54 protein-coding genes and 1 tRNA gene (2 of these 55 cut by a window edge) are annotated in these 56177 nt (G+C 64.4%); 29 read left to right on the forward strand and 26 right to left on the reverse strand.

Features of this window, described 5'->3' with window-relative positions:
* Together cobT and SCD90_RS11990 are read left to right on the forward strand one after the other, a co-directional pair.
* A protein-coding gene (gene cobT / locus SCD90_RS11985) for a cobaltochelatase subunit CobT (RefSeq protein ID WP_319844920.1) crosses the window boundary here: on the forward strand, positions 1-756 show its 3' end. The gene continues 1125 nt to the left of window position 1, outside the view; the window shows 756 of its 1881 coding nt (coding positions 1126-1881); its start codon lies off the left edge, out of view; its stop codon occupies positions 754-756.
* Complete coding sequence (locus tag SCD90_RS11990) at positions 756-1769, forward strand: esterase-like activity of phytase family protein (RefSeq protein WP_319844921.1); 1014 nt, start codon at positions 756-758, stop codon at positions 1767-1769. The genes cobT and SCD90_RS11990 overlap by 1 nt, the downstream gene beginning before the upstream one ends.
* Here the strand turns inward: SCD90_RS11990 and SCD90_RS11995 are convergent.
* Together SCD90_RS11995 and rpmB are read right to left on the reverse strand one after the other, a co-directional pair.
* Positions 1763-2374 (reverse strand): queuosine precursor transporter, encoded by a 612-nt coding sequence (locus SCD90_RS11995; RefSeq protein WP_319844922.1) that lies wholly within the window; start codon positions 2372-2374, stop codon positions 1763-1765. The two genes, SCD90_RS11990 and SCD90_RS11995, sit on opposite strands and share 7 nt — an antisense overlap.
* 14 nt (positions 2375-2388) lie before the next feature.
* Entirely contained in the window at positions 2389-2697 is a 309-nt protein-coding gene (rpmB, locus tag SCD90_RS12000; protein ID WP_319844923.1) for a 50S ribosomal protein L28, read from the reverse strand.
* Between the two features lie 276 nt (positions 2698-2973).
* Between rpmB and SCD90_RS12005 the strand changes: the two genes are divergently transcribed.
* From SCD90_RS12005 to SCD90_RS12030, 6 genes are all read left to right on the forward strand, one after another.
* Complete coding sequence (locus SCD90_RS12005) at positions 2974-3813, forward strand: DUF3108 domain-containing protein (RefSeq protein ID WP_319844924.1); 840 nt, start codon at positions 2974-2976, stop codon at positions 3811-3813.
* A gap of 272 nt (positions 3814-4085) precedes the next feature.
* Positions 4086-7409 carry a helicase-related protein gene (locus tag SCD90_RS12010; protein ID WP_319844925.1) on the forward strand — a complete coding sequence of 1108 codons (3324 nt, stop codon included), beginning with the start codon at positions 4086-4088 and terminating at the stop codon, positions 7407-7409.
* Positions 7409-7795 carry an RNA-binding S4 domain-containing protein gene (locus SCD90_RS12015; RefSeq protein WP_319844926.1) on the forward strand — a complete coding sequence of 129 codons (387 nt, stop codon included), beginning with the start codon at positions 7409-7411 and terminating at the stop codon, positions 7793-7795. Before SCD90_RS12010 ends, SCD90_RS12015 begins: the two co-directional genes overlap by 1 nt.
* Before the next feature lie 67 nt (positions 7796-7862).
* Entirely contained in the window at positions 7863-8198 is a 336-nt protein-coding gene (gene fdxA / locus SCD90_RS12020) for a ferredoxin FdxA (RefSeq protein ID WP_319844927.1), read from the forward strand.
* A 298-nt stretch (positions 8199-8496) separates the two neighbouring features.
* The gene (locus SCD90_RS12025; RefSeq protein ID WP_319844928.1) at positions 8497-9099 is read left to right on the forward strand and encodes a CarD family transcriptional regulator; all 603 of its coding nucleotides are present in this window, start codon (positions 8497-8499) and stop codon (positions 9097-9099) included.
* Between the two features lie 170 nt (positions 9100-9269).
* Positions 9270-10127: an RNA polymerase factor sigma-32 gene (locus SCD90_RS12030; RefSeq protein WP_319844929.1), complete on the forward strand. Its 858-nt coding sequence runs from the start codon at positions 9270-9272 to the stop codon at positions 10125-10127.
* Positions 10128-10142: 15 nt separating this feature from the next.
* Here SCD90_RS12030 and SCD90_RS12035 read toward each other — a convergent pair whose 3' ends face one another.
* Together SCD90_RS12035 and SCD90_RS12040 are read right to left on the reverse strand one after the other, a co-directional pair.
* Positions 10143-11594, reverse strand: a complete 1452-nt coding sequence (locus tag SCD90_RS12035; RefSeq protein ID WP_319844930.1) for a M48 family metalloprotease — start codon at positions 11592-11594, stop codon at positions 10143-10145.
* Positions 11595-11601: 7 nt separating this feature from the next.
* Positions 11602-12384: a thermonuclease family protein gene (locus tag SCD90_RS12040; RefSeq protein ID WP_319844931.1), complete on the reverse strand. Its 783-nt coding sequence runs from the start codon at positions 12382-12384 to the stop codon at positions 11602-11604.
* A 91-nt stretch (positions 12385-12475) separates the two neighbouring features.
* Between SCD90_RS12040 and SCD90_RS12045 the strand changes: the two genes are divergently transcribed.
* Positions 12476-12552 (forward strand) — tRNA-Arg (locus tag SCD90_RS12045).
* Between the two features lie 498 nt (positions 12553-13050).
* On the opposite strand, the gene SCD90_RS12050 is transcribed toward SCD90_RS12045, so the two are convergent.
* On the reverse strand, positions 13051-14109 hold the full coding sequence (locus SCD90_RS12050) for a LacI family DNA-binding transcriptional regulator (RefSeq protein ID WP_319844932.1): 1059 nt from the start codon (positions 14107-14109) through the stop codon (positions 13051-13053).
* A gap of 173 nt (positions 14110-14282) precedes the next feature.
* Between SCD90_RS12050 and SCD90_RS12055 the strand changes: the two genes are divergently transcribed.
* Entirely contained in the window at positions 14283-14801 is a 519-nt protein-coding gene (locus SCD90_RS12055) for a flavin reductase family protein (RefSeq protein ID WP_319844933.1), read from the forward strand.
* Complete coding sequence (locus tag SCD90_RS12060; RefSeq protein WP_319844934.1) at positions 14798-15292, forward strand: flavin reductase family protein; 495 nt, start codon at positions 14798-14800, stop codon at positions 15290-15292. The genes SCD90_RS12055 and SCD90_RS12060 overlap by 4 nt, the downstream gene beginning before the upstream one ends.
* 42 nt (positions 15293-15334) lie before the next feature.
* On the opposite strand, the gene SCD90_RS12065 is transcribed toward SCD90_RS12060, so the two are convergent.
* Positions 15335-16672, reverse strand: coding sequence for an NtaA/DmoA family FMN-dependent monooxygenase (locus SCD90_RS12065; RefSeq protein ID WP_319844935.1), 1338 nt, complete (start codon positions 16670-16672; stop codon positions 15335-15337).
* Positions 16673-17003: 331 nt separating this feature from the next.
* Here SCD90_RS12065 and SCD90_RS12070 point away from each other — a divergent pair, with 331 nt between their 5' ends.
* From SCD90_RS12070 to SCD90_RS12105, 9 genes are all read left to right on the forward strand, one after another.
* Entirely contained in the window at positions 17004-17888 is an 885-nt protein-coding gene (locus tag SCD90_RS12070; protein ID WP_319844936.1) for a branched-chain amino acid ABC transporter permease, read from the forward strand.
* Position 17889: 1 nt separating this feature from the next.
* Entirely contained in the window at positions 17890-18879 is a 990-nt protein-coding gene (locus SCD90_RS12075; protein WP_319844937.1) for a branched-chain amino acid ABC transporter permease, read from the forward strand.
* Positions 18876-19694 carry an ABC transporter ATP-binding protein gene (locus SCD90_RS12080; protein WP_319844938.1) on the forward strand — a complete coding sequence of 273 codons (819 nt, stop codon included), beginning with the start codon at positions 18876-18878 and terminating at the stop codon, positions 19692-19694. Before SCD90_RS12075 ends, SCD90_RS12080 begins: the two co-directional genes overlap by 4 nt.
* Complete coding sequence (locus tag SCD90_RS12085) at positions 19681-20403, forward strand: ABC transporter ATP-binding protein (RefSeq protein ID WP_319844939.1); 723 nt, start codon at positions 19681-19683, stop codon at positions 20401-20403. Before SCD90_RS12080 ends, SCD90_RS12085 begins: the two co-directional genes overlap by 14 nt.
* Positions 20404-20466: 63 nt before the next feature.
* Positions 20467-21615, forward strand: a complete 1149-nt coding sequence (locus SCD90_RS12090; RefSeq protein WP_319844940.1) for an ABC transporter substrate-binding protein — start codon at positions 20467-20469, stop codon at positions 21613-21615.
* A 61-nt stretch (positions 21616-21676) separates the two neighbouring features.
* Positions 21677-22861: a RidA family protein gene (locus SCD90_RS12095; RefSeq protein ID WP_319844941.1), complete on the forward strand. Its 1185-nt coding sequence runs from the start codon at positions 21677-21679 to the stop codon at positions 22859-22861.
* A 34-nt stretch (positions 22862-22895) separates the two neighbouring features.
* Positions 22896-23039, forward strand: coding sequence for a RidA family protein (locus SCD90_RS16640; protein WP_425265684.1), 144 nt, complete (start codon positions 22896-22898; stop codon positions 23037-23039).
* A gap of 36 nt (positions 23040-23075) precedes the next feature.
* Positions 23076-24278, forward strand: a complete 1203-nt coding sequence (locus SCD90_RS12100) for an MFS transporter (RefSeq protein ID WP_319844942.1) — start codon at positions 23076-23078, stop codon at positions 24276-24278.
* A gap of 212 nt (positions 24279-24490) precedes the next feature.
* Complete coding sequence (locus tag SCD90_RS12105) at positions 24491-25165, forward strand: FCD domain-containing protein (protein ID WP_319844943.1); 675 nt, start codon at positions 24491-24493, stop codon at positions 25163-25165.
* On the opposite strand, the gene SCD90_RS12110 is transcribed toward SCD90_RS12105, so the two are convergent.
* A complete protein-coding gene (locus SCD90_RS12110; protein WP_319844944.1) occupies positions 25150-26199 on the reverse strand; it encodes an AbrB family transcriptional regulator in 1050 nt (349 codons plus the stop codon). The genes SCD90_RS12105 and SCD90_RS12110 overlap by 16 nt on opposite strands.
* A gap of 402 nt (positions 26200-26601) precedes the next feature.
* On the opposite strand from SCD90_RS12110, the gene SCD90_RS12115 reads away from it, so the two are divergent.
* From SCD90_RS12115 to SCD90_RS12130, 4 genes are read left to right on the forward strand one after another with little or no spacing between them, the layout of a single operon-like run.
* Complete coding sequence (locus SCD90_RS12115; RefSeq protein ID WP_319844945.1) at positions 26602-27621, forward strand: tripartite tricarboxylate transporter substrate-binding protein; 1020 nt, start codon at positions 26602-26604, stop codon at positions 27619-27621.
* Positions 27622-27655: 34 nt separating this feature from the next.
* Positions 27656-28090, forward strand: coding sequence for a hypothetical protein (locus SCD90_RS12120; RefSeq protein ID WP_319844946.1), 435 nt, complete (start codon positions 27656-27658; stop codon positions 28088-28090).
* Positions 28091-28102: 12 nt separating this feature from the next.
* Positions 28103-29608 (forward strand): tripartite tricarboxylate transporter permease, encoded by a 1506-nt coding sequence (locus tag SCD90_RS12125; protein WP_319844947.1) that lies wholly within the window; start codon positions 28103-28105, stop codon positions 29606-29608.
* 21 nt (positions 29609-29629) lie between these two features.
* The gene (locus SCD90_RS12130; protein WP_319844948.1) at positions 29630-31063 is read left to right on the forward strand and encodes an amidase; all 1434 of its coding nucleotides are present in this window, start codon (positions 29630-29632) and stop codon (positions 31061-31063) included.
* A 320-nt stretch (positions 31064-31383) separates the two neighbouring features.
* Here the strand turns inward: SCD90_RS12130 and SCD90_RS12135 are convergent, their stop codons facing one another.
* From SCD90_RS12135 to SCD90_RS12150, 4 genes are all read right to left on the reverse strand, one after another.
* Positions 31384-33381, reverse strand: a complete 1998-nt coding sequence (locus SCD90_RS12135) for a glycosyltransferase family 2 protein (RefSeq protein WP_319844949.1) — start codon at positions 33379-33381, stop codon at positions 31384-31386.
* Positions 33382-33386: 5 nt separating this feature from the next.
* Entirely contained in the window at positions 33387-34619 is a 1233-nt protein-coding gene (locus SCD90_RS12140) for a hypothetical protein (protein WP_319844950.1), read from the reverse strand.
* Positions 34619-36010 carry an HlyD family secretion protein gene (locus SCD90_RS12145; RefSeq protein WP_319844951.1) on the reverse strand — a complete coding sequence of 464 codons (1392 nt, stop codon included), beginning with the start codon at positions 36008-36010 and terminating at the stop codon, positions 34619-34621. The genes SCD90_RS12140 and SCD90_RS12145 overlap by 1 nt, the downstream gene beginning before the upstream one ends.
* Positions 36011-36261: 251 nt before the next feature.
* Positions 36262-37164, reverse strand: coding sequence for a LysR family transcriptional regulator (locus tag SCD90_RS12150; RefSeq protein ID WP_319844952.1), 903 nt, complete (start codon positions 37162-37164; stop codon positions 36262-36264).
* A 96-nt stretch (positions 37165-37260) separates the two neighbouring features.
* Here SCD90_RS12150 and SCD90_RS12155 point away from each other — a divergent pair, with 96 nt between their 5' ends.
* Both SCD90_RS12155 and SCD90_RS12160 read left to right on the forward strand, forming a co-directional pair.
* Positions 37261-38328 carry an aldo/keto reductase gene (locus tag SCD90_RS12155; protein WP_319844953.1) on the forward strand — a complete coding sequence of 356 codons (1068 nt, stop codon included), beginning with the start codon at positions 37261-37263 and terminating at the stop codon, positions 38326-38328.
* A gap of 43 nt (positions 38329-38371) precedes the next feature.
* On the forward strand, positions 38372-38896 hold the full coding sequence (locus SCD90_RS12160; protein WP_319844954.1) for a nuclear transport factor 2 family protein: 525 nt from the start codon (positions 38372-38374) through the stop codon (positions 38894-38896).
* Between the two features lie 4 nt (positions 38897-38900).
* Here SCD90_RS12160 and SCD90_RS12165 read toward each other — a convergent pair whose 3' ends face one another.
* On the reverse strand, positions 38901-39110 hold the full coding sequence (locus SCD90_RS12165) for a hypothetical protein (RefSeq protein WP_319845039.1): 210 nt from the start codon (positions 39108-39110) through the stop codon (positions 38901-38903).
* Between SCD90_RS12165 and SCD90_RS12170 the strand changes: the two genes are divergently transcribed.
* A complete protein-coding gene (locus tag SCD90_RS12170; RefSeq protein ID WP_319845032.1) occupies positions 39058-39348 on the forward strand; it encodes an Atu4866 domain-containing protein in 291 nt (96 codons plus the stop codon). The genes SCD90_RS12165 and SCD90_RS12170 overlap by 53 nt on opposite strands.
* Before the next feature lie 32 nt (positions 39349-39380).
* On the opposite strand, the gene SCD90_RS12175 is transcribed toward SCD90_RS12170, so the two are convergent.
* The 6 genes from SCD90_RS12175 to SCD90_RS12200 form a co-directional block, all read right to left on the reverse strand.
* On the reverse strand, positions 39381-40838 hold the full coding sequence (locus tag SCD90_RS12175; protein WP_319844955.1) for a phospholipase D-like domain-containing protein: 1458 nt from the start codon (positions 40836-40838) through the stop codon (positions 39381-39383).
* A gap of 208 nt (positions 40839-41046) precedes the next feature.
* Positions 41047-41847: a phosphodiesterase gene (locus SCD90_RS12180; RefSeq protein WP_319844956.1), complete on the reverse strand. Its 801-nt coding sequence runs from the start codon at positions 41845-41847 to the stop codon at positions 41047-41049.
* A 71-nt stretch (positions 41848-41918) separates the two neighbouring features.
* On the reverse strand, positions 41919-43205 hold the full coding sequence (locus tag SCD90_RS12185; RefSeq protein ID WP_319844957.1) for an ABC transporter substrate-binding protein: 1287 nt from the start codon (positions 43203-43205) through the stop codon (positions 41919-41921).
* Between the two features lie 30 nt (positions 43206-43235).
* Complete coding sequence (locus tag SCD90_RS12190) at positions 43236-44057, reverse strand: carbohydrate ABC transporter permease (RefSeq protein ID WP_319844958.1); 822 nt, start codon at positions 44055-44057, stop codon at positions 43236-43238.
* Entirely contained in the window at positions 44057-44956 is a 900-nt protein-coding gene (locus SCD90_RS12195) for a carbohydrate ABC transporter permease (protein WP_425265685.1), read from the reverse strand. Before SCD90_RS12195 ends, SCD90_RS12190 begins: the two co-directional genes overlap by 1 nt.
* A gap of 17 nt (positions 44957-44973) precedes the next feature.
* Entirely contained in the window at positions 44974-46122 is a 1149-nt protein-coding gene (locus SCD90_RS12200) for an ABC transporter ATP-binding protein (protein ID WP_319844960.1), read from the reverse strand.
* A gap of 115 nt (positions 46123-46237) precedes the next feature.
* Here SCD90_RS12200 and chrA point away from each other — a divergent pair, with 115 nt between their 5' ends.
* Entirely contained in the window at positions 46238-47455 is a 1218-nt protein-coding gene (chrA, locus tag SCD90_RS12205) for a chromate efflux transporter (protein WP_319844961.1), read from the forward strand.
* A 42-nt stretch (positions 47456-47497) separates the two neighbouring features.
* Here the strand turns inward: chrA and SCD90_RS12210 are convergent, their stop codons facing one another.
* Positions 47498-48751 carry an alpha/beta hydrolase gene (locus SCD90_RS12210; RefSeq protein ID WP_319844962.1) on the reverse strand — a complete coding sequence of 418 codons (1254 nt, stop codon included), beginning with the start codon at positions 48749-48751 and terminating at the stop codon, positions 47498-47500.
* Between the two features lie 216 nt (positions 48752-48967).
* Between SCD90_RS12210 and treS the strand changes: the two genes are divergently transcribed.
* On the forward strand, positions 48968-51037 hold the full coding sequence (gene treS, locus SCD90_RS12215) for a maltose alpha-D-glucosyltransferase (RefSeq protein WP_319844963.1): 2070 nt from the start codon (positions 48968-48970) through the stop codon (positions 51035-51037).
* Between the two features lie 22 nt (positions 51038-51059).
* On the opposite strand, the gene SCD90_RS12220 is transcribed toward treS, so the two are convergent.
* The 7 genes from SCD90_RS12220 to SCD90_RS12250 all read right to left on the reverse strand — a co-directional run.
* Positions 51060-52037: an aldo/keto reductase gene (locus SCD90_RS12220; protein WP_319844964.1), complete on the reverse strand. Its 978-nt coding sequence runs from the start codon at positions 52035-52037 to the stop codon at positions 51060-51062.
* Between the two features lie 69 nt (positions 52038-52106).
* Entirely contained in the window at positions 52107-52373 is a 267-nt protein-coding gene (locus SCD90_RS12225; RefSeq protein ID WP_319844965.1) for a hypothetical protein, read from the reverse strand.
* Positions 52374-52451: 78 nt separating this feature from the next.
* On the reverse strand, positions 52452-52631 hold the full coding sequence (locus tag SCD90_RS12230) for a hypothetical protein (protein ID WP_319844966.1): 180 nt from the start codon (positions 52629-52631) through the stop codon (positions 52452-52454).
* Positions 52632-52712: 81 nt separating this feature from the next.
* Positions 52713-53768: a sulfate/molybdate ABC transporter ATP-binding protein gene (locus SCD90_RS12235; RefSeq protein ID WP_319844967.1), complete on the reverse strand. Its 1056-nt coding sequence runs from the start codon at positions 53766-53768 to the stop codon at positions 52713-52715.
* A complete protein-coding gene (gene cysW, locus SCD90_RS12240) occupies positions 53765-54658 on the reverse strand; it encodes a sulfate ABC transporter permease subunit CysW (protein WP_319844968.1) in 894 nt (297 codons plus the stop codon). The genes SCD90_RS12235 and cysW overlap by 4 nt, the downstream gene beginning before the upstream one ends.
* Positions 54659-54665: 7 nt before the next feature.
* Positions 54666-55523: a sulfate ABC transporter permease subunit CysT gene (cysT, locus tag SCD90_RS12245; RefSeq protein ID WP_319844969.1), complete on the reverse strand. Its 858-nt coding sequence runs from the start codon at positions 55521-55523 to the stop codon at positions 54666-54668.
* Between the two features lie 18 nt (positions 55524-55541).
* Positions 55542-56177: the 3' portion of a sulfate ABC transporter substrate-binding protein gene (locus SCD90_RS12250; RefSeq protein ID WP_319844970.1), read on the reverse strand. The gene runs 357 nt beyond the window's last position; the window shows 636 of its 993 coding nt (coding positions 358-993); its start codon lies beyond the right edge, outside the window; its stop codon occupies positions 55542-55544.

Raw genomic sequence — 56177 nt, forward strand, 5'->3', positions numbered from 1 at the left:
GAGGAAGGTGTGCTGGACCCCGCGCGGCTTTCGCGTGTGGTGACGGATCCCATGCAGCCCCTGTCGTTCATGCGCGAGCGCGACACCGACTTCCGCGATACCGTGGTGACGCTGCTGCTCGACAATTCGGGCTCCATGCGAGGACGCCCCATCACGGTTGCGGCCACCTGCGCCGACATTCTGGCCAGGACGCTGGAGCGTTGCGGGGTCAAGGTCGAGATCCTCGGCTTCACCACGCGCGCCTGGAAGGGCGGTCAGTCGCGGGAGGCGTGGCTTCAGGCCGGAAAGCCGGTCAATCCCGGCCGCCTCAACGATCTGCGCCACATCATCTACAAATCGGCGGACGCACCGTGGCGTCGCGCCCGCCGCAATCTCGGCCTAATGATGCGAGAAGGGCTGCTGAAGGAGAACATCGACGGCGAGGCGCTGCAATGGGCCCACAACCGGCTGCTCGGCCGGCCGGAGCAGCGCAAGATCCTCATGATGATCTCGGACGGCGCGCCGGTGGATGATTCCACCCTGTCGGTGAATCAGGGCTCCTATCTCGAAAAGCATCTGCGTGGCGTGATCGAGGAGATCGAGACCCGGTCTCCGGTCGAACTGATCGCCATCGGGATCGGGCACGACGTGACCCGCTATTACCGCCGCGCCGTGACCATCGTGGACGCCGAGGAGCTGGGCGGCGCCATGACCGAGAACTTGGCGGCCTTGTTCGACGAGGGAATGGCGTCTCGGACGCGCCGCGCCAGGCGCTGATGCGCCTGGCTCGTCTCGCCGGCCTCTCCTTCGCTCTCCTTACCTCCGCCGCAACAGCGGAGCCCACCGGCCTCAAGGCTGTGCCGATCACCTCCTTCTCGCGCGTGGCGCCCGAGCAAAAGGTTTTTGGCTCACTCCGCTTCAGGGGTGGGCTTGTTCTCAGCTCCACGGCGAGCGGCTTCGGCGGCTATTCCGGCCTGCGGATGGATGCCGACGGCTTCGGCTTCCACGCGGTGTCCGACAGGGCGCACTGGCTGACCGGACGCCTCGTCTACGAGGGGTATCGCGTCACCGGAATCGAGAGCGCGGACATCAGCCCTGTGCTCGGGCGCACAGGCGCGGCTCTCGACGGCACCCTGGACGATGATACCGAAGGGCTGGAAATCAGCGGCAGCACCGCCTGGATCGTCACCGAACGCTCCGACAACCTGCTCCGGTTCGACCTTGCCGATGGCGTTGCAGGCGCGCGCGGCGTGATGATTCCGATGCCAAAGGAGGTCTCCGGGCTGCCGAACAATGCAGCGTTGGAATCGATTGCGTTGCTCCCGCCGGGTGGACCGAACGAGGGCCAGCTTCTCGTGATTTCCGAGGAGGCATTCGCAACCGACAACCACGCCGCTTGGCTGGTGGATACTGACGGCCTTGAGCCGGCCATTCGCTTGGAGGTGCGCGCAAGGGACGGTTACGCCGTTACCGACGCGACGTTCATCCCGGGAGGCGATCTCGTGATCCTGGAGCGGCGGTTCCGCCCACCCTTGTCGCTCCACACAAGGCTGCGCCGGATTGCGCGCGCGGACATCGTCGGCGGTGCCGTTCTGGACGGCTCCCTTTTGATGGAAGCGTCCCGGTCGGAAGAGATCGACAATATGGAAGCGGTATCCGCTCACCGCGCGGCCGATGGCACGACGGTCCTGACGCTCTTGTCCGACGACAATATGAGCCTGTTTCAGCGCACCGTACTGCTGCAGTTCGGACTGGAAGATAGTACGGGAGAGGCAGGCGCCGCTCAGTGAGTGGCGTGGGCCGTTTCCATCGGACGGATGCGGCTCATCAGCGCTCCGTAGGGCACCAGCATCAGCAGTGCCATCGAGACCTTCACCACGAAGTCGAACACGGCAAGGCCGACCCAGAGCGGGGCGATGACTTCGGCGCCGAGATGGGCGTAGGTGACGGGAGCGGACATATCGGCATCGCCCGCAAAGGCCACCGAGAAGAAGATGGCCGTATCAATTGCCGATCCGAGCAAGCTGCCCGCCAGTGGCGCGTGCCACCAATCCTGCCGGCGAAGCCGGTTGAAGACGAAGATGTCGAGCAATTGCCCGACGAGGAACGCGGTGCCGGATGCAAGCGCGATGCGCGGCGTTGCCAACCAGAACGACAGCACCACGGCCAGGGCAAAGCCCACATAGATGACGCGGCGCGTCAGCGCCGGGCCAAAACGCCGGTTCGTCAGGTCATTGACCAGAAACGCGAGCGGGTAGGTCAGCGCGCCCCAGGTCAGGTAGTCGCGCAAGCCGAAGGCGTTGATCGGGTGCTGAACCGCAAAGTTGGACAGCACCACCACGCTGGCCATTGCCAGGACGGGAACGATCAGCGCCTGCGAAATGCGACGATCCATCGAAGAATGCAGCCTCAGGCGGCTGCAGCTTCCTCGGCAGGCGCTTCGCCGGACTTGCGGATCTTCTTCTTGATCTCGCGGGCCTTCTGCGAAAGCTCCAGATCGGAGGACTTCAGAAGGAAGGCATCAAGGCCGCCACGATGCTCGACCGAGCGCAGAGCGTGGGTCGTGACCCGCAGGCGCACCGACTGGCCGAGAGCCTCGGACATCAGGGTGACCTGAACGAGGTTCGGCAGGAAGCGCCGCTTGGTCTTGCGGTTGGAATGGCTGACGAGGTTGCCCACCAGCACGGATTTACCAGTCAGTTCGCAGCGCCGCGTCATCGCAGTGCTCCATCACAAAGAGATATCGGACCGAGCGCGGCAGGGCAGGGTCCTCATGGATAAAAGAGGACTCGTCCCGAGAGCCGGGGCGCTCGAAGGTGGGGGTGTATAGGCGCAGCACGCCCGGCAGGTCAAGGATATCGAGCCGTTGTGAGTCCGCGGCGCAACGCCGGGTTCTGAAACACGTGCGCGGCCCTGTACGAAGCAGCCGTGCTGCCGCATTGTCCGGTCAGCAGGTGGCCGCTGACGGCTGACACGATGACACAGATGATACCGATGTTCCGACTGCCCCGTGCCGGCGCGCTGGCGCTCGCCTTTGCGTGCGCATGGCAGCCGGCTCATGCCCTCGAGACCACCCTCACGGCGAAGTACAATGCCCGCCTGTCCTATCTGCCTATCAATTTCGCCACCGGAAAGCTGACGGCGACCCTGCCCGAGAGCGGACGCTACTCGCTGGACTTCGGGGCGCAGGGGATCGGTTTCGCCATGAGCGGCAAGGCGGTCGGCACCGTCGTGCCCGATGGCCTCTCGCCCGTCAGCTCCGCCATAGACACGCTGGACAGCTCCGAGAAGCGATCGATCCGCCTTGCCCTGTCGCGCGGCCGCGTGCGGCGCGACGTGGTGACACCCCCGGTGCCGTATCGCCGCGACCGCGTGCCGATCACGGACGAGCACCGCGTCAACGTCACTGACCCGATCAGCGCACTGGTCATGCCGGTGTCCGTGAAGGGAGCGCCTCTCGATGCCGGCAATTGCAGGCGCACGCTGCGGATCTTCGAGGGCACCGAGCGCTTCAACATTCAGCTGTCCTATCTCCGCACGGAGAGGGTGAAGACGCCCGTCGGCTACGAAGGGCAGGCCATTGTGTGCCGCGCAAGCTACCGGGCCGTGGCCGGCCACCGGGCCGTGCAGGGCGTGCGGGACATGGAAGCCAACCAGACCATGGAGGCGTGGCTTGTGCCCGTGGAGGGCTCGGGCATGCTCGTGCCGTGGAAGATTTCGATGGGCACCAAGATCGGGACCATGGTCATCGAGGCATCCGAGTTCACGGCCCGCACCGTCGGCACGGCGCAGGCGAACGTTGTCGATGGCTTCGAGCTGCGGAAGTCGCGTTAACCAAACGCTCCGATCTGTCCACAAAGCGCCGCCTGTACCCGCCTATATGTGGTGTGTGTGAAGTCTGGATCTTCTACATAGGTGGTGGCGAAATCGGGAACATGATCGTTCTCCCGATTCGGACCTCTTCTGTTCGCGAAACGGGCGATCGTTAACGGCGCGCGATTCGGGCTGGATTTGTTCAGCCAACGTTCCCAAATGGTGGGTGCCGGATTGACCCGCCGGGCAAGAACTGCCAGCGCTCTTCTCCCACAGAACGACCAGCCAGCCCCATGCCCAACACCGCCAATCAACCCGCCGTCCGGGGACGGGGCGTCACAGCCGTGCTTGGCCCGACGAATACGGGCAAGACGCATCTGGCGATCGAGCGGATGGTTGCGCATTCGAGCGGCATCATAGGGCTGCCGCTGCGCTTGCTCGCCCGCGAGGTCTACCAGCGCGTCGTCGAGAAGGTTGGCGTCGACAAGGTCGCGTTGATCACCGGCGAGGAGAAGATCAAGCCGAAGAACACCCATTTCTGGGTGTCCACCATCGAAGCGATGCCGCAGGACCTGACGGTCGACTTCGTGGCGATCGACGAGGTCCAACTGGCGGCCGATCTCGACCGCGGCCACGTCTTCACGGACCGCCTGCTCAACATGCGCGGACGCGCGGAGACGCTGCTGCTGGGTGCCGCAACCATGCGACCCCTGATCGAGCAATTGCTGCCGGGCGCCACGATCACGAGCCGTCCGCGCCTGTCGACGCTGACATTTGCCGGCGAGAAGAAGATCACGCGCCTGCCACGGCGCACCGCCATCGTCGCGTTCTCCGCGTCCGAGGTTTACGCCATCGCGGAACTGATCCGGCGCCAACGTGGCGGTGCAGCCGTCGTTCTGGGAGCCCTGTCGCCTCGCACCCGCAACGCGCAGGTGGAGCTCTACCAATCCGGCGACGTCGAATATCTCATCGCCACCGACGCCATCGGCATGGGGCTGAATCTCGATGTCGACCACATCGCCTTCGCCGGGGACCGCAAGTTCGACGGCTTCCAGTTCCGGCGCCTCAATCCCCCGGAGTTCGCGCAGATCGCGGGACGTGCGGGCCGCCACCTGACCAACGGCACTTTCGGGACGACGGGGCGATGCGACGGCTTCGAGGCCGAACTGGTGGAGCGCATCGAAAGCCACAGCTTCGAGCCGGTGCGGGTGCTGCAATGGCGCAACTCCCGGCTCGATTTCAGCTCGGTCGCGCGCTTGCAGGCCAGCCTGGCCCTGCTTCCCAGGGAAGCGGGGCTTACCAAGGCGCCAACCGGGGAAGACGTCGTCGTGCTGGAGCGAGCGATGATCGATTCCGATGTGCGAGACATGGCGGTCAGTCGCGATGCCGTGGAACGCCTGTGGGAAGTCTGCCAGGTGCCGGATTACCGCAAGGTGTCGCCGGCCGCGCATGCCGACATGGCGATCACGATCTACAGCTTCCTCATGCGTGGCGGGCGCATTCCGCAGGACTGGTTTGCCCGTCAGGTGGCGCAAAGCGACCGCACGGACGGGGACATCGATACCCTCTCGGCACGCATCGCCCACATCCGGACCTGGACCTTCGTGGCCAATCGTCCGGACTGGCTTGGCGATCCCGCGCATTGGCAGGCGCTCACGCGCGCTGTAGAGGACAAGCTTTCAGACGCGTTGCACGAGAGATTGACGCAACGCTTTGTCGACCGCCGCTCCAGCGTGCTGATGCGGCGCCTCAGGGACAAGGGCATGATCGAGGCAGAAGTAGACGCGAACGGCGACGTACTCGTCGAAGGGCAGCATGTCGGTCGCCTGTCGGCGTTCCGGTTCACTGTGGATTCCACGGCGGAGGGCGCGGAGGGCAAGGCGGTTCGCGCCGCCGCCCAGAAGGCGCTCGCTCCCGAATACGAGCGGCGTGCGGAGAAATTGTCCGTCGCGCCGGACCAGGACATCGTGCTGTCCTCCGACGGCACGCTGCGCTGGCTTGGAGAGCCGGTCGGCAGGCTGGCGGCCAGCGACAGGGTGCTGCATCCGCGCGCACGGCTGCTGGCGGATGACACGCTCGCGGCTCCAGACAAGGAGCGCGCAGAAAACCGGCTGCAGATGTGGGTGAACGCCTATATCCACCGGTTGCTTGGTCCGCTTCTGCAGATGGAGGCCTCGGAGAGCCTGACCGGCCTCGCGCGCGGCTTGGCCTTCCAGATCGTCGAGGCGCTTGGCGTGCTGGACCGCGCGCGCGTGTCCGACGACGTCAAGACGCTTGAGCAGGACGGGCGGGCCACACTCAGGACGCTCGGCGTGCGCTTCGGCGCGTATCACCTTTACTTGCCGGCACTGCTGAAGCCGGCGCCGCGCGCGCTTGCAGCGCAGCTTTGGGCCTTGCGCCAGCAAACCCCGCCCGAGGGACTGGACGAGGTGCCGGCGCTGGCTGCCAGCGGCCGCACGAGCTTCAAGGCCGATGCGCGGGTGCCCAAGGATCTCTATCGCGTGGTGGGCTACCGCGTCTGCCATGACCGGGCGGTCCGCGTGGACATCCTGGAACGTCTCGCCGATCTGATCCGGCCTGCCATCGCATACCGGCCGGGTGTCACGTCCGGCGACGCGCCTGCCGGTGCTGCCGAAGGCAACGGTTTCACGGTGACGGTGGCGATGACGTCCCTGACCGGCTGCTCCGGCGAGGACTTCGCGGCGATCTTGCGCTCGCTGGGTTACCGGATGGAGCGCAAGGCTGCGCCGGTGGTCAGCGATCCTGTTCTGGCCACCCCGGTTGAAGAAGCGGCTCCGGCTTCAACGGAAGCGTCCGCTGACATCGACCCGATGCTGGATGGCAGCAGCGAGATCCTTGCCGATGGGGCTTCTGCGGCGGAGCAGTCTCCGGCGGAGGAAGCGCTTCCGGCTGCTGACGAGGCTTCGACGCCCGACGCGGATGTCGATCCGCAACTCGACGCATCGAGCGAGATCCTTGCAGAGGCTGTCGGCACGGGTTCGGACGAAGAAGAGCCCACGAACGCAAGCGATGCCCTTGCTGGTATTCCTGAAAGCGCAGGCGCCGGTACGGAAGCCGATCCGCTGGCCGAGGACAATGACGCCGGGCGGCTGCTTGCTGCGGCTGCGGCGTCTCCCGAGACCGTCGAGCCCGCCGATCCTATCGCTACTGCGGACGGCGAACCGGCCATGATCGAGATCTGGCGGCCGGGGCGCTCCGAGCACCGCCGCCCCGATCCGCGCCGCGAGCAGGGACGCCGTGAAGGCCGTGGCGAACGCCGTGGCCCGCCTGGAGGAGCACCGCAAGGTGAACGTCCTCAAGGTGAACGGCCTCAGGGTCAGCGGCCTCAGCGTGAGCGAACGGGCGCCGAGCGACCACAGCAGGGCGAAGGCCGACCGGAGGGGGCAGGCCCCGCCAGAGGCGGACGTCCGCAGCGCAACGAGAACTGGAAGGGCAGGGGCAAGCCCGGCCGTGATGGGGAGGAGCGCGGACCACGTCCTCCGCAGAATGCGCAGCCGCCGCGTCCTGAACGTCGCGAACGTCCGGCTGATCCCGATTCGCCGTTCGCCAAGCTGGCGGCGCTGAAGGCCCAGTTCGACGGTGGCAAGAAGCGCTGATGGAGGCAGCCGGGCGCCAGCGGATCGACAAATGGCTGTGGTTCGCCCGCGTGGTGAAGACGCGCAGCCTGGCCCAGGATCTCGCGCAATCCGGGCACGTCCGGCTCAACGGCGAACGGGTGAAGGCATCGAGCCATATCGTACGCGAAGGTGACGTGCTGACGATCGGCCTCGAAAGCCGCGTGCGTATTCTGAAGGTGCGGGGCTTCGCCGAACGGCGCGGTGCCGCACCCCTGGCTCAGGCGTTGTATGAAGACCTCAGCCCGCCGCCGCCTGTGCGCAGCGATGTGACGATCATTGAGGCAGGCGGCGTAAGGGATGCGGGCGCCGGTCGTCCGACCAAGCGCGAGCGCCGAGAGACGGACCGCCTGCTGGACGAGAACTAAGGGTGGCTTGCGTCACCAATGCCGCTCGACTAGCAACACTTTGAAACAGTTCTGAGAAGGGGTGCCGATGCCCTACGTGGTTACTGAAAACTGCATCAAGTGCAAGTACATGGACTGTGTGGAGGTGTGTCCCGTGGACTGCTTCTACGAGGGCGAGAACATGCTCGTCATCAATCCGGACGAGTGCATCGACTGCGGCGTGTGCGAGCCGGAGTGCCCGGCCGAGGCCATCAAGCCGGACACCGAGCCGTCGCTTGAGTCGTGGCTGTCGCTTAATGCGGAATATTCCCGCAGTTGGCCCAACATCACCGAGAAGAAGGACGCGCCAGCAGACGGCAAGGAATGGGACGGCAAGCCCGGCAAGCTGGAACTGCTTTCGCCCAACCCAGGTGAAGGGGATTAATCACCATCCGCCAAAACTCACCGTGACGTGTTCGCCACGCTGCAAGTGTGTATTTGCGATAAAGCCATTTTCGTGGTAGAGTCACAAATGCTCGAAACGCCTCTCCAGAGGTAATGCTCCGTACGTGCGGAGCATTTTTTTCGAACAGCTTCAAGGTTCGAAGCTCGCCCCGTTCCGACGCCGTTCGGAGCTTGGGCACAGGGTCCGCTCCCGGCGGATCCGCCGAACCGGGCGCCGGGTTCCTGACCCGGCCGCATCGAGCGGCCCAGCCGCCGTTAGTGACATGGAGTGCTTGCCGATGACCACTGCCGCAAAGAAGACGTCGAACCGCCACGGATACAAAGCCGGTGAACACATCGTTTATCCTGCACACGGCGTCGGGCAGATCGTCTCCATCGAAGAGCAGGAAATCGCCGGCCACAAGCTAGAGCTGTTCGTCATCACCTTCGCCAAGGACAAGATGACGCTTCGCGTGCCGGTGACGAAGATCACCAATGTCGGCATGCGCAAGCTCGCCGAGACCGACCTGATGGAGAAGGCGCTGACGACCCTCACGGGCCGCGCCCGCGTGAAGCGCACGATGTGGAGCCGCCGCGCCCAGGAATACGAAGCCAAGATCAATTCCGGTGATCTGATCGCCATCGCCGAGGTCGTGCGCGACCTGCATCGCGCGGACACGCAGCCCGAGCAGTCCTACAGCGAGCGTCAGCTCTACGAAGCCGCGCTCGATCGCATGGCGCGTGAGCTCGCCGCCGTGGAGAACCTTCGGGACCAGGAGGCGGTGAAGAAGATCGAGGCCGCTCTCGCCAAGGGTCCGAAGCGCGGCGCACGTGCGGCCGACGACGAGGCCGAAGGCGAAGGTGAAGCAGAGGCTTCCGGCGACGAGGCCGAAGCGGCCTGATCCTGCCGGTCAAAGGCGCAAGATGTTGATAAAGGCCCGGTTTTCACCGGGCCTTTTCTTTTCCGGCGCTTGCTAGGGCGTGCGTCGAACCTTTCAAGCCCCAAGGCGTTCTTACCTCAGAGGCCCTGTTGCCCGTGTCCCGGGAGCATGGCCACGAGGAGACGTGCGACATGGCATCTGCCGAAGGGATTGGATCGGGTTTCGTTCGTACTGCGATGAGCGCGCCCTTCCTGCAACGCGAGGAGGAGCATCTTCTCGCAGTGAGCTGGAAGGAGCGCGGCGACGAAGTGGCCCTTCACCGTCTCGCAGCATCCCATATGCGCTTGGTGATCTCCCTGGCCGGCAAATTCCGCCATTACGGCCTGCCCATGTCGGACCTCATCCAAGAGGGTCATGTCGGGCTGCTTGAAGCAGCGGCACGTTTCGATCCTGGCCGGGAGGTGCGGTTCTCCACCTACGCCACGTGGTGGATACGGGCGGCAATTCAGGACTACGTGCTTCGCAACTGGTCGATCGTGCGTGGTGGCACCAGTTCCACCCAGAAAGCGCTGTTTTTCAGTCTGCGGCGGCTGCGCTGGCGCCTTGCTCGCAACTCCGAGGGGCTGAGCAGTTCCGAGATTTACCGCGAAATCGCGCAGGCGGTCGGGGTTTCCGAGAAGGATGTCGCGATGATGGATTCGCGGCTTTCCGCCCCGGACATGTCGCTGAACGCGCCCCTCAGCGACACGGAATCCGATGCTGCCGAGCGGATGGACTTCCTCGTGGACGATGGTCCCCTGCCTGATGAAGTGGTGCAAGGTCGCCTAGACGATGAGCGACGCACCGGATGGCTTCGCGACGCGCTGAAGGTGCTGGACGAACGCGAGTTGAAGATCGTGCGCTCCCGCCAGCTGGCGGAGCAGTCCGAGACACTCGAATCGCTTGGCGTGGTCCTTGGCATCTCCAAGGAACGCGTGCGCCAGATCGAGAACCGCGCTCTTCAGAAGTTGCGGCGGGTGCTCGGCGAAGGCATGAGCGCCTACGTCTAAGACCCGGCCGCTGCGTTATTCGACGATCAGCTTGACGCGGCTGCCCGACTTCAGGGCTTCGCCCGCGTTGAGCCCATTGAGAACCAGGAACCGCTCCACCTGCCGGTCGCTGAACGCCATGCGGCCGGCAAGGCTTTCCACCGTCTCCCCGGCTCCGACGCGCACGACTGCGACGCGCTGGGGCCTGACATTCACGGCCTCCTGCCCGGAAAGCCGCCGGAAGCTCAGGAGCGAGCCGCGGAACAGGGCGTCCTGTTCCGGCGTCAGCCGACGTGCCGCGTAGACGACGCGATAGACGTCGGAGCCGAACCGGATGCCGACCATACGGAACTGCCAGTCACGGCCCGTCGCGGTCGTCGTTGCGGCAGGAAAGCCGTTGATGGTGATGTTCTCCACCGGCCCGGTCTCCACCCCCGACATCAGGTCGCGCCCGAGATAATCGCCGATGGGCGCATTCGCCGGCACCTTGACGCTGTCCAGGCGCAAGGCCGTGTCATCCGGCCCGATGCCCACGATCGACTCCGAGGTGTTGTCCAGCACGAAGCCGGCAGGCGCCTCGAACTGGAAGCCGAGCAGGGGATGGATGAAGCGATTGCCGCGCACGAAACCTTGCGAGGGGTCGTCGCCATAGACGAGACCCTGCAGGGCGGTGAGGAAAGCGTCACGGTCCGTCACCGCGCGCTCGGCTTTCGTGGCGCGGGCGGCATCGAGCGCCAACTGTATCCTTTCCGGCGTCGCGGGGTGGCTCGACGTGACGTCCGCCTGCCGTTGATCGCCGGGCGAGGCGGCCTTCAGGCTCGCGTTCCGCCCCATCGCGCTGAGGAACCGGACGGAACCGTAGGGATCGTAGCCTGCCTTGGCGAGTGTGCGGATGCCGAGGGCATCGGCCTCCAGCTCCTGCTCGCGCGAGAATTTGGCAAGCGCCAGGCGCGCCTTGGCCATGGAGTTCTCGCCCGCTTCGGGGTCGTTCAGTACGTCATTGGCCACGCGGCTGACGAGCACGGCCTGGCGTTCGCGGTCCGCGCGGACGAACGCGTGACGCGCGGTCACATGCCCCATTTCATGCGCGATGACGGCAGCGATCTCGGAGCTGTCGGAGGCCAGCGCAAGCAGGCCACGCGTGACGTAGAGATCACCCGTCGGGAGCGCGAAGGCGTTCACCGACGGCGAGTTGAGAATGGTGATGCGGTAGACGATGTCCGGCCGCTCGGACCCTTGGCTCACCTTCGCGGCAATCCCGGTCAGCAGGTTTTCAAGGGCAGGATCGCTGTAGGCGCCGCCATAGGCTTTCAGGATGCGGTTGTGCTCGCGGCGTGTCGGCGTGTCGGCGCCGACAAGCCGCGGTGCTGCATTCGGCGCGATGCCCAGCACCGGCTCGGGCGCCCTCGCCGTCGAGCAGGAGGCCAGCAGCAGGGCTGCAGCCACAAGACCGCCGATCCGGAACCTCACGCCCATGGAACGCCGCATCGCCGCTTCATCTTTCCACTGCCGCCAGTGGGCGCCCATCGATCGGCTCCACCGGTTCGGATGGGTCCGGCTGGATGGATGGTCCGCCCCGCCATTCAAGCCAGCCCCTCACGCGCACCCTTCGCCCGGCAAGGCTCTCGGGTGCAACGCCCGGAGCCATCGCCGCCCAGTCCGCCTCCGAGAAGACGACGCTGAGCGCACTTTGCCAATATCGCGCAAAATTCAGGTAAACGCGACCGCGAAGCGCACGCCCGGACGCGAGCCGCCCTTCGGCAACGATGTGCTGTCCCATTTGGTCTGTAAGTGCATCGAGGTCCGCAGGCGAGACGATGCCGGTTCCTGAGCCGCTCCAGATCCCGAGACCGGCGCCGCGTGCACGTGCCTCCGCAGCGAGTGGCGCGTCGAGGCAGGACGGACGACCCGTCTCGGCGGCGTGGCCCAAGCCCTCCGCGATGAGAACCTCTGCCAGTGGAACGGGCGTCGTGCCCGATGTCTCGACATAAGCGGTGGTGCGGCCCCAGCGGTCCAGCGGGCGTGACAAGGGACGCAGGCCGAGCTTTTGGCCGGCAACCAGCTGCTGCAGGCGTTCCTTGCTCCCCGGTCCTCCGATGTAACCGGCAAGCCTGACCGTCCGGCCATCGCGAGCCACGAACAGGTCGCCCGCAACGGCGCGGTCGCCGTGCACCACCTCCTGAACGGCTGGCAGGCAGTCCGCCGCCATTGCTTGGCCGAACAGGCCTGGGGCGGCCGGCAGCAGGCAGAGAAGGAAGGAGGTGCAGCGAGGGCTCATTCAGGAGATCATGCTAACGTCCCGGCCTGTGCAAAGCACCTGTCATGACGGCTGCACACGAGCATCTGTTGTGCTACCTAAACGACCGGCTGGTCCCGTAGCTCAGCTGGACAGAGCGGCGGTTTCCTAAACCGTAGGTCGGAGGTTCGAGCCCTCCCGGGATCACCACGATTTTCCTTTGTCGCTGCAAATGCTCAAGGTTCATCAACGGCTTAGAGCGCTCACTCTCACACAGAGCGCTTGCACATAGCATTGCGAATGGCCCAACCGTGGCGGGATCGAAAATCTGGCATTTACCATCTGCGGCAGCGGACTCCGCTTGATCTTGTCGGGAAGCTGAAGGGTACGAAGGCTCACGTCGACATTGATGGTGACGTGGCGGCCGTCACGCTCGGGCGATCGTCCAGGTCTCCCTCCGTGCCCGCAATCCTTCGGTGGCCAAGAGCAGGCACGCTGTGGCCGATGGAAGGCTGCGCCAGCATTGGGATGCTTCGCGGAATGCCGTTAGGCAAACCACCTTGACGCCGTTTCAGGCTGGCGTGGTCCAGGGGCTATGAGCCTGCTCCAAGCCAGTCGTTCTCGCAGTTGATCAAACACTACCTGGTGAGGGCAGCGTCACCCGGTGCGCAGTGGGCCAACCCCGTCGCGGGCTGTCTAGGCTTCAGGTTACGCCACAAGCTGGACTGAGTCCTTATCGGGGGTTCGCCGTGGACCGGTCGAGGAGCGTATCACCAGTTCTCCGCGAATAAGGGTGGTCGAGCCGACACAAGAGGGCTCTTCCTTCGGAACCAGTCCGAGGCGCCGGAGCACCACCTGAGCCATCGTTTCCAGAGGATGTCTGATGGTGGTCAAGGAATAGGCCGGCCATGTCGCGGCGGGTACGTCGTTGAAGCCCGCAACGGAGATGTCGCCCGGCACCTCCATGCCAGCCTCGCGAAAAGCGTCCATGCCGCCGAATGCCATGATGTCGCTGGCAAAGAACACCGCGTGCGGCGGCTCTCGCTGGAGCAGGCGCTGCGCCGCAGTGCGGCCAGCCTCATAGCTGTACTCTCCGCCTTGCTCAATTGCGCAGGAGGGGAAACCAAGCTGTGCGAGTGTCGAGACAAAGCCCTGCTGCCGGTCCAGACTTGTGCTGCTGTCCGGCTGGCCCGCTACGAATGCGAAGCGCTGGTGCCCCAGCGCGACCAGATGCTCCGCGATCTGCCGCCCGCCAAGAACATTGTCACAAGATACAGCCTGTATGTCGACGCCGGGAACATAGCGGTTCAACAGCACCACCGGCGTCTCGCGTTGGGCGCAGATCTGCGCCATTTCGGACGACAGAGTGGCTGATGTGATGATGATGCCGTCCACCTGGTACTGGAGCAGGGCAGGTAGCACGGCGTCTACGTGCTCGCCGGGTCCGGGGGACAGCAGCAAGGTCTGCTTTCCTGCTGCCCGGAGGTGCTGCATCAGCGTGTCCAGCAGGGTGGTGTAGAAAGGATCGACAAGGTTGCCGATCACAATGGCCACCATGTTGGTACGCCGTGTGATCAAACTTCTCGCAATGACATTAGGCTGGTAGCCCAGCTGCGCTGCGGCCTCGATGACCTTGCGCCGCATATCGTCGGACACGCTGGCAGCGGGGGTGAACGCCCGAGAGATCGTAGACTGCGAGACGCCGAGATGGCGCGCCACGTCTTCGGCGGTGGCCCGTTTGGACCTCTGTCTGCGTTGATCCTTCATCGCGCCCCGAACTCCTGCTCTTGCATACTATCCCGCTTCGAACATGGGCAAGCTGCCAGAGACAGATATGCCCGCAAATGCGTCATCCCCACAGTGCATACGCATGCAAAATAGTCTTGATCGTTGTCTGGGCTAAGGATAACGACGATTGCCAGAAGATGAGGATAACCGGGATGACGGACGCAAGTAACGAACGGACCAGCGTTGACACCGAGATCAGCGCCCGCACGTTCTGGACAGTGCTTGGTCAGCGGGCTCTTGGCAGCACGGTCATAACGGCGAGAGGTGCAAAGGGCCGTTCCGGGTTTCTCGGCCTATCCGCAGCTCACGTCTCGGCGAGTCCTGCGCGCATGCTCGTGTCCGTCGATATCAGAACCTCGGCGCTGGCGGCTATTCAGACGAGTGGTGCCTTCGCCATCAACTATCTGCCAAGTGGGCGGGAGGACATGGCCTCTGCTTTCGGCGGGCGCGGCGATGCGCAGGGCGACGAGCGGTTCGCAGGCGCGGACTGGGGAGAACTTGCGACGGGATCCCCGGTGTTGATGAGCGCGCTCGGCGTTTTTGACTGCCGTGTAGAGGAGGTGCTTGAGCGCGATGGCGTGGCGATCGTCATCGGACGGGTCGAGGCGGCCCGCGTACTGGACGGGGACGCGGCGCCACTTGTCCACTTCCGTGGAGGTTACCGGCCATGATCAATGGCAGCGAATTCAAGAAGGGCATGCGCAGGCTGGCTGCCGGGGTTTCGATCATCACCAGTACCGAGCATGGGCAACCCTGCGGCTTTGCGGCCACGTCGGTCAGTTCGGTCACCGCGGAGCCGCGCCCGTCGCTGCTGGTCTGCGTCAATCAGCAAGCCACGAGCCACGACATCATTCACCGGTCCGGTGTGTTCTGCGTGAACCTCCTGGGCGAGGGCGATGCCGAACTGGCGCAGCGCTTCAGTGCGCCCGGCTCCTGGGAAGCCCGCTTTGAAGGATGCGACTGGGTGCCGCTCGTCACAGGGTCGCCTGCGCTCCTCGGCGCCCTGGCCAGTTTCGATTGCGAGGTCGCGAGCGCTGTGGTCGTTCATTCCCACACGATCTTCATCGGGGAAGTCAGGGACCTGAAGCTTTGGCAGGAAGCCGTTGCACCACTTCTCTATGTGGATGGCCGCTTCGGTAGTCTGGCTCAGGCGAGACTATAGCGGCGAAGGCGCCCTCCAATGGTTCGGAGGGCGCCAGGAAGATCAACTGGCCAGGTTTTCCTTCAGGGTCTGGCCTTCGTAGCTGCGGCGGTAGCGGCCACGCCGCTGCAGTTCCGGAACGAGCTGACTCACCAGGTTGTAAGGCACCGCACGCGGTCCGGCCTGTGAGATCGAGATCATGAAGCCACCGCGGCTTCCGGTTGCCTCGAAACCTTCTTCCAGCTTGTCGGCGACCTGTGCGGCGGTGCCGACGATCGTGTTGGAATAGCCGGTCGAAGCACGCAAACCGTGTTCGAAGAACTCGTCGATCGAAATCTCGGCGTCCTCGCCATGCTCCTTGGCGAGCAGGTGCACGAAGCCCACGGGTGATGCATTGGCCGCGATGATACGCTGCTGCAATTCGCGAAGGCTGAAGCGGTTCGGCAGAGTCGACATGTCGAAGCCGGTGTTGTGGGACAGCCAGACACCCACCGCTTCGCGTGGGACGCCCCGGATCAGTTCCTCGCGCAGCGCCTGCGCCTCGTGTTCCGTTTCCGCGACGATGACGCGGGTCGACCACAGGATGCCCACATTCTCCGGGTCGCGTCCTTCCGCGACCAGCGCGTCGTCCAGATCGCGCCGCTGCTGCGCCATCAGTGCAGGAGACTTCATCAGCCCGAAAACATGGTCGGCCACATGGGCGGCCGCGCGCGTGCCGCGCGGGGAGCCGCCTGCCTGCAGCACCACGGGCTCGACCTGAGGCGAGGGGATCACGCTGAGCGGCCCCTTCACCTTGAAGAACTGGCCGTCATGATTGATTGCGCGCACCTTGGCGGGGTCGGCCACCATGCCGCTGTCGCGGTTCCAAACAAATGCGTCGGGATCCACGCTGGTCCAGAGCTTGCGGCAGACGTCGACAAACTCTTCCAGCCGCTCGTAGCGCAGATTGTGGTCGACCAGTTCGTCATAGCCGTAATTGGCATAGTCCGAACGCCGTTGCGACGTCACGACATTGAACGCCATTCGGCCTTCCGTGACGTGGTCCAGCGAGTTCAGCAGGCGGGCCGTATAGAACGGATGCATGAAGGTGGAGGCGTAGGTGAGGCCGAAGCCAAGATGCTTGGTGACGCGCGACATCACCGTGATCCACGGGCTCATGTCGAAGCGTGGCCATGCCACGCCGGTCTGCACCGCATCGTCGATGCCGCCTTGCCAGGTGTCGGGAACGCCCGTGCCGTCACCAAAGAAGATCATGTCCACACCGCCCCGCTCCGCCAGCCGGGCCATATCCTCGAACAGGCCGGGTGCAGGGTAATCCGGTCCAACCCACGAGCCCGGGCGCCGCCACTGAGCCTCGACCTGCGTCCAGGAAAGATCGAATGCCAAATGTATATTCTTCATGTTCGCTCTTCTTTGCTGGCTGAATTCTAGGCAGCTGATCCAAGCCGGCTGCTATCGTTTGAAGGTACTTTTGCAAAGCCGGTGCCAAGCAGGACATAAGACGTGCATACGCAGTCATAACTGGCGGACGATTGGTGTCTCGCAAGTGGAAGATCACGACGCTGCGTACGTGCAAGGGGCGATTTGACGGCTTTTCGGACGTCCATTCTCGATCGCCGGTCAGCCCGGATGCCCAAAAAGCATCCTGCATGCGCATGCAATATGAGCTTGTCGAGGGCCCTCAGGCGGATAGGCTTCGTGCATCCAGCCGGCACGAGGTGCACTTCCGAACATGGCCTATGACCAGCTCTTGCAGACCCTGCTCGGCGGCCTCGCGATTGGCTGCATCTACAGCCTAATCGCACTTGGAATCTCCATGATCGTGCGGGCGACGGACATCATGCACTTCGCTCAAGGTGAGTTCATGATGATCGGCGCCATGGCCGGCTTCTCCGGCGCAATGCTGGGCAACCTGCCACTGCCTTTCGTCCTCCTCGCGGGCACCCTGGGCGGCGGACTGATCGCAGTGGCGGCGGAGCTCGGCATCTACCGGGTGCTGCGGCGCCGCAGGGTGCCGCTGATCAACGTGGTGATCTCGACCATCGGGGTCTCTATCATCCTGCAGAACGGTGCACGGCTCGCCTGGGGCTCGGAGCCCCTGGCCTATCCGAGGCTGTTCGAAGCGGGCGGTGTCTCCGTTCTCGGCTTCAATGTTGCGCCCCAACTGCTCTGGATCGTCGGGCTCAGCCTCGCCATCATGGCGGCGCTGACCGTGTTCTTCCGCTTCAGCCGGACGGGTATCGCGATGCAGGCGGCGGCACAAGATCCCGATGCGGCGCGCCTGATGGGCATCAGCGTGGAGCGCGCCACCGTAAACACCTTCGCGGTCGCGGGCATGATGGCGGGTGCCGCCGGCGTTCTACTGGGGTCGCTGTTCTTCGCATCCTTCAACATGGGCTTCGCGACCGGCATCAAGGCCTTCGTTGCGGCGACCCTCGGCGGCCTCGGCAGCGTACCGGGAGCCATGGTCGGCGGGCTCTTGTTCGGCCTCATCGAAACCTTTGCCGGGTCCGTGATCTCGACCTCCTACAAGGACGCGATAGGCATGGTGACCCTGATCATCATCCTCCTCTTCGCACCCATGGGCCTCTTCGGCCGTCAAGGGCGGCAGGTCTGACATGGGCATTATTGTGAACCCAAATCTCTTGCGGATCCTGGCGCTCCTGGCTCTGGCCGCCGTGCCGCTGGTGGAAAGCAATTCCTACTGGCTGCACGTCTTCAGCGTGGCGCTGATCGCTGCGGTCCTGGCGCTCGGGCTCCAACTGCTCGTCGGCATGGCGGGAATGCTGTCGCTGGGGCAGGGGGCGTTCTACGGCATCGGCGCCTATACGGCCGGGATCGTGGCCACCTCTTTCGGCCTGCCTTTCCTGCTGACGCTTCTGGCGGGAGGGATTGCCGCGGCACTCGCGAGTCTTCTGCTGATCCCGCTCGTAAAGCTCAAGGGCTCCAGCCTCGGGGTCGCCACTTTGGGCTTCAGCATCATCATCCACCTGCTGATCCTCAACGAGGAATGGCTGACGGGCGGTAGCCTTGGCCTGATGGGCATTCCCGATCCCGAGATCTTCGGGCTGAACCTCGCCCATGACGAAGCCTTTTACTGGCTGTGCCTCGTGATCCTGGCGCTCGTCTACGTCTCCATCGACCGCATCAACACCTCGCGGTTCGGGCGCGCACTTGCCGCCATAGCGCAGGACGAGGAGGCGGCGCGCGCCAGCGGCATCCAGATCGCGTTGTGCAAGAGCAAGTGCTTCCTGATCGCGGCCTTTACCGCGGGGTTGGCCGGCACGCTCTACGCCTACCATTCCCGCTATCTCAGCCCTAACGACTTCACCTTCAACAAGTCGATCGAGGTCCTGATCATGGTCGTGGTCGGCGGCCTTGGCAGCCTGCCAGGTGCGGTGCTCGGCGCCTTCATCGTCGTGCTGATGCCGGAATATCTCCGGTCTTCCGGCGAACTGAGGATGATCCTTTTCGGAACCGCAGTCGTGGTGCTGATGGGCACGGGCAATCGCGGCCTCATCGGCCTGTTGCAGGCCGCAGCCTCACTGGTGCTCAGCCGCCTGCCGAGTTTCGGACGCAGCCGATACGTGGTGAGGCCCGGCGAATGAGCGCGACGCTTCTCGAAACCCGTCAGATCACGCGGCGCTTCGGCGGTCTGGTCGCTGTCGATGGCGTGGACCTCGATGTCGCCGAAGGTGAGGTTCATGGTCTGATCGGTCCCAACGGTGCCGGCAAGACCACTATGCTGAACCTGCTCTCGGGGCATCTTCCTTCCTCATCCGGCAGCATCCTTTTCGCCGACGCTGATGTGACCCGCCATGCGGCGGAGAAACGTGCGATCGCCGGCATCCGGCGCACATTCCAGAACCTGAAGTTGTTCAAGGAACTGCCGGCTCTGGACAATGTCATGGTGGGCCTGCACGCCAGCACCCGCTCGGAAATATTCCACGCGCTGCTTCGCACACCGTTTCAGCGGCGGGAGGAGCGGGAGATCGTCGAGCGGGCGCGCGAGGCTCTGGACTTCGTGGGCCTTGGACCTTTCGCGGACAAGGCCGCGGGCAGTCTGCCCTACGGGCATCAGCGCCTTCTGGAGATCGCCCGCGCATTCGTGGCTCGCCCGAAGCTCCTCCTGCTAGATGAACCTGCAGCCGGCCTGAACGGCGCCGAAAGCAAGGCGCTCGTCGATCTCATTCGCCGCATCCGGGCGGCCGGCACCACCACGGTTCTCGTCGAGCACCACATGGACGTCGTGATGCCGACCTGCGACCGCATCACGGTGCTGAACTACGGCAAGCTGCTGGCCAAGGGCACCCCTCAGGACATCCGGCACAACAGCGAGGTCATCGGCGCCTATCTCGGCAAGGGCTCGGCCCTCAAGCGCGAACGCGCGGCGCAAGAAGGGGCTGTCCATGCTGCGCCTTAGCAATGTCTCGGCCTCCTACGGCCAGGTGTCTGCCCTGAAAGGCCTCGACCTCTTCATCGGTGCGGGAGAGGCGGTCGCCTTGATCGGATCGAACGGCGCCGGCAAGTCGACCACGCTGAAGGTTATATCCGGCCTCGTGCGCCCGAATGGCGGCACGGTCGAATTCCTGGGCGAGCCCATCACCGGCATGAGACCGGAGCAGATCGTCGAACGCGGGATTATCCACGTGCCCGAGGGCAGGCGCATCTTCCCCAAGCTCTCCGTGGAACAGAACCTTGAAGTCGGTGCCTACTCGCAGCGTGCACAAAGCCGCAAGCGAACGATCCGCGACGAGGTGTACCAGCTCTTTCCACGGCTGCATGAGCGTAGGCGTCAAATGGGCGGATCTCTGTCCGGCGGCGAACAGCAGATGCTGGCATTCGGCCGGGCGATGATGGCCCAGCCTCAACTTCTCCTGCTGGATGAACCCTCGCTGGGCCTCGCGCCGATCATCGTGGAGGAGGTGGCGCGTGCCATAGCGCACTTCCGTGCCGGCGGCGTGACCGTCCTCCTCGTCGAGCAGAACGCCGAGCTTGCGCTGACAATAGCCTCACGCGGCTACGTGCTGGAAACCGGCACCATCACCCTTTCCGGGACCAGCGGGCAATTGCTCGAGAACCCCGAGGTTTGGGCCAGCTATCTCGGCCACGAGCAGCTGGAGAACGCCTGATCGGGCACCGGCGATGCCGGATCAAACAGCATTTCCTGTCATCGTCTTAGAAGGGGCAAACCAATGACCAGTCTGAAGAGAAACCTGCGTTCGACTCTGCTGTCGGGCCTGATGGTCGCCGCCATTGGCGGTGCCGCGATCGCCGAGCCGGTGAAGATCGGCGTGTTCGGTCCAATGACGGGCGATGCGGCCGCCATGGGCCAGAGCCTCCGCGAAAGCGTCGATCTTGCAGTGAAGGAAAAGAACGCGGCCGGCGGGCTGCTCGGCGAAAAGATCGAGATTGTCTACGCCGACGACTCCGGCAAGCCCGAAGAGGCCGTGAACGTGGCCAAGCGCCTGATCTCGCGAGACGAGGTTCTGCTCACGCTCGGCAGCATCAGCAGCCCGGCCAGCCTTGCGGCCTCGCAGGTTAGTCGTCAAGGCGAGGTGCCCCAAATCGTCATCGCCGGAACTGCCCAGAAGATCACCACGCTTGGCAACAAGTGGGTGTTCCGTTCTCCGGTGCCGGACACCAAGCTTGTGTCCGACCTCGTGGATTTCATTCACGAGAAGTTCCCCAACTACAAGAAGTTCGCCTTCCTCTACGTGAACGATGACTTCGGCCGCGGCGGCTTTGAGGCCTTCAAGAAGGCCGGGCAGAAGCACGGCTTCGAGATCGTTGCCGAAGAGCGCTACACGCGCGGAGACATCGACTTCACCTCGCAGCTCGGCCGGATCAAGTCGGCTGGCGCGGATGCCATGATCGAATGGTCGCGCTACACCGAGGGGGCGCTTGTCGCCAAGCAGTTTGCGCAAATCGGCATGACGATCCCACGTTTTGCATCCGACGGCGTGGCCACACCGAAGTTCGTCGAGCTGGGCGGCGATGCGGTGAACGGCGTCTACTTCACAACGCATTTCAGCCTGGCGACCGCGGCCGACATACCGGCAGCTCAGACCTTCATCGAGAAGTACAAGGCTGCCTATGGCCGCAATCCGGATTCCTATGCCGCGGAAGCCTACGACGCCATCACGCTTGCCATTCTCGGCGTCGAAAAGGCCGGCAAGGCTGATCGCGAGGCGGTGCGCGCCGCGCTCGCCGCGTCCAGCTTCGAAAGCGTGCGTGGTCCCTTCAAGTTCGACGAAAAGGGCGATCCGCTGCTGACCACGCATGTGGTGAAGCTCGACGGCGGCAAAGAAACCAACGCCCGCGCCATGGCCGTCCAGAACTGATCGTAAGCGGCGCGGCTTACGGGCCGCGCCGGCCCTTCCTCGCATTTCCCGAGATCCTGTCATGACCGAGCTTCGCACCGTCACGTCCGAAAATCCCCGGCCGCTCGCCAACTACACCGAGGCGTCGATCGCCGCCGGCATGATTTTTCCGGCGGGCCAGCTCGCCAGCGACTTCAAGACCGGTGTGCCGGAGGAGGCGCGCAAGCATCCTTCGTTTCCGTACTACGGCTCCGACATCAAGCTGCAGACGCGCTTCATCATGGAGAACCTGAAGCGGACCTTTGCCGCTGCTGGAAGCTCGCTCGACAATGTGGTCAAGGCTCAGGTCTTCCTGACTGACTTGAACGACTTCGCGGGCTTCGACGAGATCTGGAAGGCATATTTCAGCGTCGCGCCGCCGCGCACCACCGTCGGCACCACAGGTCTGCTCGTGAAGGACACGCTGATCGAAATCGACCTGATCGGCTACCTTCCTGAACTTGGCAGCTACCAGATCGTATCCTCCGGCAATCCGAAGCCGCTGGCCAACTACTCCGAAGCCTTCGCCATAGGAGACCTGGTCTTCGCTGCAGGGCAGCTTGCCAGCGACTTCAAGACCGGCGTCCCGGCCGAGGCACGCAAGGCCGACAACTTCCCGTACTACGGCTCTGACATCAAGCTGCAGACGCGCTTCATCATGGAGAACCTGAAGCGCACCTTCGCAGCCGCAGGCAGCTCGCTCGACCACGTTCTGAAGGCGCAAGTCTTCCTGACGGACCTCGACCACTTCGCCGCGTTCGACGAAGTGTGGAAGGAGTACTTCAAGGTGGCGCCCCCGCGCACGACCATTGGAACGTCCGGCCTGCTCATCAAGGACACGCTGATCGAGATCGACCTGATCGGCTATGTGCCTCGCGAGGGCCTGACGCACGAGGTGGTGACATCCGCGAACGCCAAGCCGCTGGCCAACTATTCCGAGGCCGTCACCGTCGGCCCCTTCGTCTTCGCGGCCGGTCAGCTTGCCAGCGACTTCAAGACCGGGGTGCCGGAGGAGGCGCGCAAGCATCCTTCGTTCTCGTATTACGGGTCCGACATCAAGCTGCAGACGCGCTTCATCATGGAGAACCTGAAGCGGACCTTTGCCGCTGCCGGTAGCTCGCTCGACCAGATCGTCAAGGCGCAGGTCTTCCTGACCGACCTCAACGACTTCGCCGGTTTCGACGAGGTCTGGAAGGAGTATTTCCGCGTTCCGCCGCCGCGNCGGTAGCTCGCTCGACCAGATCGTCAAGGCGCAGGTCTTCCTGACCGACCTCAACGACTTCGCCGGTTTCGACGAGGTCTGGAAGGAGTATTTCCGCGTTCCGCCGCCGCGCACGACCATCGGGACGTCTGGGCTGCTCATCAAGGACAGCCTCATCGAAATCGACGTCATCGGCATTCGCTGATCGATCCCGCATCCAAGACCGACGGCGGCGTTTCTCATGACCATCAACACCGGGCAGCCTGCACATCCGAGGCAGGCTGTAGCCGTCAATCCAACCTTGCTGACGGCGATCCTCTGCGTCTGCGGCATCGGCGTCGTCTCGCAACTTTACATCCCGATCCCGCTGATCGGGTTCATCTCCGAGCGTTACGGGGTCACGGGTGATCAGGCGGCACTCGCCGGCAGCCTGTTCGGCTTTCCTTACGCCGCAGCCTTCCTGTTTTTCGGCCCCTGGTCGGATCAGGTCGGCCGCCGCTTCGTTCTGGTGCTTGGTTTTTCGTTGCTGGCGATTTCGTCGCTGCTCGTGGCGTTCGCCCCTGGCTTCTCCACCATGTTGCTTGCGCGCGCGGTGCAGGGGTTCTGCGCCGCCAGCTTCTCGCCCGTGGCTCTGGCCTATGTTGCCGATGCAACAGAAGCAAAAGCGCGTGCGATGAGCGTGGCGCTGCTGACGACCAGCCTGTTCCTGGCCGGTATCCTTGGGCAGGTCTATGCAAGCGCCATGGCGCTTCATTTTGGCTGGGAGGCACTGTTCGCCACCACCACCGTCTTCTACGTCGCCGCGGCGCTGATCATACGCTTCGCGCTTCCCGCCATCACGCCTTCCGGCGGTGCGTCGTCTTTCCGAAAAATCTACGCGGCCATCCCCGGCCTGCTCACGCAGCGAAGGCTGCTGGCCGTCTATCTCGTGTCCTTTCTGGTGCTGCTGGGCTTTGTCGCTTTCTACAGCGGGCTTGGACCATACTTGTCGCAGCGCTTCGGCGTCGCGCCGACGGAGATGATCTGGGTTAGAGCCGCCGGCCTGCCCGCGATGTTCGCAGCCATCGTCGTGGGCCGCTTGCTGCCGCGCCTCGGCGGGCCCTTCTTTCTCATGGCTGGGCTCATCGTGGCCGCTATCGGCTTTGCCTTGGCGGCGGTCCCCGGGCCCTTGGCCTGGACCGTCTGCGCCAGCGTCGTCTTCGTGCTCGGAACCTCCCTGATGATCCCAAGCATGATGTTCCGAATCAATGAACTCGCCGCGACCGGCCGGGGCGCTGCGGCGGCTCTCTACACTCTCACCCTGTTCGCCGGAGCATCGGTGGGCGTGCTGATCGGCCAGTGGGCGGTGCCCATGGGATTTACGGGCTTCAGCCTGTTTATGGCCGTGCTGTACCTGGCAGGATTGATTGGCTTTCGTTGGCTTAACGGGGGGCGTGAGCATTAAGAAGGATCGAGGATGACGCTGGAGATCTGCGGATTTCTGTCGCCGTTGCGCAGATGCCGCCACGATCCTGGGTGAGGCGACGAAGCGGGTGCCAAGGGTCTGTTCGAGGCGCCACCGACGGCGGAATGGGCTTTTCGCAGAGCGCAGGCACCATCGATGAACGGACCTTTCAGCAGTATACAGGCTGCACGTCTGCAGCTAGATCAGGTCGCATGCAGTCCACGTTGCAGCAGTTGGAAATCGTTCGCACGAAGTCCATGACGCAGTTGGTCCAGGATGAACTGGAACGGCTCATTGTGGATGGCGAATTGTCGGGTGGCATGCGCGTGTCCGAGCAGGGAGTTGCCCAGCGGCTAAATGTCAGCCGCGGCCCCGTACGTGAAGCCTTTCGAGCGCTTACCGAGGCTGGCCTGTTGGTGGCGGAGCGCAATCGCGGCGTCGTGGTGCGCCAGCTGGACGCGAACGAACTGCTGGATCTCTACCAAGTGCGCTCAGCGCTGGAGGGCGAACTTGCGGCCGTGGTCGCGCCAATCATCGGCGACGAGGTTCTCAAGGAACTTGAAGACATCGTGGATCGGATGCGGGTCGCGGCGCAGGCCAATGATGCCGACCTGTTCTTCACCCTGAACGTCGGCGCCGACATCATCCTTCTCGACCAGTGTCCGAACCGGAAACTGGTCGATGCCTACAACCTCGTGACGAGGCAGATGAAGCTGTTTCGGCGCCGTCGCCTCCAGGATCAGGCCCAGATGGTCCAGTCCGCAGCTAACCACGCCGGATTGATCCATGTTCTTCGGTCACGCGATCCGGATCGTGCCCGGGAGGCCTTCCGGCAGCATGTGCTCGAAGCTCGGGCAGGTATTTCAGGCGCTTACTCCGCCGGCTGACGCGCGGGGATCCTGCCCCGGAGCCAGGCGACGCCCCTGTACAGCGGCGCGCTGAGCAGGATGATCATCAGTACGCGCACCAGATGGAAGGCGGTGACGAGCGGCACCGCAAGATGCAGCGCGCCGGCGGTGATGCTCATTTCCGCGACTCCGCCGGGCGCAGTCGCGAGGACAAGCCCGGAGAGATCGAAGCCGGTCCAGAGCGAGACGAGCCATGCAATTCCGACGTTCAGGAGCATCATTCCAAACGTGCCGGCGACTGTGGCGGGAAGGAAATGGCGCAAGCGGATGATGATGCCCCGGTCGATCCGGGAGCCAAGAGCGCAGCCGATAAGGACCTGCGCGACGTCGATCATCCAAACGGGCACATGCGAGGCCGGGATCTGCAGGATCGCGACCGAGGCACCGACCGCGAGGCCTGCGAGGAACCACGCGTTCATGATCCTCAGCCGGTCGAACGCAACAGCAAGTGCGCCGGCCAGAACCAGCATGACGATGAGAGCCGGGGCATGGACCAGGGCGCCGGCAGAGGCTCCCGAGAAATCCGCATCGCTGGACAAGGCGACGAGAAGCGGCGGGATGATGAGAACCACGAAGATGATGCGCAGTGACTGCGCCAGTGCAACGAGTGCCGTCTCCCCGCCATAGCGCTCCGCAAGAACGGACATCTCGGCGACGCCGCCCGGCAGGCTGGAGAAATAGGCAGTCTCGAAGCTTGTCCGCGCAAACACAGAAACCAGCCGCGCCACCATCACGCCGCCGATCATCGAAAGCGCTGCGGCCAGCACCATGATGTGCAGGTAGCCTGCAAGGCTCTCGACCACCGCCGGAGAAAAAGCCAAACCGATTGCGACTGCTGCAACGGCCTGTCCGATCTTCCGGAGAAGTGGCGGCTGCTTCAATTCAGCGCCTGCAAGGGATGCAATGGCGCACGCAATCAGTGGCCCGAGCAGCCATGGGAGCGGAATGCCGACGGCGTGGAAAATGAGCCCGGACAGCGCTCCGAGCAGAAGTCCTGCCAACATCCGCAACATGTCAGTTCCCTATAACCGCAAAGGAGCGCAGCTATGTCATCCGGAAAGCCGGATTGCAAATTGCCTACAATCTACACATCTGGGCTTGCCGATTGTGCACGGGTTTTCAGACCGCCCACTGCAGAGGGTGAGAGATGATAGATCAGGGTCGGGTATATTCGTCTTTGGAGCCCCTGTGATGCTGGAACTCGAAACAAAGAACGGCGAAAATCAGCCAATGATGATTGAATCACGTAAATTAACACCGAAAGCCACAGACAAGATCGCGTTCTAGGTGCAGGAACTATACGATATAATCTAATGGAGTTCTTACAAGAACTACTAATTTGTCCTAATTTTCTTTGAATCCCAGTCTGGCACGTATCCTGCTTAGAGCCCTTCAGCTCTTGTCTGGAGGATGCCATGTCCGAATTCGCCGTCTCGCGCCGCCTGTTTCTGGGGGGCTCCGCTGCTCTTGGGGCCGCACTGCTTGCTCCCGCCGGCCGTGCTGCCGCAGCAACCTTCCCCTCGAAGCCCGTCGAGATTCTGTTGGGCGTCGGGCCGGGCGGCGGTACCGATCTTGCCGCGCGCATGATCGGCCCGCACTGGCAGCGGACGCTCGGCGGCACCCAGCCGGTTACCTATGTACAGATGCCCGGAGCCTCTGGCCTTCTTGCCCTGAACCATCTGCTCAAGGGCAAGCCGGACGGCCACATGGCGATGTTCTATCCCATCCCCCACATCGCCACCTCGTTCGAACTCAACAAGGTGCCCGGCAAGACCAATGCGGACGTCGCCTGGCTCGGGGCGATGTTCAACGATCCCAACGTCCTGCTGGTGAAGAAGGACGCGCGCTGGACGTCGATTGCGGACTTCATCGCGGAGGCCCGCACATCAAGCCGGCCCTTCACCATCAGCGGCTCTACGCCGATGTCGAACGCCCATTTCTCGACCGTGGTGCTGCGTGAACTGACCGGCGCGAACCTCAAGTTCGTGCCCTTCGGCTCCGGCGCCGATGCGCGCAATGCGGTGGCCGGGGGCCACGTCGATGCGTGCCTGGCGCCGTACTGGTCGGCCATAGGCGTGCTGGAGATGACGAAGGCGATCGGCATCTTCCAGGACAAGAACCCGGCCCCCAACCTGTGGCAGCCGGTTCCGGTCAACGAGGTGCTCGACGTGAAGATTCCCAATCTCTCGGAGCCCTACGCGATGTTCGTGTCGAGCGCCGTTCGCGAGAAGAACCCCGACGCGTTTGCGCAACTGGTCTCCAGCTACGGGCAGGCCGTTGCCAGCCCCGAGTTCAGGGCCGCGGCCGACAAGGACAACCTCACGCCCTTCCTGGTGGACTGGGACGCAGACCGCTGCAGCGCCTTTGTTACCGAGTATGTGGCGCTGGTGAAGCAGTACCTGCCGGCGATGGAAAAAGACCTGAAGGACATGTGATCCGCCCGTCATCGTCTCGAACAAGGTGTCCGGCATGTCCGTGTCCATTCACTTCCTCACAAAGCTGGCTTTCCCGCTGCTCATCTGCGTGTTTGCTCTTGGATACCGCGCCTCCATCGAGGAGGCGCCGCGAGCCGCCCGTCTGTTCCCGGACGGGCTGCTCTCGATCCTTATCCTCGCCTGCGTCGTGCAGGCGGCACGCAGCATCTACCTGCAATGGTCGAAGGGGGAGGGCGAAGGGCCGGAACTCACGCTGAACGCCGCCCAGATCATGGTGCTGGCGGCGATGGTGGCGTTCTACCCCGCCGTGCTGCTGTTCGGCTTCGGCCTTCCTAGCCTGGCCTTCCTGTTCTGTGTGTCGTTGCTCTGCGGCGCGACCTATCGCCAAGCCTTGCTCGTCACGATCATTGCCGCCGCCGCGCTGTATGGTTTCGTGCGCCTGTCGGGCTTCGCTCTTCCGCTTTACTGAAGAGACCGAGCCATGTTCGAGTTTTCCAATGCCGTTGAAGGCCTGATGCTGCTCTTCACTTGGCAGGTCATGGCCGCGATCACGGTCGGGTTCCTGCTCGGCTTCCTCGTCGGCGCCGTACCCGGCTTCAACGATTCCAATTTGATGGCGATCATGTTGCCGCTGACGATCTATCTCGATCCCATGATCGCGATCGTCGGCATGTCCTCGCTCTACTTTGCGGCTCAGGCGGCGGGAGCCATCCCGGCAATCCTGATCAACATTCCCGGAACGGGCGGTGCCGCCGCCACGACCATCGAGGGCTACCCGATGGCCCAGAAGGGGCAGGCGGGCTACGCGCTCGGCCTGTCTCACGGAGCATCCTTCGTCGGCGCGGCCGTCGGCGCGCTGGCCTCGCTCATGATCGCTCCGGCGCTCGGTCTGTTCGCACTCAGGTTCGGTCCCGCCGAGATGTTCCTGCTGGGGGTCTTCGGGCTCACCATCGTGGGCGCGCTTGCAGGCAAGGATCTCCTGAAGGCCGGCATCGCCATTCTCCTCGGCCTTCTGGTTTCGCTGGTGGGTGCTGATCCCTCCACGGCCTTTGAGCGCGGCACCTTCGGCATCCTGTCGCTTTCGGACGGGATTTCACTGATGGCCATCATCCTTGGGCTCTTCGGCCTGCCGGAACTGATCGATCTCGTGAAGCGCACATCCGTCAGCGGCCAGAGCGAGGTTTCCGACCGGGAGCTGAACTCCAACCTCCATCGGGGCTTCTTCGACGCCTTCAAGTACAAGGGCGCGCTGGCTGTCTCCTCGGCGGTGGGCCTTGTCGTCGGCATCGTCCCCGGCGCGGGAGCGGCGATCTCGTCCTTTGTCAGTTACGGCATGGCCAAGCAGATGTCGCGCAACCCGCAGAACTACGGCAAGGGCGAGCCCGAGGGCCTCGTTGCCGCCGAGTGCGCGAACAACGCCACCGCCTGCGCCGCCATCGTGCCGCTGCTGACGCTCGGCCTGCCGGGATCGGGGTCGACCACGGTGATGCTCGCAGCGCTGATCCTGCACGGCATCCGCCCGGGTCCCCAGTTCTTCGCGCAGTTTCAAGTGGAGGCGTTCACGATCTTCTGGTCGTTCTTCGTCTCGGCCATCCTGATCGCGGTCGTCGGCTGCTGGATTTCGCGGTACACGCGCCGCCTCGTCTACGTGCGGGGCTACATCCTCGTGCCGACGGTGCTGCTCCTGCTGTTCCTCGGCGCGTATGCGACCAAGTTCTCGACCTTCGACCTAGCGGTGGTTGCCGCGTTCGGAGCACTCGGCATCGCCATGCGTGTGCTGCGCTACCCCATTCCGGCCTTTCTGCTGGCCTTCATCCTTGGACCGATCCTGGAAGCCAACTACCTGCGCGCCACGCGCATCGGCGGCCTCGACATCTTCATCCAGAGCGGGATCTCGCAATTCCTGATCGTGCTCTCGGTGCTGTCCCTCGTCATTCCCGGCCTCTGGCTTCTGCGCCAGCGCCGGCCCTCCCTTCAGCACGGCTGACAGTCCTTCGGAGACAACCACATGCCTCGCATCGCCAAAGACAATGCCGACGCTCAGCGCGGCAACTACGATCCCTCGCTTGTGCTTCCCTCCTTCACCGCTGCCCGGCAGGCTTTCCTGGCCGGCACCAGCACGCCTCGGAAACATCTTGAAGAGCGCATCGAGCTCATCGAAAGGCTCGACAATCAGGTGCAGGCCTTCTGCTTCACCGATTTCGAAGGTGCGCGACGCAGCGCGGATGCCTCCGATATTCGGTATCGCGAGAACCGGACATTGTCGCCGCTCGACGGTTGTCCGATGGGCATCAAGGACACGATCGATGTCGGCGGCATGCCGTCCAAGATGAACTCGCGTCTCTTCAGCATGGATCCGGCACAATATGACGCTGCCGCCGTCTTCGCGCTGAAGGCCGCCGGTGCCATCATGGTCGGCAAGACGCATGTGCCGGAGCTTGCCTTCGGCAGTCTGCCGCCGACGCGCAATCCGTTCGACATGCGGCGCACGGCGGGCGGATCTTCCAGCGGCTCCGGCGCGGCGGTCGGTGCCGGCATGGTGCCGGTCACCATCGGCAACCAGACCGGCGGCTCGCTGATCCGTCCCGCCTCGTTCAACGCGAACTATGGCTTCAAGCCCAGCTTTGGCGCGCTGAACGTCGCGGGCATGCATCCGATCGCGCCAAGCCAGGATCACATCGGCCCCATGGCCGCTTCGCTCGCCGATGCGTGGGCCACGGCGTGGGAGATCTCGAGCCGGGCAGGTGGTCACAATGGACATCCCGGATTGAGCGGCGCAGCGGCGCTTCCGCGCGCAAGCCGGCCTCTGCGGCTGGCGCATCTTCAGACGGAGGGTTGGGCCCAGCTGGATCCTGCCTCACTGGCCGCGTTCGAAGAGCTTTCCACACTGGTGTCCGCGGCGGGTGTCAGCATCATCGACCGTGATTGCGATGGAGACATCGCACGGCTGGAGGACCTGCTGGCCGAGGGCGACCGGATCTCCAACGACATCATCATGTACGAGGTGCGCTGGCCGCTCGTATCCTATCTCGACACCCATGGGGCGCAGGCCCTTTCCGAGACGGCGAAGGCGCGGCTGGATCATGGGCTCGCCATGAGCCCGGCCGATTATCGCCGCGCGCTGACGGAGCGGAACCGCATTCGTGATCTGGTTCTCGCGATCGGCTCGCGGGTGGATGGCTACATCACGATGGCCTCCTCCGGACCCGCACCGGTCGACCAGAAACCTGCCGACGGACATGTGGATCGTCCGGCGGCACACAAGATCACCGGGAGCCGGAGCTTCCTGAGCCCATGGTCCATGGTTGGCGGCCCGTCGTTCAGCCTGCCGCTGATGGCAGTCGATGGCATGCCGCAGGGTGTACAGCTGATGGGTCTGCCAGACACCGACTATAGGCTGACGGCGATAGCCCGCTGGTTCGACGAGGCTGTTCTGGGTTAACGCGGCGACTGGGTCGACGGTGCCACAGCCGGATCCATAGCGTTGCGGCAAGGGGACGACGCATCGTTCTCGACGGGCGATCGACGGCTGCTCGGAGGTACCTCTTCTGAGCAGTTCCGCTCGTCTGTGCCTCCCACGCATCTGCTGGGGGGCGAGCCCTCCCGGGATCACCACGGAACTTCTGTGGCCTGCTCTTTGTACAGCCCGCTCGTTGACGATCACACGCGACGATCAAGCGATGACGACGTAGCGCTGGGCGCGCGATCCCCTGTTGTCGTGCGTCCGCATCTGGGCGCGGCGCACGGGACCGACGCCTGCCGTCACACGGACCGCGGTTCGGACGCCTTGCTCTTGAGACCAGCCGCTCGCCTGAGAAGACCGTGCACGGCTTTTCCAAGATGCGCCGAACGCGCGACCGTCTCGCCGGAGGTGGTGAAGAGCTTGACCACCAAGGCACGCCTCTGCTGCGGCGTCGGCGACAAGTCCAGTTCAAGGCTCTGGCCATGCGCCTCCTTCAGCGCGGCCCTGATCCAGCCCACATCCGGCACGTACAGTTCTCCGTTGGTCACTGGGCGGTGGTGATCCTGAACCATCAGGCGCGCGGCCGACAATGAGAGGTCCTTCACCAGGCACTGGCGCACGAGGTCTCGCTCGCGGAGATCAGTGACCGTATCCACTGGGAAGAACTCGTCCGGGCTCGGTCGCGGCAGTTCGAAGCACACCAGCATGGCGATGAACGCCAGGATCATCGCCACCCCGGCCCAGATGAGGTTGAACAGATCCCGCGAAGAGACCTCCGCCGCGGCATAGGGCGAGACGAAGGCCCAGACGATGCTGCCGGCCGACAGCAATGCCACCGCGCCGAAGGTGCCGGCCATGCGCCAGTGCACCCGCATCTCGGATCGGTCGCCGCCCTTGTCCGTCACCTTGAAGGGGCGGCCAAAGGGGCGGACGATGGCGCTGGCCAAGGTGACGGTCACGGCAAGGGCGGTCAGCGTGTGCGTGACCTCCATGAAGACGGGCAGGGTGCGCCGCTCCGACACCCAGCCGCTGTAGATCCAGACGGCGAAGAGCATCGGCAGCCCGTAACGCAGGAAGGCTATGTAGTCTGCCTCGAACGCCGGCAGACCGGCGAACCAGTACATTGAAGGCGCGAGAAGCATCAGGACGATGAACGGCTTGCAAAGCCAGTTCAGGATGCCGTGGAAGTAGTGGAGACGCTGGGTGAGCGTGTATCCGGGGCTAAGCATCGGCCCGGATTTCAGCAAGGCGACCTGGATCGTGCCAAGGCACCAGCGGGTACGCTGCGTGATGTACTCAGGCAGGCCCTCGGCGGACAGTCCGATGCTGAGGCGCTCATTCAGCCAGCGTGTCACGTAGCCGCGATGCAGCAGGCTATAGGTGAGGTGGATGTCCTCGGACATGGCTTCCTGAGGAAAGCCGCCCATCTCGTTCAGCAAGTCACGGCGCACGATGAACGAGGTTCCCACGCAGAAGGCGCAGTCCCAGGCGTCCTTCGAGGGCTGGAAGATGTCGAAGAAGATGCGCTGATCGTCGACCCAGCTGTCGCGGATCATGAGGTTATGCTGGATGGGATCGGCGTTGTAGTAGAACTGCGGGGTCTGCACGACGCCGACGCGCCGGTCGTGGAACAGCCCCACCATCCGCCTCAGCATGTTCGGCCGAGGCGCGAAGTCTGCATCGAGCACGAGGATCAGCGGCGCATTGGTGGCTTCGGCGGTGCGCCGGAGGCCGTTGTTCAGGTTGCCGGCCTTGGCGCCGACATTGTCCGGACGGGTGATGTAGAACGCACCGACATCTTCGGCATACTGCCGCAGCCAATCGCGCCTCGTATCGTCGAGAACCCAGACGGTGAAGTTGGGATAGTCCATGGCCAGGGCGCACAGAACCGCCTTCTCCAGCACGTCCACCGGCTCGTTATAGGTGCAGATGAAGACGTCGACTGCGGGCCAGGAGCCGCGCGCGTGGTTCAGGGCCTCTGCACGGTCGGCTTCCGCGCTGTTGTCCCGCCGTTTCACGAGAATGACGATGGAAATCAGCGTGTAGGTCATGGCTATGCCTTCGAAGGCAAAGAACAGCCATGGCCACAGACTGGTGGCGGTGAGCTCGAAACGGGGCATCGTGTCGTGCCAGCGCCAGGCGGCATAGGTGACGATGAGGAGGGCGGTCGCCATGCCAAAAAGGGCGCGATCAGCCGTTCCCTGCGGCTTCAACAGGCGCGCCATCATCAGGAGACCAAGGCAAACGAGGCCGTTCGTCAGGAGTATGGACGCATCGTCCGCGGCGGATTCGAACATGCGTCCTACTCCACTCTCTGTCCGTTGAAGGGATTCCACCCGCGCTCGGCCAGAACCGCCCAAGCGGTGGCGCCGAGGTGTGGCCGGGGGAAGTAGAAGAAGTCGTTCGAGGTGCTGTCGGGACCGATGGCCAGCCCGGTCGTGAGCCGCGCCACGTTCGTCGCACGCATCCAGCCATTAGGCCCCACGAGACTCGACAGGCCCCCGAGTACCTCTGCTGCCTTGGAACCGCGTCCGAGGACCCTTTGCACAAGCGCGGCCTGCGCGGAGCCCTCGGTCCAGAGCCCGTCCCGATCGTCGTTGAAGTCATAGCCGCCGGTCACCGCGAGGTGCTGCTCGATGTTGTCGAGTGCGGTCTTCCACTGCTGCGCGGGCTCCGGCACCGCGATCAAGGGCCAGACCTGCGCGTCCATGGCGATGCGGCTGGCGGGTGCCAGTTTGCCATCGGGCTCCGTACCCATGCGGAACACGCCGGCTTCCTCGTCGAACATCGCGTCGAGAAAGGATCGTGCCGTTCGGTACATGTCCGCGTAAACGGGCTTGCCGGTGATCCGGTGGAGCCAATGCGCCATTGCGGCGATGTCCGCGTGGTGCTCGGTCGATTTCCACGGGAGCACGGATTGTTCTGCATCGTGGCCGTGCACGCCGCCGCGATAGCCGGGAGGTCCGGAGCCGCCGGACATGGTGCCGATCCACCCGGCCAGTCGTTCCGCGTCCTGCAGGGCCCAGGCTTCTCCGGTCGCCTGGTGAAGATTGAGAAGGGCAAGGGCGGCCCACGCCACGTTGCCGGTCGCCGTGCCGACCTGATACGCATCTTCCGCCCAGGCCTCGGACCCGCTGTCCCACCATCCCGGCAGAAGCGCCGCTTCACCCGGAACTACGCGGGCTGCCCGGTAGGCGTTCCTGACGCGTCCATCGGAAAAGCGGCGGTCCGAAGCAATGACGCTTCTGAACGCCTCGCCGATCTTCCGCGCGCCCTCCAGATCGTCGCATGCCAACGCCGCGATCAGCGCGAGTGCGTTGTCATAGGTGAACGCGGACGTGCTGAGGGGAGGCGGCAATTCCCGCTCGTCCTCAGCAGGCCGGTAGCTCAGGACGAAGCCGGATCCGCCGAGCTCGCCGACCGATCCGGAGATGCCCGCGCACATCCGGGCCCCTAACGCATCGCCGGGCGCTTCCGCCATAGAGCCACAGGTGCTGGCGAGCAGGGCGCCAGCAGCCATCACGAGGCGGCGCATCAGCGCGCAGTGCTGCCGAGTTTCCCGAACGCGGTGCGGATCTTCTCATCCGGTTGCACTTCCCCGGCATTTGCGGTCCCGAACGGGCCTTCGAAGACGCCGGCGATGAAGTCGCCTAGGCCCTTCCAGAGAACCGAGGCGGAGGGCACCCAGCCGGCGCCGCGAGAGACAGTGACCCAGCGGCCTATGCTGCAGTCCTGCGGATCAGCTGCGGCGTCCTGATCGGGCGCCGCTTCCGGCTCCACCAGAACGTACATTTCCCGGCGTTCGGTCGGCGGAAACGGCACCGCGAAACCCTCATCCGCCTTGTCCGTGATCCTCGGCAGGATTTCTGCCACGCGTCCGTATCGGAGTCCGGCCTCGCCATCGATGCTTACGCGGGTGCCCACCGCCAGATCCTGAGCGCGGCGATAAGAGAAGATCGCGACGACGAACGAGCGCTCGCAGTCGACGATGCTGGCGATAGTGTCTCCCGGCAGCACATGCCGCCCTTCGCTGACCCCGACGGTCAGCACACGCCCCTGGAAGGGAGCCGCCACCGTGGCTTCGCTGAGCTGGCTGACGCGGCTTTGCTCCGCCTCGAGGATGGACTGGCTGGTCTGCAGCCCCGCGAGCAGTTCGCGTTCCTTGATCTGCAACTGTTCAGCCTCGAACGCGAGGTCCATACGCCGCTGCGACAGCGTGGACAGGCCCGTGAGTTCAGGCCCTACGAACACGCCACGGCGAAGAGCCTCGAGTTGCGAGGTTTTCTGGTTCAGCAGCGAGAGATGCGCATCCTTCTCGTGCCCGGCACCCGCCAGTTGCTGCTTGGCGGCCTTGATCAGTTCCGGGCTGGCGATGTTGCGCGTTGCAAGGGTGGTCTGACGGCCCACCACATCGTCCTTTTCGCGAACGGCGGCGTCGGCGGCACCGATGCGCGCCTTCAGCTCGGCAAGCTGCTCCACGAAGTGATCGTCGAGTTGCTGCTTCTGGCGTGCGATCTCCGCGTCCAGCGCCTCGATATATTCTTTGAGCGAGGTGGACTTCTGACGTGTGGCCTCGACGCTCTCGCGCATCTCGTTGGCCTTGCTCTCAAGGCTGACAAGCGTTGCCCGGTCCACGCGTTCGTTCACGATCGTGCTCACGGACGCGCCCGACCGGAGCTCTTGTCCGGTCAGTGCCTCGAGATGCTTCACCTCTCCCGATATTGGCGAGGTCAGGAGAGTGACCGGCGCATTGATCACCGCGCGATCGGACTGATCTGCGATGATAGGCGGCATCACCGTTGTCACGGCCAACACCGCCAGCACGCTCGCGACCGAGAACGACGACACCCGCAGCAGCAGGTCGCGGCGATCAGCCTTCTGTGGGCCCTTGCGAAGCAGGGCATCCTTTTGCGCAGTGTTCGTCATCGTCTTCTCTCCGGTCAGTGCCGTACAGGCGAAAAGACGCTTCCTCCTGGTATTTTCCTCGGGCAAACCCGGTCCAGCCATTCTTGGCCAGCGAGAGGGTAACGGGTCCGGCTCGCGGTTATTCCGGACGTTTAGAAAGATTTAATTAAGTACGCTTCCGCGCGTTTTGCGGTGGCAGCGCCGGCGGCATTCCCGTCGAGCCGCCCAGCCCGGCTATGTCCTGTATGTCCAACCGACCTCTGCGCACCTCATCAGCGCGCGCCCGCAGCGCCGAAGCGCACGTGATCGATCAGGGCGCGCAGCTTGGGCGGCAGGTTTCGCCGGTTGGCGAAGTACAGGAAGAAGCCCGGAAAATGCGCCGAGTAGCGCTCCAGAACCGGCACGAGCTCTCCTCGATGGATGTAGGGCCTGAAGGTCTCCTCCATGCCGAAGGTAAGCCCGCCGCCGGCGCAGGCCGTGCGGACCATTACCCACATATCGTTCGTGGTGATCCTCGGCGTGACGGCTACGTCGAACTCGCGTCCGTCGTCCTCGAACTCCCAACGATAAGGCGCCACCTTGGGATCCGGCCGCCATCCGATGCAGCAGTGCCCCGGAAGCTCCAGCGGGTGCGATGGCGTGCCGAAACGCTCGAGATAGGAGGGCGCCGCCACGACCAGTTGGCGCTGATCGGCCGAGATCGGCACCGCGATCATATCCTGCTCGATCACCTCTCCCAGCCGGACGCCGGCATCGAACCCTTGGGACACGATGTCGAACTCCGCATCCGTTACCGTGATGTCGATCTCCACGGCCGGATAGGCTGCGACGAAGCCCGCCAGCAGCGGGCCTGACAGGAAGCGTTCCGCGATCGATGAGACTGCCAGCCGCAATTGTCCGCTCGGCTTGGCATGAAGATCCTGGGCCGTGTCGAGCGCCAGTTCGATCTCTGAAATCGCGGGCGCGACGCGCTCGTGCAGCTTGGCGCCGGCCTCCGTCAGGCTGACGCTTCGCGTCGTCCGCTGGACGAGCGCAACGCCCATCCTGTCCTCCATACGGCGGATGGTCTGGCTCACGGCTGAGCGGGTGACGCCGAGGCGATCGGCTGCGCCGCGGAAGCTGCGTGCTTCCGCTACTGCCAGGAAGACCGCCAACTGTCTGAGATCAAGGGCCATTGGTTAGCGCAACTTACCAGCCTGGTCAGCATTGGGCAAATTGTGCTGCGGATGCCCAACCCATAGCTTCTCCGTCAAGCAAGACAGGAGCTAAGCATGACATCTCTGAACGATTATCGCCTGCTTGGCCGCTCCGGCCTCAGGGTTTCGCCGCTCTCGCTTGGAACGATGACCTTTGGACAGGAGTGGGGTTGGGGCGCCGACGAAAACGAGGCGCGCCGCATCTTCGATCTCTACTGTGATCGTGGCGGAAATTTCATCGATACCGCTGTGAACTACACCAATGGTGCTTCGGAACGCATCATCGGTTCTTTCATCCGCGACCGGCGCGAGAGCATCGTGCTTGCGACCAAGTTTTCCATGGCGCGCCATCCCGGCAACCCGAACTCCGGCGGCAATCATCGCCTGAACATGGTGCGTTCGCTGGAGCAGAGCCTCCGGCAACTGGATACCGACAGGATCGATCTATTCTATCTTCATGCGTGGGATTTCACCTCCCGGCCGGAAGAGGTGATGCGCGCGCTCGACGATCTCGTGCGCTCCGGCAAGGTTCTGTATCTCGGCATCTGCAACACGCCGGCCTGGCGCATTTCGCAGATGCAGGCCGTTGCGGAGCTCAGGGGCTGGTCGGCCTTCGCGGCTCTTCAGATCGAGTACAGCCTGGTCGAGCGCACGGTCGAGCATGAACTGATCCCGATGGCCGCCCAGCTGGGCCTCGGCGTGCTGCCCTGGTCGCCTTTGGGCGGGGGCGTGCTGACGGGCAAATATTCACAAGCCGACATCGCGGAAGTTGCCTCACCAGAGGTTTCACAGACCCGGAAGGGCGTGGTTGCGCAGTCCGGGCACCTCAACACCCGCGCAATCGGCATCGCCGATGTCGTCCGGGATGTTGCCTGGGAGATCGGCGCGAGCCCGTCCCAGGTGGCGCTGGCGTGGACATTGGCAAACCCGGCGGTGACATCGCCGGTCATCGGGGCCCGCACCCTGGCGCAGGCCGAGGACAATCTCGGAGCCCTCGACATCGCTCTGTCCGCCGAACACCTGGACCGCCTGGATCAGGCAAGCCGGCCCGATCCGATTTTCCCCGGCCGTTTCGTCGGCAGCCCGATGGTCCAGCAACTCATCTTCGGAGGCGCGTCGGTCGCGCCGGCCACGACATCCTGAACCGCCGCCTAGCGTCCGCCACTTGCAACGAAGGAGCGAAGACATGGCACAATCAAAGCATCATCAGACTATCCGTGGCAGCTTTCTGGCCTTGGCTATTATGTCCGGTATTGCCGTCGCACCGCAGACCGCTTCGTCGGCAGATACACCTGTCGAAGCGAACAACAGGCAGTTCATCACCCAGGCGTTCGAGCAATGGGCCGCGGGCGGCACCAGCTTCTTCACGGATGTGCTTTCTCCCGACATCGTCTGGACCATCGAAGGCTCGGGACCGAGCGCCGGCGTGTTCAGGGGCCGTGACGCAGTCATCCAGATGGTCCGGCCTTTCGCGTCGCGGCTGTCTGAACCTAACAGGCCTGTAAGCACCCGCGTCTGGGCAGACGGTGACCATGTCATCGTCAACTGGGAAGGCGCCGGACGTGCGCGCGACGGGCAGCCTTACGTGAACAGATATGTCTGGATCTTCCGAATGGAGAATGGACAGGCCGTGGAGGTGACCGCCTTCCTCGATCTCGCGCCATTCGATGAGGTTCTGCGGCGCGTTCCGGCACCGACTTCGCAGCCGTAGCCGATCAAAAACCCAAATAGTCGTCCAGCGACGCCGCGCCGTCGAGCCGGTAACCGGGGCGGGTTTCCTGAGAGCAGGAGAACAAAGTGAACCGTTGCCAGGCATGCATCATGATCGGCGCCACGCTGTCGATCCTCACCCAGACCTCTGCGCCGGGCTGGCTGCGTCCAGCCGTCGCGAACGAAAATCCGCACAGCACAACGAGGAATGACATGGCTGAACACCCTTATGCAGGCATGTGGGTCACCGATGACGGCCACATCCGGCACGAGCTTCTTCCCGATGGCCGTTATGACGAGGCCCGCGGCAATCGGGAAAGCGCGTATCGCGGCCGCTACGAAGTGGCCGGGAACCTCATCAATTACTGGGACGACACCGGCTTCACGGCGGACGGCGTGTTCATCGACCGGAACACGCTGCACCACGGCGGAATGACCTTCCGAAGGCGCTGACGCTGCACAGGCACAGGCCGCCGCCGGCAGCCTTAGCGCCGCGGCTTCCTCAGCCTGCGGAACAGTCCGCGCTTAGACATGGGCTCGAACATCTCTTCGGGTCCCTCAGGGTCCAGGACCTCGTTGTCAGCCAGCCATTCGGTGAATGTGGACAGTTCCGGCGGTTCGAAAGGGCGCAGCGAGCGGCCTTCACCCCGGAGCGCCTCGATGGTGGCGATGAGAGAGCCGGTCTTTTCCATGGTCGCGGCAACGATCTCCGGCGTGGAGGCAAGGTGTTCCGCCAGAAGATCGTTGCGGATGGCCTCGATGGTCCTGACGTTAGCGTCGGAACCGTCCATCTCCACATCCACGGTGACGTCGCACTCCGTGTCCAGTCGCATCGAGCGGTTGTTCATATTGGACGAGCCGACACGAAGGATCCGGTCGTCCACGATGAGGATCTTTGCGTGGACATAGATGGCTTCTCCGCCCGTGTTGAACGGGTGGTAAAGCCTAAAACGGCCGTGGCGGTCCCTCTGGCGCAGCGCTTCCATCAGCTGCGCCCGCGCGGAATCCATCGCCACGGGTTCCAGCCAGCCTTGCGCCGTCACGGGATTGAGGATGACGATCTCGGGACCATCGGGCTCATCGAGGCGGCGTGCGATGGCCTCAGCGATGCGGCGGGACGCGAAGTACTGGCTCTCGGCGTAGATGAAGCGCTTCGCGCGGGCGATCTGGTCGAGATAGAGCGTCTCGATCTCGCGGACGGCGGGCCGTCCTTCCAGTTCAGGTGCGGAACGCGACACCGCGACCTCCACATCGCTGAATTGAACTGGCAAGTGCTCGGGCCAGCGGGCCTTCAACCCGCCGAGCGGTGGCAGGTCCTTCTTGCCGCCGGCGATCTTCCAGCGATCGCGGCAGATCTCCGCGATCGCGCCGACGACCGGCCCGGTTATGGCAGTGGTTGCATCGTGCCACGGTTTGTAGAGGGCGCCATTCGGCCGACGCCGCCTCTCGTCCTCGAACTTGTGCTCTCGAGTGTCCCAGCGATCCTCCGTCATGTCGATGCCGCCGCAGAAGGCGAGGCAATCGTCGATGACGACGATCTTCTGATGATGGGACGAACCGGTGGGATGCGCGCCATCGAGCTTCGTGTGGATGCGTGGGTGCCGCATCCAGTTCAGCAAGGTGAAGACGGTAGTGCCGCGGAACAGGGCCTTCACGGCGCCGACATCCCAGCGCAGCAAGAAGATTTCGAGATCCGGATTCTTCTCAACCAGCCAAAGGACGAAGTCGCCGAGGTTCCGCGGCCCGTCGTCATCGCTCCCCCGGCCTACTTCGATACGCCCGTCGAAGTCCCAGCCCACCAGCGTGATGCGCCGTCTGGCGCCTATCATCGCGGCGCGCGCATAGCGGAAGTAATCGTCGGCATCGACGATGACGGAGAAGCGGTCCGCCTTCTCGATGCGAAAGCAACTCCGCCCCGGCTCCGGAAGACGGTGCGAATCCATCCCGCTCATGGGGCGTCGGGCCAAGTGCGGATTTGTGGACGATTGGGTGGAGGCCACACGAGCGTGCGTTCTTTCTGGGCTTGGCAGAGAAGCGAGGCGCGCGTGCCGCTCCGGCGCCTGGCTTCCTGGTCTATGGAACGGACCTTCTACGTCCGGGACGCGTGATGCGAAACGCCCTCTTGCCTTTGTGGATCCATGAAGAAGCCGCTTACGGGCCGGGGCAAATCGGCGCGCGGGTGGTGGGTGCCTGGCCGACCTCCGCGCTGAACGCCCGAAATCCGTACTCGTCGATCAGCAGGATGCGGTAGCAGGGGTTGCCCCCCGTCCACCACGGATCGCGGGCCTCCAGATCGGTGATGAAGCGGTGGGAGCAGGCCTGTCCGGAACTGAAGGCGATGCCCTGCGGACTGGTGCCGGCAAGCGGTATGTGGATGTGGCCGAAGACGATGTGGCGGATGCCGGCGGGATGCGCCGAGAGGCGGCGCAGGACCGCGCCGTCGTCGTGCAGGCTGATGTCTCGGAAATGGCCGATCCCGTCATGGATCGGAGGGTGATGGATGAACACCGTGGGCGGAAGCGCTCCGGCACCGGCCAGGGCGTCGTCCAGCCAGGCCAGCCGGTCTTCGCCGTAGATGCCGCCGATCACGCCGGCCTCATGGCTGTCGAGGAAGAGCAGGCGACCCATCTCGGTGTCGAGCCAGGACTGGACGTAGCCATTCCCATCGCGCGGCTGATCCGGGAATGCGTCCACGAAAGCCGGTCGCCGGTCGTGATTTCCGAGCAGGAGCCGCACCGGAAAGGGCACGGGTGCGAGGATGTCGCGGAGCAGGGCATAGGCTTCCGGCTCTCCGTCGTTGCAAAGATCGCCGGTGATGACGAGCAGGTCGGCGTCGCCATGGCGCGACAGGACATCATCCACGGCCTGCCGCAGCTGCCGTTCGGGATCGACGCCGTTCACCACCCGACCGGGCGCTACGAGATGCGTGTCGGTGATCTGGATGATTTTCACGAGGGCTCCACTCAGAACAAGAAAAGGGTGCGGGACGGATCCCGCACCCATGTTTGCCGTTGCCGGGCGGTTCAGCGCATCAGCGCGTTTGTCTGCTCGACGATCTGCTTCAGGCCTTGCTCGGGGGTGATCTCGCCGCGCATGACGGTGCCGACGATGTCGCGCTGCGTGCGCCAGATGCGAACGGAATCGCCGCCGGGATATCCGGCCCAGGGGAGCGAGCGCTCGGCCTGCTTCGCCGCCGTCTCCACGTTGGGGTTCTGGTCGTAGTAGGGGCGCAGATAGTCCGGTCCGGTCGCCAGCTTGTTGGTCGGCAGGTAGCCGGTGATGCGGACGATCTGGTTCTGGGCTTCCGGACCCGTGATCCACTTCAGGTACTTCCAGGCCGCGTCCTGCTTGGTCTTGTCCTGTGTCAGGATGACAGCGGAATTGCCGCCGGTGGGAACGCCGCCCGCTTCCTTGTTCTCGATGGGGAAGGTGAAGGTGGCCAGTTCAAAGCGGGTGCCGACAAGGCCCTGGATCGTCTGCACATGGGCGGGCGTGGAGAAGATGAAGCCGGTGCGGCCTGCGCCGAACTGCTGGCGCGACTGGTCCCAGTCGAGCAGGTTCTGGCCGCCTTCGGTGACGAAGCGGCGGACGAGATTCAGCGCGTTGAGGCCGATCTCGTTGTCGAAGCCGACTGTGCCCTTCTCCTTGTCGACGAGCTTGCCGCCCTGCTGGAAAATAAGGGCCTGCCACAACCAGTCATCCGGCCAGCCATTGATATCGTAGCCCATGCCGGCGATGCCGGGCTCGAGCGCCTTGATCTTGGCGGCCAGCTGGATCAGCCCCTCGAAGGTGTCGGGCATGTTCTTGGGATCGCCGCCCGCGCGGCGCACGAGATCGGCGTTCATGAAGATGACCGGCGATGAGGCGTTGACCGGGAGGCCGTACTGCTTGCCGTCGATCTGGCCGAGCGCCGCCATCTTCGGGGTGTAGTTGGCGTCGAGGAAGGACTGGCCGCCTTCGGCCTCGATGAAGGGCGCAAGGTCGGTGATCTGCTTGCGCGGCGCCAGCGTGTGGACCAGTTCCGCCGTCAAATTGTAGCCCGAGAAATAGACGTCGGGCAGGTTGCCGGTGACGGCGGCGCGCAGAACCTGTTGCTGGCCTTCATTGTAGCCGGTGGCCGGAGCGAGGAAGTTGATCTTCACGTCCGGGTTGTTCTTCATGAACTGGTCAGCCAGCGGCTGATGGAACTTGGTGAAGCCGGGCAGATTGTAGAGCACCTGAAGCTCCACCTGCTGGGCATGGGCCAGCCCGGGCATTGTGAGGCCGAGCGCCAGCGCGCCGGCGGTCATGAAGTTCTTAAGCGTCGACATGTCTGCTCCTCTTGGGGCGAAAACGTTGGGTTACTTGACGCCGGTCATCGTGATGCCGGCGATGAAGTGACGGCGGGCGAGAAGAAAGCAGACCACCATGGGCGCGGTGATGAGGGTCGCGCCGGCCATGAGGGCTCCGTAGTTCGCGCCGGACTCCACATCCGCGAACAGCAGCATCCCGAGCGGCGGGGGCGCGAGGTTGATGTCCGAAATCACGATCATCGGCCAGTAGAGGTCGTTCCAGTGCGCGACGATCGAGAAGACCGAGAAGGCGGCAAGCGAGGGTAGGGCGGCGCGCAGGACGAGGCCCCAGCAGATTTCCATCTCCGAGAAGCCGTCGAGCCGCGCCGCTTCGATGATCTCGTCGGGATAGCTGCGGAAGGCCTGCCGGAAGAGGAAGATGGCGAACACCGAGAGGAAGAACGGCGCCATCATCGCGAAATAGGTGTTCAGCAGATCGGTGGCCGCGAGGCCGACGAAGAGCGGAAGGGCCAGCGCCTGCATCGGCACGCACAGCGCGGCGATGACGAGCGTCATGAACAGCCCCCGCCCGGGGAAGGGCAGCTTCGCAAGCGCATAAGCCGCCGGCACAGCCGTGACGACCTGCACGACGAGGATGCCGAGGCACACGATCACGCCGTTCAGCATGAAGCGGCCCATCGGCACCTGGCTTGCGGCCCGGCCGTAGTTCTCCGGTCCGTTGAAGCCCTGCACGGTCGGCAGAAGGGAGATGTCGAAGATCTCTGATGCCGATCGGACGGAGGTCAGCACCATCCAGTAGAACGGCAGCAGCATGGCCGCCGCGCCGACGGCCAGCACCAGATGCGGTAGATATCTCGTGATCCTCGCCATCAGTAATGCACCTTACGGTCGAGGTGCAGCGTCTGCCCGATGGAGAGGACGAGGACGATGGCAAGGAAGATCAGGGTCAGCGCCGCGGCGTAGCCGGTGTTCGCGTACTCGAAACCTTCAAGATAGAGCGCGAACAGCATGGTCTCGGAGCCGGAACGCCCCTTGGACAGAACGGCCACCGTCTCGAAAACCTTCAGTGCCGAGATGGATGTAGTGACGATCACGAACATCGTCGTTGGGCCTAGCATCGGCCACGTCACGACGAAGAAGCGGTCGAGCGGGTTCTTCGCGCCGTCGAGGCGCGCGGCCTCGTAGAGATCCTTCGGGATGCTGTTCAGACCAGCAAGGAACAGCACCATGTTGAAGCCGAGCACCTGCCAGACGCCGATCAGGGCAAGGGTCGGGATGAGCACCTGCGGATTGGACAGGAAGTAGACCGGCTCGAAGCCCAGCCAGCGGATGGCGGCGTTCACCGGGCCGATGCTGGGGTGGAGCAGGAACTGCCAGACCGTCGCCATCGCCACCAATGTGGCGGTGACCGGCAGGAAATAGGCGACTTCCCAGAAGGAGCGCGTGCGCCGGGTTCCATGCACCAGCAGGGCCGCCCCGAGCCCGAGAGCCACGCCGAAAGGGATCACGATCAGCGAGTAGATCAGCGTGTTCCACATCGCCCGCATGAAGACGGGGTCGGAGAAGGCGTCCGCGAAGTTCTTCAGGCCCACGAACTCAAATGCGAGCGCGCCGAGGCGATAATCGGTGACCGCAAAGCCGGCCAGCACGATCATCGGCACGATGTAGATGGCCAGCATCAGCAGTGCCGCAGGCGCGGTGAACGCCAAGCCGTTCAAGAGGATGCGGCGGCGCGCGTCGAGAGCCCGTCTGCGCGGAACCGCCTGCATCGGGACGGCCACAGTGCTCATGCCGCATCCCGCCGCTGCACCTGCACATGGAGCCGTGCGCCGTCATAGCCGAAGAGGTGCGCGCGCTCGGCGTTGAAGCCGAGGGCCGCACGTCCTTCCGCGTCCACCAGCAGGGCGTCGCCCCCGCCAAGGCGCATGACGAGCTTTTCACCCGCGCCTTCCAGCACCTCGAAGCTCACGTAGCGGTCGGCTCCGTGCATCTCGCTGCGCGTCATGCGGGCGGGAACGCCGTCGACTGAGAAGCGCAGGTCTTCCGGACGCATCCCGAGAGTGGCTGGGCCGGCATGACGTGCATCCGCCGCGAGGCCGTGCGCGCGATCGGCGATCCTCACCGCGCCGTCCGAGGCGATTTCCACCGCCAGGAGGTTGATGGCGGGCGAGCCGATGAAGCGTCCGACCGTGAGGTTTGCCGGCCGCTCATAGAGTTCGGTGGGAGTGCCGAGTTGCAAAATGCGGCCGCCATCCATCAGCGCGATGCGGTCCGACATCGTCATCGCTTCGATCTGGTCGTGCGTGACGTAGATGAAGGTGGCGCCGAGCCGCTTGTGCAGAAGCGCAAGTTCCTCGCGCATATGGGCGCGCAGCTTGGCGTCCAAATTCGAAAGAGGCTCGTCCATCAGGAAGGCAGCAGGGTCGCGGACCAGAGCGCGCGCAAGGGCCACGCGCTGGCGCTGCCCGCCGGAAAGTTCGGCCGGACGGCGGTCGAGAAGCGGCGATATCTGCAGCATGGCGGCCGCATCTTCGACGGCGGTGCGGATGCCGCGTCGGGTTTCCCCATGCCCGGGCACAAGGCCGCCGACAAGCGGCAAGCGGGCGGACAGCGGCAGCCGGCGCATCCGAAGCGGCGTGGCGATGTTCTGCCGGACCGTCATATGCGGGTAGAGCGCATAGGACTGGAACACCATCGCCAGGTTGCGGTCGCTGGGGTGGCGATCGGTGACGTCCTCGCCGCCGATACGGATCGAGCCGCCATCAGGCGTTTCGAGGCCGGCGATGATCCGCAGCAGCGTGGACTTGCCGCAGCCGGACATGCCGACGAGCGACAGGAACTCACCAGCGCGAACCGAGAGGTCGATGCCCTTCAGGACATCGTCGCTGCCGAAGCGCTTACCGATACCGGAGATTTCGACCGAACGAGGTGCCAATGCCACGCTCCTTTCTCAGGAGCAGCGATATCCTCTCAGGGCATGACGCCGGCATGACACGCGGGTGCACGAGCGAGCGTCATGGAGTTCGACTATGGATGCATGGAAACAGGTCATGGGTTTGAACATGCCGAGCGTCGAGCGTGCCTCCCCGGGTGCAGGGGAAGTCTTCGTGGCCTTCCTGAAGCTGGGTTTGACCTCCTTCGGCGGCCCCATCGCTCATCTGGGTTACTTCCGCGATGAACTGGTGCTCCGGCGCAAGTGGATCGACGAAGCCGGCTATGCGGATATCGTCGCCCTGTGCCAGTTCCTGCCTGGCCCTTCCTCCAGCCAGGTGGGGTTCGCCCTCGGGCTGTTCCGTGGTGGACCTCTGGGCGCGCTGGCCGCCTGGGCCGCGTTCACGCTTCCCTCCGCACTGCTGCTGGTGCTCTTTGCGTTCGGCGCGGGCTTCACCGAAGGACCACTGGCTGCATCCGTCCTGCACGGGCTGAAGCTTGTTGCCGTTGCCGTGGTCGCTCAGGCCGTCTGGGGGATGGCACGTTCCCTTGCGCCGGATCGGCGGAGGGCGGGCATCGTGCTGGCGGCGCTGCTCGTCGTGACATGGGGCGCGGGCGCAGCGGGGCAGGGTTTCGCAATCTTGATGGGTGCGCTGCTCGGCTTGCTTCTGTGCAGAACAGGTGCCACGGTGCCTGCAAACAGGCTCATGATACCTGTGTCGCGGCGCGTCGGCATGATCTCGCTCGCGCTGTTTGCCATTCTACTTCTGGGCCTGCCCGTGCTGGCCGCCGGTCTTCCGCTGCAATCCCTGGCACTGTTCGACGCCTTCTATCGTGCCGGGGCATTGGTGTTCGGGGGAGGGCACGTGGTGCTGCCGCTGCTGCAGGCCGAAGTGGTGGCGCCGGGCTGGGTGGGCGGCGATGCCTTCCTCGCCGGCTACGGTGCGGCACAGGCGGTTCCCGGCCCGCTCTTCACCTTCGCCGCTTATCTTGGCGCAGTCGCCGGGCAGCCGGCCAACGGGCTGGCCGGTGCCGTGCTCTGCCTGCTCGCGATCTTCCTGCCGGGTATGCTGCTGCTCGTGGGCGTCCTGCCCTTCTGGTCTGCCGTGCGGGAGCGTCCGAACGTGCAGGCCGCAATGCGCGGTGCGAACGCAGCCGTCGTCGGCCTTCTGGGCGCCGCGCTCTACGACCCAGTCTGGACCAGCGCCGTTCTAACGCCGCAGGACTTCGCACTCGCCGTGGGCGGATTTGTTGTCCTCACGGTGTGGCAGGCGCCGCCATGGATTGTCGTGCTCGCGATTCCGCTGATGACGGCAGTCTTCCCGCTCATCGCGTAGACGCCCCCGGAGCAATGGGGGCTCGTGTGCGAATAGATACCCCTACTGGGCGACCGGCACCTGGGCGGGCGCGACGGGATCTGCCGCTGGGATCTCCACCGCAGCGGGGGCGACCGCTGGTGCCGCGACCGCGGGAGGAGCCGCAGCGGGAGCCGTCTCCGGAACCGGCAGGCTCGCCAGCGGTGTCTGGGCGACGGGCTGCATAGGCTCGAAGACAGGAAACGGCGATGGCGACTGGTTGCCGGTGCCGCTGCGCGCATCGGCAATCGCCTGGATCACAAGCTTCTGCACGCCCGCGTCGCGGAGGAAGGTCGCGTGCTTCAGGAGCCCGCCGCCGCCGGACGAATCCACCACCTTGATGCCGAGCTTTTCGAGGGCCGCGGATTCCGCACGTCCGACCCTCTTGCCGCCGGCTAGGCTGCCGGACAGGGCAAGGGCGCGGTCGTCGAGTGCTGTGATGACGGTCATCCGACGGTGCATGGTGCCCATGCGCCGCACCGATGCCGAGAAGCCGTCCACGTCGATGTCGGGCGAGGCGAACACGATGGCGCCGAAGCGTGACGCCGCCGTGCGGTTGGCGCTGTAGACCTGCCGCAGGGCCTCGACCGTGAGCATGCTGCCCATGCTATGCGCGACGATGTGCACCCGCCCGACCCCCGGATCCTGCATCAGGCTGTTGAGCATGTCGTTGAGCGCGTCGCGGGACCACACCGCGCTCTCGCGGTCGGCCATGTAGTCGAACACCGAGTTGCGCGAAGGCCAGCTGAACAGAACGGTGCTGCCCCGGAATGTCAGCGCATCCGAGAGCCGCGCGGCATCGAGGGCCGCGCTCTCGAACGTCTCGTTGAAGCCATGGACATAGACCAGCACGTCGCGCGTGCCGCCGCCGGCCAGCCGTAATGCTGGAAGGGGCTCCACCGCCTCGATCTTCCAGTCCGACAGGCCGACCGCCGCCGTCGAGAAGCGTCCGGCATTGTGGGGCGACGCCAACCTGACGCGAACGATGCTGGGCTCCGAGCGTTGCGCCCCGAACCAGGGCCTCTTGAGCGCGTTGCCCTCTGCGTTGCGGGTGGTCACGGCGGTGAGTTCGCCACTGCCGCCGATATCCGAGGGGTAGGTCGCCGCGCTGTCGTTCACGCTCGCCATGCCGGCGCAGCCCGCCGCTAGGCCACCCGCGATCAGGACAACCGACAGACGGCGCACGACGCCGGATAGAAGCGAGGAGGGAGAGCAAGGCATCAGGCGCACCTTCGGCCGCGGCTGCGCGGGACCGGTCGTGATGTTCGGAAATGACATGGCGCGACTCAGTCGCATGCAAACAAGGCACGGCAAGGGCCATGGCCATCGAAAACGATGTTTTCTCAGGCCTTTGCGCGGCGGAAGGGACACGCCGCCAAAAGATTACGTCGGGTCAGGTTCATAGCCGCTCACGTCCCGCTATATCGGTAGCGGGATGAGTCGCGGCTGCCCCTGCGGGCGCGCTGGACTGTCTCTGTCCCTGCCGGAGCTCTCATGTCGCTTCCCGATCCTCATTACGTGGAATGGCTCGTCAGCCAATCCATGCTCGGCCACGCCAAGATGTGCGCCACGAAATATTCCGGCCATGCCCGGCAGTGGCAGCGACCGTATGCGGAAACGCGGCCTCGTGCGGCATCTGCGATGGCCTCGGTCTGGTTCACGGCCTATCCCGCAGCCATCGTGGCGCGCGATGGCGAATCGGTGCTGAAGACCTTGGGCAGCGAGGACCTCTGGCAGGCCTTTGCCTCGATCGGCATCCACGGCATCCACACGGGGCCGACCAAGCGCGCGGGTGGCCTGCAGGGCCGCAGCTACACGCCGACGGTGGACGGCAATTTCGATCGCGTCAGCTTCGAGATCGACCCGGCCTTCGGCACGCAGGAAGAATTCAAGGCGATGAGCCGCATGGCTGCGGCGCACAATTGCATCGTCATCGACGACGTCATTCCGGCCCACACCGGCAAGGGCGCGGACTGGCGGCTCGCCACCATGTTCCACGGCGATTATCCCGGCCTCTACCACATGGTCGAGGTGCGGGCTGACGACTGGGACATGCTGCCGCCGGTGCCCGCCGGCAAGGACAGCGTGAACCTGCTCCCCGACACGGTCGATCAGCTGCGCGATAAGGGCTACATCGTCGGCCAGTTGCAGCGCGTCATCTTCTTCGAACCCGGCGTGAAGGAGACTGACTGGAGCGCCACGGACGTGGTCATGGGCGTCGACGGCGTCGAGCGCCGCTGGGTCTACCTGCATTATTTCAAGGACGGTCAGCCGGCGCTGAACTGGCTGGACCCGACCTTTGCCGCCCAGACGATGATCATCGGCGATGCACTGAACTCGATCGATCTCCTCGGCGCGCGTGGCATCCGGCTGGACGCCAACGGCTTCCTCGGTGCGGAGCGTCGTCCGAACGGTCCCGCGTGGTCGGAAGGCCATCCGCTGTCCGTCGTGGGCAACCAGCTCATCAGCGGCATGGTGCGTAAAGTCGGCGGCTTCACCTTCCAGGAGCTGAACCTGACGGTGGACGACATCGCATCCATGTCGGTCGGCGGCGCGGACCTGTCCTACGACTTCATCACGAGGCCGGCCTACCATCACGCTCTGGTGACGGGAGATGCGGACTTCCTGCGCATGATGCTGCGCAAGGTGCACCAATTCGGGCTGGATCCGGCTTCGCTGATCCATGCCCTTCAGAACCACGATGAGCTGACGCTCGAACTGGTCCATTTCTGGACCGCGCACGCGCAGGACCGCTATCAGTTCAAGGGTGAGGAAATCCTCGGCATCGTGCTGCGCGACCATGTGCGCCATGCGATGTACGACGCCATTTCAGGCGAGGCGGCGCCCTACAACCTCAAATTCGTGACCAATGGCGTGGCTTGCACCACGGCCAGCGTCATCGCGGCTGCGCTCAAGATAGCGGATCTGGACGCGATTACCGACGAGCAGGCCGCCCTGATCCAGCGCATCCACCTGCTGCTGGTGATGTACAACGCATTCCAGCCTGGCGTATTCGCGCTCTCGGGCTGGGATCTCGTCGGGGCACTTCCGCTCGCCGCGGACGACGTCGCCGACCTGATGGGCGACGGCGACACCCGCTGGATCAACCGGGGCGCCTATGACTTGGCGGACATGAACCCGGATGCCACGCAGTCGGTGGCCGGCCTTCCAAAGGCACGTTCCCTTTATGGCTCATTGTGCGAGCAGCTGAAGAATCCCGATTCGTTCTCGGTGCAGCTCAAGAAGCTGCTGGCGGTCCGGCAGGCCTATGACATCGCGGCGGCGCGCCAGATTCTCATACCGGACGTGCAGTCGCCGGGCCTGCTTGTGATGGTGCACGAACTGCCGGCCGAGCGCGGCGTGCAGGTGACGGCCCTCAATTTCAGCGGCGCGGCGATCGAGGAAACCATCAACCTGCCCGGCATCCCGCCTGGTCCGGTGGTGGACATGATCAACGAGCGTGTCGAGGGGGACCTCTCGGAGACGGGAGACTTCAAGATCCACCTGGACCCTTATGAGGGTCTTTCCCTTCGCGTGGTCCAGACCCTCTCCTCGCTGGTGTGACAGCAGTTGCGGGCAGCCGCTCCTAAGCGGGAGTGGCTGCATCCGCAGGGAGCACGCCGTCGTCCTTCAACTCCTGCCAGAGCGCGGCAGGGATCGGCTGGGCGATCAGCCCCGCATTGTCCTGCACCTTGCGGGCGTGCTTGGCGCCGGGGATGACGGCCGAAACCACGGGATGGGCGGCGCAGAACTGCAGCGCGGCCGCGCGGATATCGACGCCGTGGCGCTCGCAGATCGCAGCGATGCGGTCGCGCTTGGCCACCATCTCCGCCGGAGCGTCCTGATATTCGAAGGTGCGGCCGCCCGCCAGCAGCCCCGAATTGTAGGGGCCGCCAACCACCACATTCACCCCGCGCTCGGCACACATCGGAAAGAGACGATCGAGCGCCGGCTGGTTCAAGAGGCTGTAGCGGCCGGCGAGCAGGAAAAGGTCGGGATCGGACTGCTCGAGCGCCAGTTCGCATGGTTCGGTCAGGTTCACGCCCAGTCCCCAGCCCTTGATGATGCCTTCCTCGCGAAGCCTGATCAGGGCTTTGGCCGCTCCGTCCATCGCCGTGGCGAACAGGTCCTTCCACGCATCGCCGTGATGGTCGGCCGCGAGGTCATGGATGAAGGCCACGTCGATGCGTGAGATGCCGAGACGCTGGAGGCTGTCCTCCACGCTGCGCAAGGTGCCGTCATAGGAGTAGTCGTAGCGCACCCGGAAGGGCAGGCCCTGCACGAAGGGCGGATTCTCGGCGCCTTCCTCGGCGCTGAGCAGCCGGCCCACCTTGGTCGAGAGCACATATTCATCGCGGGGATACCCCCGCAGCACCTCGCCGAAGCGGTGCTCGGACAGGCCGCTGCCGTAGTGCGGAGCGGTGTCGAAGTAGCGGACGCCTGTCTGCCAGGCAGCGTTCAGCGCCGCACGAGACGTCTCCTCGTCCACCACATCGAACATATTGCCGAGCGGCGCACCGCCGAAGCCGAGAGGACCGGGCGGTGCAAAATGTTCGGGGTTCATAGCCTGTCCTTCACGTGATCCATGGCAAGGCAGGGTCACGCGAGAACACGGCTGCCGTGTGGCAGGGTTTCAGAACGCATAGAGGTCCGGCTGCAGGACGCGAACCATGCCGCTGTCCTCGATCTTCCCGGCATCGAATTTGCGGCTGGCAACGGCAGCAAATTGCGGGCGGAACCGCTCGAAGCGGCTGATCGCCGGGTCAGTGGCTCCCGGCTCCATGGCGTAGATGACGTCGACTGTGGTCGAGACGACGACGGCCTTCTCGCCATCGGTCATCTGCCATCGAAGTTCGGTGGTGCTGGCCAGGGGATCGCGTCCCATGTCAGTCAGGGGCATCGGCAATCCTCCTTCTCGTGTTGGCTGTGTTAGGTGCGGGCAAGGCTGACATAGCGCGCCTTGCCCGAGGTGACACCCTTAGTCTTCGTCGTCTTCGCCGAACAGCATGTCCAGCGTGTCGATGATATCCTCGACCTGCTCGGCCGTGGCGTTGACGGAGAAGGTGCTGCCGTCCTCCGCCTCGATGGTCAGTTGCACGTTGTCATCGTCTTCGGACGGCACGGCAAGGAAACGGGCGAGGGTCTTGGGTGCGGTCATGGCGATCTCCGGGGGGCGCAGCGCGGCTTTTTGGTGCCACGCCCGCGTCGGCGGAGAACACGCCCGGATCGCGCCGGCTTGTCAATGAGCGGATTGAGCCGCGAAGACCCGGTAACGCTCCGGCACGACGCCGACCACTTCACCGATCCTAGGCTCGTGCCCGGAACTGATGGCGGCTTCCAGCGTGGCCGTGCCGCCCTCCACCGGAACCTGCAGATCGACGCGGTGCGTGGGGCCGAACCGGCGCACGGCAAGAACCTCGCCGCGAAGCGCGTCGGCGCTCGGCAGCGTGATACCGATGTCATGCGGGCGCAGGAAAAGCTGCGCCGGGCCGGAGGCCACGCCCTGGGAATCGAGGTTGAGGTGCTGGGCACCGATCCTCACGCCGCCGTTTTCCACCTGGACCGGCAGGGCGACGGATTCGCCGATGAAGTCGTGCACGAAGGCCGAAGCCGGCGCGTCGTAGACCTCGCCCGGCGTGCCGACCTGCTCGATCTTGCCGCGGCCCATCACCACCACGCGGTCGGCCACCTCGAGGGCTTCTTCCTGATCGTGCGTCACGAGAACCGAGGTCACGTGCAACTCGTTGTGCAGGTCGCGCAGCCAGCGGCGCAGATCCTTGCGGACCTTGGCATCAAGGGCGCCGAACGGCTCGTCCAGCAGCAGCACCTTTGGCTCGATGGCAAGGGCGCGAGCCAAAGCCACCCGTTGCCTCTGGCCGCCGGAGAGCTGGGTCGGATAGCGCTGGGCCAGCGAACCGATCTGCACGAGTTCCAGAAGCTTCTCGACCCGCGTGCGGATCTCGGCTTCCGATTTCCGCACCTTGCGCGGCCGGACGCGGAGGCCGAAGGCGATGTTGTCGAACACGTTCATGTGCCGGAACAGCGCGTAATGCTGGAAGACGAAGCCGACATCGCGTTCCTTGACGCTGAGGCTCAAGGCGTCGCGCCCGTCGAAGCGGATGTCTCCGGCATCCGGCCATTCAAGCCCGGCGATGATGCGCAGCAGCGAGGTCTTGCCCGAACCTGACGGCCCCAGCAGCGCAATGAGCTCGCCGGACTTGATGTCCAGGCTGACATTGTCGAGTGCCTTGAAGGAGCCGAAGCTCTTCGAGACGGCGTGGACGTCGATCTTCATGCCTTGTGGTCTTTCGCGAGGCGATGTTCGAGTACGGTCTTCAGGACCAGGGTGACGAGCGCAAGCAGCGCGAGAAGGGAGGCGACCGCAAAGGACGCCGCAAACTGGTACTCGTTGTAGAGGATTTCGATGTGGAGGGGCATGGTGTTCGTCTCGCCACGGATATGGCCCGAGACCACCGACACCGCCCCGAACTCGCCCATGGCGCGCGCATTGCTCAGCAGCACGCCGTAGAGCAGCGCCCATTTAATGTTGGGCAAGGTCACCTTCAGGAAGGTGAGAAAGCCCGGCGCGCCGAGCGAGATGGCCGCTTCCTCCTCCGCCGTCCCCTGTTCCTGCATCAGCGGGATCAATTCGCGTGCAACGAACGGGAAGGTGACGAACACCGTCGCCAGCACAATGCCCGGCAGGGCGAAGATGATCTTGATGTCGTTGTCGATGAACCAGCTGCCGAACAGCCCCTGAGCCCCGAACATCAGGACGAACACAAGCCCCGCGACGACGGGAGAGACGGAGAAGGGCAGATCGATGAACGAGATCAGCACGCTCTTGCCGGGAAATTCGAACTTGGCGATGGCCCAGGCCGCGCACAGGCCGAACACCACGTTCAGCACCAGCGAGATCGCGGCGGCCACGAGCGTCAGGTAGACGGCATGGAGCGCATCCGTCTCGTGAAGGGCGGCAAGATAGACGTCCCAGCCTCGCGAGAGTGCCTGCGCGAAGACCGTCACCAGCGGCAGCACGATGAACAGGGACAGGAACGCGACTGCGAGGCCGATCAACGCATAGCGCACCGCTGCGGGTTCGGTGTTGACCGGCCGTGGAGCTGGGGCGGGCTTGGCCTCGGCACGGGCATCTGCCGGCAGGAAGGTGGCGTCTGCGACACTCATGGCTGCCTCACGGACGACGATGCGCTTCGGACCATGCCTGAAGCCTGTTGATGATGAGGAGCAACACGAAGGACGCGACCAGCATGATCACCGCGATGGCGGTGGCGTCCGCGTAACGGAACTCCTCCAGCCGGATGACGATGAGCAGCGGCGCCACTTCCGACACGTTCGGCAAATTGCCGGCGATGAAGATGACCGAGCCGTACTCGCCTACCGCGCGCGCAAAGGCCAGCGCGAAGCCGGTGAGAAGCGCGGGAAGGAGCGTCGGCACCACGACGCGCAGGATCACCTGGAACCGCGATGCACCGAGGCTGGAAGCCGCCTCCTCAAGCTCGCCGTCGAGGTCCTGGAGCACCGGCTGCACCGTGCGGACGACGAAGGGTAGGCCGATGAAGACCAGAGCCACATAGATGCCCAGCGGCGTGTAGGCGACCTTGATGCCGAGCTGCGCGAGCAGCCCGCCGAGCCAGCCGTTCTCCGCGTAAAGCGCAGTGAGCGCGATGCCGGCGACTGCGGTGGGCAGAGCGAAGGGGATGTCCACGATGGCGTCGAACACGCGGCGTCCGGGGAACTCATACCGGGTCAGCGCCCACACCACGACGGAGCCGAGCACGATATTGGTGAGAGCGGCCAGAAACGCGATGCCGAAGCTGATCTTCAGCGCATTCAGCACCCGCGTGCTGGTGATGATGGTCAGGAAGTGGTCGAACGACAGCGTTGCCGTCTTGAGGAAAAGCCCGGCCAACGGGATCAGGATGATCAACGTCAGCCAGGCGATGGTGATGCCGAGCGTGATCCCGAAGCCCGGGAGCACGCTCTTCTCGCGACGGATCCTGCCGGATCGGCCAACAGCTGTGGCGGTCATGGTCGATCCGGCCTTGTCTTACTTCGTGTAGATCTTGTCGAAGGTGCCGCCGTCGTCGAAGTGCTCCTTCTGGGCCTTGCGCCAGCCGCCGAAGGCATCGTCGATCGTCACAAGCTCGACCTTGGCGAACTTGTCCTTGTACTTCTCGGCCACCGTCTCGTCACGCGGACGGTAATAGTTCTTGGCCGCGATCTCCTGGCCTTCCGGCGAGTACAGGTACTTGAGGTAGGCCTCGGACACGGCGCGCGTGCCCTTCTTGTCGACCACCTTGTCCACCACTGCGACCGTCGGCTCAGCCAGGATGGACAGGCTGGGCGTCACGATCTCGAACTTTTCCGGCCCCAGTTCAGCGACCGAAAGATAGGCCTCGTTCTCCCAGGCCAGCAGCACGTCGCCCTGTCCGCGCTCGGTGAAGGTGACGGTGGAGCCGCGTGCACCCGTGTCGAGCACCGGCACGTTCTCCAGCAGCTTCTTGACGAAGTCCTGTGCCTTCTCGTCGCTGCCATAGGCCTTCTTGGCGTAGGCCCATGCGGCGAGGTAGTTCCAGCGGGCGCCGCCGGAGGTCTTGGGATTAGGGGTGATGACCTGCACGCCCGGCTTCACCAGATCGTCCCAATCCTTGATGCCCTTGGGGTTACCCTTGCGGACCAGGAA

Origin of the sequence: Terrihabitans rhizophilus, assembly GCF_033898525.1 — a bacterium.
In the GTDB taxonomy this organism is placed as follows: domain Bacteria; phylum Pseudomonadota; class Alphaproteobacteria; order Rhizobiales; family Methylopilaceae; genus Flaviflagellibacter; species Flaviflagellibacter rhizophilus.

Coding starts and splice junctions, on each gene's coding strand:
- SCD90_RS11990 (WP_319844921.1), top strand. CDS start 756: ATGCGCCTGGCTCGTCTCGCCGGCCTCTCCTTCGCTCTCCTTACCTCC.
- SCD90_RS11995 (WP_319844922.1), bottom strand. CDS start 2,374: ATGGATCGTCGCATTTCGCAGGCGCTGATCGTTCCCGTCCTGGCAATG.
- rpmB (WP_319844923.1), bottom strand. CDS start 2,697: ATGACGCGGCGCTGCGAACTGACTGGTAAATCCGTGCTGGTGGGCAAC.
- SCD90_RS12005 (WP_319844924.1), top strand. CDS start 2,974: ATGTTCCGACTGCCCCGTGCCGGCGCGCTGGCGCTCGCCTTTGCGTGC.
- SCD90_RS12010 (WP_319844925.1), top strand. CDS start 4,086: ATGCCCAACACCGCCAATCAACCCGCCGTCCGGGGACGGGGCGTCACA.
- SCD90_RS12015 (WP_319844926.1), top strand. CDS start 7,409: ATGGAGGCAGCCGGGCGCCAGCGGATCGACAAATGGCTGTGGTTCGCC.
- fdxA (WP_319844927.1), top strand. CDS start 7,863: ATGCCCTACGTGGTTACTGAAAACTGCATCAAGTGCAAGTACATGGAC.
- SCD90_RS12025 (WP_319844928.1), top strand. CDS start 8,497: ATGACCACTGCCGCAAAGAAGACGTCGAACCGCCACGGATACAAAGCC.
- SCD90_RS12030 (WP_319844929.1), top strand. CDS start 9,270: ATGGCATCTGCCGAAGGGATTGGATCGGGTTTCGTTCGTACTGCGATG.
- SCD90_RS12035 (WP_319844930.1), bottom strand. CDS start 11,594: ATGCGGCGTTCCATGGGCGTGAGGTTCCGGATCGGCGGTCTTGTGGCT.
- SCD90_RS12040 (WP_319844931.1), bottom strand. CDS start 12,384: ATGAGCCCTCGCTGCACCTCCTTCCTTCTCTGCCTGCTGCCGGCCGCC.
- SCD90_RS12050 (WP_319844932.1), bottom strand. CDS start 14,109: ATGAAGGATCAACGCAGACAGAGGTCCAAACGGGCCACCGCCGAAGAC.
- SCD90_RS12055 (WP_319844933.1), top strand. CDS start 14,283: ATGACGGACGCAAGTAACGAACGGACCAGCGTTGACACCGAGATCAGC.
- SCD90_RS12060 (WP_319844934.1), top strand. CDS start 14,798: ATGATCAATGGCAGCGAATTCAAGAAGGGCATGCGCAGGCTGGCTGCC.
- SCD90_RS12065 (WP_319844935.1), bottom strand. CDS start 16,672: ATGAAGAATATACATTTGGCATTCGATCTTTCCTGGACGCAGGTCGAG.
- SCD90_RS12070 (WP_319844936.1), top strand. CDS start 17,004: ATGGCCTATGACCAGCTCTTGCAGACCCTGCTCGGCGGCCTCGCGATT.
- SCD90_RS12075 (WP_319844937.1), top strand. CDS start 17,890: ATGGGCATTATTGTGAACCCAAATCTCTTGCGGATCCTGGCGCTCCTG.
- SCD90_RS12080 (WP_319844938.1), top strand. CDS start 18,876: ATGAGCGCGACGCTTCTCGAAACCCGTCAGATCACGCGGCGCTTCGGC.
- SCD90_RS12085 (WP_319844939.1), top strand. CDS start 19,681: ATGCTGCGCCTTAGCAATGTCTCGGCCTCCTACGGCCAGGTGTCTGCC.
- SCD90_RS12090 (WP_319844940.1), top strand. CDS start 20,467: ATGACCAGTCTGAAGAGAAACCTGCGTTCGACTCTGCTGTCGGGCCTG.
- SCD90_RS12100 (WP_319844942.1), top strand. CDS start 23,076: ATGACCATCAACACCGGGCAGCCTGCACATCCGAGGCAGGCTGTAGCC.
- SCD90_RS12105 (WP_319844943.1), top strand. CDS start 24,491: ATGCAGTCCACGTTGCAGCAGTTGGAAATCGTTCGCACGAAGTCCATG.
- SCD90_RS12110 (WP_319844944.1), bottom strand. CDS start 26,199: ATGTTGCGGATGTTGGCAGGACTTCTGCTCGGAGCGCTGTCCGGGCTC.
- SCD90_RS12115 (WP_319844945.1), top strand. CDS start 26,602: ATGTCCGAATTCGCCGTCTCGCGCCGCCTGTTTCTGGGGGGCTCCGCT.
- SCD90_RS12120 (WP_319844946.1), top strand. CDS start 27,656: ATGTCCGTGTCCATTCACTTCCTCACAAAGCTGGCTTTCCCGCTGCTC.
- SCD90_RS12125 (WP_319844947.1), top strand. CDS start 28,103: ATGTTCGAGTTTTCCAATGCCGTTGAAGGCCTGATGCTGCTCTTCACT.
- SCD90_RS12130 (WP_319844948.1), top strand. CDS start 29,630: ATGCCTCGCATCGCCAAAGACAATGCCGACGCTCAGCGCGGCAACTAC.
- SCD90_RS12135 (WP_319844949.1), bottom strand. CDS start 33,381: ATGTTCGAATCCGCCGCGGACGATGCGTCCATACTCCTGACGAACGGC.
- SCD90_RS12140 (WP_319844950.1), bottom strand. CDS start 34,619: ATGCGCCGCCTCGTGATGGCTGCTGGCGCCCTGCTCGCCAGCACCTGT.
- SCD90_RS12145 (WP_319844951.1), bottom strand. CDS start 36,010: ATGACGAACACTGCGCAAAAGGATGCCCTGCTTCGCAAGGGCCCACAG.
- SCD90_RS12150 (WP_319844952.1), bottom strand. CDS start 37,164: ATGGCCCTTGATCTCAGACAGTTGGCGGTCTTCCTGGCAGTAGCGGAA.
- SCD90_RS12155 (WP_319844953.1), top strand. CDS start 37,261: ATGACATCTCTGAACGATTATCGCCTGCTTGGCCGCTCCGGCCTCAGG.
- SCD90_RS12160 (WP_319844954.1), top strand. CDS start 38,372: ATGGCACAATCAAAGCATCATCAGACTATCCGTGGCAGCTTTCTGGCC.
- SCD90_RS12165 (WP_319845039.1), bottom strand. CDS start 39,110: ATGTCATTCCTCGTTGTGCTGTGCGGATTTTCGTTCGCGACGGCTGGA.
- SCD90_RS12175 (WP_319844955.1), bottom strand. CDS start 40,838: ATGGATTCGCACCGTCTTCCGGAGCCGGGGCGGAGTTGCTTTCGCATC.
- SCD90_RS12185 (WP_319844957.1), bottom strand. CDS start 43,205: ATGTCGACGCTTAAGAACTTCATGACCGCCGGCGCGCTGGCGCTCGGC.
- SCD90_RS12190 (WP_319844958.1), bottom strand. CDS start 44,057: ATGGCGAGGATCACGAGATATCTACCGCATCTGGTGCTGGCCGTCGGC.
- SCD90_RS12195 (WP_425265685.1), bottom strand. CDS start 44,956: ATGCAGGCGGTTCCGCGCAGACGGGCTCTCGACGCGCGCCGCCGCATC.
- chrA (WP_319844961.1), top strand. CDS start 46,238: ATGGGTTTGAACATGCCGAGCGTCGAGCGTGCCTCCCCGGGTGCAGGG.
- SCD90_RS12210 (WP_319844962.1), bottom strand. CDS start 48,751: ATGTCATTTCCGAACATCACGACCGGTCCCGCGCAGCCGCGGCCGAAG.
- treS (WP_319844963.1), top strand. CDS start 48,968: ATGTCGCTTCCCGATCCTCATTACGTGGAATGGCTCGTCAGCCAATCC.
- SCD90_RS12220 (WP_319844964.1), bottom strand. CDS start 52,037: ATGAACCCCGAACATTTTGCACCGCCCGGTCCTCTCGGCTTCGGCGGT.
- SCD90_RS12225 (WP_319844965.1), bottom strand. CDS start 52,373: ATGCCCCTGACTGACATGGGACGCGATCCCCTGGCCAGCACCACCGAA.
- SCD90_RS12230 (WP_319844966.1), bottom strand. CDS start 52,631: ATGACCGCACCCAAGACCCTCGCCCGTTTCCTTGCCGTGCCGTCCGAA.
- SCD90_RS12235 (WP_319844967.1), bottom strand. CDS start 53,768: ATGAAGATCGACGTCCACGCCGTCTCGAAGAGCTTCGGCTCCTTCAAG.
- cysW (WP_319844968.1), bottom strand. CDS start 54,658: ATGAGTGTCGCAGACGCCACCTTCCTGCCGGCAGATGCCCGTGCCGAG.
- cysT (WP_319844969.1), bottom strand. CDS start 55,523: ATGACCGCCACAGCTGTTGGCCGATCCGGCAGGATCCGTCGCGAGAAG.